General features: G+C 62.4%; 53 protein-coding genes (2 of these 53 cut by a window edge). 23 read left to right on the plus strand and 30 right to left on the minus strand.

From position 1 onward, the window contains the following. From NKI67_RS15930 to NKI67_RS15950, 5 genes are all read right to left on the minus strand, one after another. Window positions 1–105: the 5' end (the start) of a carbohydrate ABC transporter permease gene (locus NKI67_RS15930; protein WP_352452309.1), read on the minus strand. 825 nt of this gene lie to the left of the window's left edge; the window shows 105 of its 930 coding nt (coding positions 1–105); its start codon is at window positions 103–105; the stop codon falls past the left edge of the window. Between the two features lie 292 nt (window positions 106–397). Further along, the gene (locus NKI67_RS15935) at window positions 398–1,651 is read right to left on the minus strand and encodes an ABC transporter substrate-binding protein (RefSeq protein ID WP_352645924.1); all 1,254 of its coding nucleotides are present in this window, start codon (window positions 1,649–1,651) and stop codon (window positions 398–400) included. Between the two features lie 83 nt (window positions 1,652–1,734). Next, entirely contained in the window at window positions 1,735–2,790 is a 1,056-nt protein-coding gene (locus tag NKI67_RS15940; RefSeq protein WP_352645926.1) for a LacI family DNA-binding transcriptional regulator, read from the minus strand. A 179-nt stretch (window positions 2,791–2,969) separates the two neighbouring features. Continuing rightward, window positions 2,970–3,449 carry a very short patch repair endonuclease gene (locus tag NKI67_RS15945; protein ID WP_352645928.1) on the minus strand — a complete coding sequence of 160 codons (480 nt, stop codon included), beginning with the start codon at window positions 3,447–3,449 and terminating at the stop codon, window positions 2,970–2,972. Window positions 3,450–3,455: 6 nt separating this feature from the next. Further along, a complete protein-coding gene (locus NKI67_RS15950; protein ID WP_352646019.1) occupies window positions 3,456–4,943 on the minus strand; it encodes a DNA cytosine methyltransferase in 1,488 nt (495 codons plus the stop codon). Between the two features lie 545 nt (window positions 4,944–5,488). Between NKI67_RS15950 and NKI67_RS15955 the strand changes: the two genes are divergently transcribed. The 6 genes from NKI67_RS15955 to NKI67_RS15980 all read left to right on the plus strand — a co-directional run bounded on the left by NKI67_RS15955 (window position 5,489) and on the right by NKI67_RS15980 (window position 13,782). After that, window positions 5,489–7,498, plus strand: a complete 2,010-nt coding sequence (locus NKI67_RS15955; protein WP_352645930.1) for an ATP-binding protein — start codon at window positions 5,489–5,491, stop codon at window positions 7,496–7,498. A 161-nt stretch (window positions 7,499–7,659) separates the two neighbouring features. Next, window positions 7,660–9,849 (plus strand): Z1 domain-containing protein, encoded by a 2,190-nt coding sequence (locus NKI67_RS15960; protein ID WP_352645932.1) that lies wholly within the window; start codon window positions 7,660–7,662, stop codon window positions 9,847–9,849. Continuing rightward, entirely contained in the window at window positions 9,846–10,829 is a 984-nt protein-coding gene (locus tag NKI67_RS15965) for a PD-(D/E)XK motif protein (protein WP_352645934.1), read from the plus strand. The genes NKI67_RS15960 and NKI67_RS15965 overlap by 4 nt, the downstream gene beginning before the upstream one ends. Before the next feature lie 95 nt (window positions 10,830–10,924). Beyond that, window positions 10,925–11,107 (plus strand): dihydrofolate reductase family protein, encoded by a 183-nt coding sequence (locus NKI67_RS15970; RefSeq protein ID WP_352646021.1) that lies wholly within the window; start codon window positions 10,925–10,927, stop codon window positions 11,105–11,107. A gap of 175 nt (window positions 11,108–11,282) precedes the next feature. Beyond that, window positions 11,283–13,013, plus strand: coding sequence for an adenylate/guanylate cyclase domain-containing protein (locus NKI67_RS15975; protein WP_352645935.1), 1,731 nt, complete (start codon window positions 11,283–11,285; stop codon window positions 13,011–13,013). Window positions 13,014–13,245: 232 nt separating this feature from the next. Beyond that, on the plus strand, window positions 13,246–13,782 hold the full coding sequence (locus tag NKI67_RS15980) for a dihydrofolate reductase family protein (protein ID WP_352636569.1): 537 nt from the start codon (window positions 13,246–13,248) through the stop codon (window positions 13,780–13,782). Window positions 13,783–14,000: 218 nt separating this feature from the next. Here the strand turns inward: NKI67_RS15980 and NKI67_RS15985 are convergent, their stop codons facing one another. Continuing rightward, entirely contained in the window at window positions 14,001–14,912 is a 912-nt protein-coding gene (locus tag NKI67_RS15985) for a LysR family transcriptional regulator (RefSeq protein WP_352645938.1), read from the minus strand. Window positions 14,913–15,059: 147 nt separating this feature from the next. Here NKI67_RS15985 and NKI67_RS15990 point away from each other — a divergent pair, with 147 nt between their 5' ends. Then, window positions 15,060–15,956 (plus strand): MBL fold metallo-hydrolase, encoded by an 897-nt coding sequence (locus tag NKI67_RS15990; protein WP_352645939.1) that lies wholly within the window; start codon window positions 15,060–15,062, stop codon window positions 15,954–15,956. An 89-nt stretch (window positions 15,957–16,045) separates the two neighbouring features. Here the strand turns inward: NKI67_RS15990 and NKI67_RS15995 are convergent, their stop codons facing one another. The 5 genes from NKI67_RS15995 to NKI67_RS16015 form a co-directional block, all read right to left on the minus strand. After that, complete coding sequence (locus tag NKI67_RS15995; protein ID WP_352645941.1) at window positions 16,046–16,915, minus strand: patatin-like phospholipase family protein; 870 nt, start codon at window positions 16,913–16,915, stop codon at window positions 16,046–16,048. Between the two features lie 270 nt (window positions 16,916–17,185). Further along, window positions 17,186–18,430, minus strand: coding sequence for a M16 family metallopeptidase (locus NKI67_RS16000; protein ID WP_502909340.1), 1,245 nt, complete (start codon window positions 18,428–18,430; stop codon window positions 17,186–17,188). Window positions 18,431–18,596: 166 nt separating this feature from the next. Continuing rightward, on the minus strand, window positions 18,597–19,961 hold the full coding sequence (locus NKI67_RS16005) for a M16 family metallopeptidase (RefSeq protein WP_352569777.1): 1,365 nt from the start codon (window positions 19,959–19,961) through the stop codon (window positions 18,597–18,599). Between the two features lie 97 nt (window positions 19,962–20,058). Beyond that, window positions 20,059–20,613 carry a 16S rRNA (guanine(966)-N(2))-methyltransferase RsmD gene (rsmD, locus tag NKI67_RS16010; protein ID WP_352569776.1) on the minus strand — a complete coding sequence of 185 codons (555 nt, stop codon included), beginning with the start codon at window positions 20,611–20,613 and terminating at the stop codon, window positions 20,059–20,061. Continuing rightward, the gene (locus NKI67_RS16015; protein ID WP_352569775.1) at window positions 20,594–22,498 is read right to left on the minus strand and encodes a pseudouridine synthase; all 1,905 of its coding nucleotides are present in this window, start codon (window positions 22,496–22,498) and stop codon (window positions 20,594–20,596) included. Before NKI67_RS16015 ends, rsmD begins: the two co-directional genes overlap by 20 nt. Before the next feature lie 76 nt (window positions 22,499–22,574). Here NKI67_RS16015 and NKI67_RS16020 point away from each other — a divergent pair, with 76 nt between their 5' ends. After that, window positions 22,575–23,027, plus strand: a complete 453-nt coding sequence (locus NKI67_RS16020; RefSeq protein WP_352479909.1) for a nucleoside deaminase — start codon at window positions 22,575–22,577, stop codon at window positions 23,025–23,027. Between the two features lie 85 nt (window positions 23,028–23,112). Here the strand turns inward: NKI67_RS16020 and NKI67_RS16025 are convergent, their stop codons facing one another. Next, window positions 23,113–23,793: a hypothetical protein gene (locus NKI67_RS16025; protein ID WP_352458053.1), complete on the minus strand. Its 681-nt coding sequence runs from the start codon at window positions 23,791–23,793 to the stop codon at window positions 23,113–23,115. A gap of 194 nt (window positions 23,794–23,987) precedes the next feature. Next, complete coding sequence (gene ileS, locus NKI67_RS16030) at window positions 23,988–26,978, minus strand: isoleucine--tRNA ligase (RefSeq protein ID WP_352645947.1); 2,991 nt, start codon at window positions 26,976–26,978, stop codon at window positions 23,988–23,990. A 298-nt stretch (window positions 26,979–27,276) separates the two neighbouring features. Here ileS and NKI67_RS16035 point away from each other — a divergent pair, with 298 nt between their 5' ends. Beyond that, entirely contained in the window at window positions 27,277–27,492 is a 216-nt protein-coding gene (locus NKI67_RS16035; RefSeq protein ID WP_352569773.1) for an antitoxin Xre/MbcA/ParS toxin-binding domain-containing protein, read from the plus strand. Window positions 27,493–27,527: 35 nt separating this feature from the next. On the opposite strand, the gene NKI67_RS16040 is transcribed toward NKI67_RS16035, so the two are convergent. Both NKI67_RS16040 and NKI67_RS16045 read right to left on the minus strand, forming a co-directional pair. After that, complete coding sequence (locus tag NKI67_RS16040) at window positions 27,528–28,340, minus strand: MipA/OmpV family protein (RefSeq protein WP_352569772.1); 813 nt, start codon at window positions 28,338–28,340, stop codon at window positions 27,528–27,530. Between the two features lie 198 nt (window positions 28,341–28,538). Then, window positions 28,539–29,444, minus strand: coding sequence for an alpha/beta hydrolase (locus NKI67_RS16045; protein ID WP_352569771.1), 906 nt, complete (start codon window positions 29,442–29,444; stop codon window positions 28,539–28,541). A 343-nt stretch (window positions 29,445–29,787) separates the two neighbouring features. Here NKI67_RS16045 and NKI67_RS16050 point away from each other — a divergent pair, with 343 nt between their 5' ends. Further along, window positions 29,788–30,342, plus strand: coding sequence for an HdeD family acid-resistance protein (locus NKI67_RS16050; protein WP_352569770.1), 555 nt, complete (start codon window positions 29,788–29,790; stop codon window positions 30,340–30,342). 78 nt (window positions 30,343–30,420) lie between these two features. Here the strand turns inward: NKI67_RS16050 and NKI67_RS16055 are convergent, their stop codons facing one another. Both NKI67_RS16055 and NKI67_RS16060 read right to left on the minus strand, forming a co-directional pair. After that, complete coding sequence (locus NKI67_RS16055; RefSeq protein WP_352569769.1) at window positions 30,421–31,404, minus strand: bifunctional riboflavin kinase/FAD synthetase; 984 nt, start codon at window positions 31,402–31,404, stop codon at window positions 30,421–30,423. Window positions 31,405–31,413: 9 nt separating this feature from the next. Next, on the minus strand, window positions 31,414–32,274 hold the full coding sequence (locus NKI67_RS16060; protein WP_023674338.1) for a TIGR01459 family HAD-type hydrolase: 861 nt from the start codon (window positions 32,272–32,274) through the stop codon (window positions 31,414–31,416). Between the two features lie 331 nt (window positions 32,275–32,605). On the opposite strand from NKI67_RS16060, the gene NKI67_RS16065 reads away from it, so the two are divergent. Next, entirely contained in the window at window positions 32,606–34,561 is a 1,956-nt protein-coding gene (locus NKI67_RS16065; RefSeq protein WP_352646023.1) for a pilus assembly protein TadG-related protein, read from the plus strand. Between the two features lie 119 nt (window positions 34,562–34,680). After that, window positions 34,681–35,313, plus strand: coding sequence for a LysE family translocator (locus NKI67_RS16070; RefSeq protein WP_023674336.1), 633 nt, complete (start codon window positions 34,681–34,683; stop codon window positions 35,311–35,313). Window positions 35,314–35,319: 6 nt separating this feature from the next. Here the strand turns inward: NKI67_RS16070 and NKI67_RS16075 are convergent, their stop codons facing one another. Together NKI67_RS16075 and NKI67_RS16080 are read right to left on the minus strand one after the other, a co-directional pair. Then, the gene (locus NKI67_RS16075) at window positions 35,320–36,144 is read right to left on the minus strand and encodes a DUF2189 domain-containing protein (protein ID WP_352645950.1); all 825 of its coding nucleotides are present in this window, start codon (window positions 36,142–36,144) and stop codon (window positions 35,320–35,322) included. A gap of 143 nt (window positions 36,145–36,287) precedes the next feature. Continuing rightward, window positions 36,288–36,992, minus strand: coding sequence for a glutathione S-transferase family protein (locus NKI67_RS16080; RefSeq protein ID WP_352593002.1), 705 nt, complete (start codon window positions 36,990–36,992; stop codon window positions 36,288–36,290). A gap of 105 nt (window positions 36,993–37,097) precedes the next feature. Between NKI67_RS16080 and NKI67_RS16085 the strand changes: the two genes are divergently transcribed. Next, window positions 37,098–37,463, plus strand: coding sequence for a winged helix-turn-helix transcriptional regulator (locus tag NKI67_RS16085; RefSeq protein WP_023674333.1), 366 nt, complete (start codon window positions 37,098–37,100; stop codon window positions 37,461–37,463). A 276-nt stretch (window positions 37,464–37,739) separates the two neighbouring features. On the opposite strand, the gene NKI67_RS16090 is transcribed toward NKI67_RS16085, so the two are convergent. Further along, the gene (locus tag NKI67_RS16090) at window positions 37,740–38,189 is read right to left on the minus strand and encodes an SgcJ/EcaC family oxidoreductase (protein WP_352645952.1); all 450 of its coding nucleotides are present in this window, start codon (window positions 38,187–38,189) and stop codon (window positions 37,740–37,742) included. 62 nt (window positions 38,190–38,251) lie between these two features. On the opposite strand from NKI67_RS16090, the gene NKI67_RS16095 reads away from it, so the two are divergent. Further along, window positions 38,252–38,746: a MarR family winged helix-turn-helix transcriptional regulator gene (locus NKI67_RS16095; RefSeq protein WP_051406070.1), complete on the plus strand. Its 495-nt coding sequence runs from the start codon at window positions 38,252–38,254 to the stop codon at window positions 38,744–38,746. Window positions 38,747–38,941: 195 nt separating this feature from the next. Then, window positions 38,942–39,457, plus strand: a complete 516-nt coding sequence (locus NKI67_RS16100) for a CAP domain-containing protein (RefSeq protein ID WP_023674330.1) — start codon at window positions 38,942–38,944, stop codon at window positions 39,455–39,457. Between the two features lie 43 nt (window positions 39,458–39,500). On the opposite strand, the gene NKI67_RS16105 is transcribed toward NKI67_RS16100, so the two are convergent. From NKI67_RS16105 to NKI67_RS16125, 5 genes are all read right to left on the minus strand, one after another. Further along, complete coding sequence (locus NKI67_RS16105; protein WP_352645954.1) at window positions 39,501–42,188, minus strand: EAL domain-containing protein; 2,688 nt, start codon at window positions 42,186–42,188, stop codon at window positions 39,501–39,503. Between the two features lie 173 nt (window positions 42,189–42,361). Then, on the minus strand, window positions 42,362–43,897 hold the full coding sequence (locus NKI67_RS16110; RefSeq protein WP_352517860.1) for a DHA2 family efflux MFS transporter permease subunit: 1,536 nt from the start codon (window positions 43,895–43,897) through the stop codon (window positions 42,362–42,364). Between the two features lie 304 nt (window positions 43,898–44,201). Then, window positions 44,202–45,380, minus strand: a complete 1,179-nt coding sequence (locus NKI67_RS16115; protein ID WP_352453709.1) for an HlyD family secretion protein — start codon at window positions 45,378–45,380, stop codon at window positions 44,202–44,204. Then, the gene (locus NKI67_RS16120) at window positions 45,377–45,856 is read right to left on the minus strand and encodes a MarR family winged helix-turn-helix transcriptional regulator (protein WP_352646025.1); all 480 of its coding nucleotides are present in this window, start codon (window positions 45,854–45,856) and stop codon (window positions 45,377–45,379) included. The genes NKI67_RS16115 and NKI67_RS16120 overlap by 4 nt, the downstream gene beginning before the upstream one ends. Before the next feature lie 156 nt (window positions 45,857–46,012). After that, window positions 46,013–46,921 carry a LysR substrate-binding domain-containing protein gene (locus NKI67_RS16125; protein ID WP_352517858.1) on the minus strand — a complete coding sequence of 303 codons (909 nt, stop codon included), beginning with the start codon at window positions 46,919–46,921 and terminating at the stop codon, window positions 46,013–46,015. A 140-nt stretch (window positions 46,922–47,061) separates the two neighbouring features. Here NKI67_RS16125 and NKI67_RS16130 point away from each other — a divergent pair, with 140 nt between their 5' ends. Continuing rightward, a complete protein-coding gene (locus NKI67_RS16130; protein WP_352645957.1) occupies window positions 47,062–48,282 on the plus strand; it encodes an FAD-binding oxidoreductase in 1,221 nt (406 codons plus the stop codon). Further along, window positions 48,279–48,449, plus strand: coding sequence for a BBE domain-containing protein (locus NKI67_RS16135; RefSeq protein ID WP_352645959.1), 171 nt, complete (start codon window positions 48,279–48,281; stop codon window positions 48,447–48,449). The genes NKI67_RS16130 and NKI67_RS16135 overlap by 4 nt, the downstream gene beginning before the upstream one ends. Window positions 48,450–48,489: 40 nt before the next feature. On the opposite strand, the gene NKI67_RS16140 is transcribed toward NKI67_RS16135, so the two are convergent. Beyond that, a complete protein-coding gene (locus NKI67_RS16140; RefSeq protein WP_352569757.1) occupies window positions 48,490–49,425 on the minus strand; it encodes a bifunctional helix-turn-helix transcriptional regulator/GNAT family N-acetyltransferase in 936 nt (311 codons plus the stop codon). Window positions 49,426–49,642: 217 nt separating this feature from the next. On the opposite strand from NKI67_RS16140, the gene groES reads away from it, so the two are divergent. Both groES and groL read left to right on the plus strand, forming a co-directional pair. Continuing rightward, window positions 49,643–49,939, plus strand: coding sequence for a co-chaperone GroES (groES, locus tag NKI67_RS16145; protein ID WP_006203049.1), 297 nt, complete (start codon window positions 49,643–49,645; stop codon window positions 49,937–49,939). A gap of 62 nt (window positions 49,940–50,001) precedes the next feature. Then, the gene (groL, locus tag NKI67_RS16150) at window positions 50,002–51,657 is read left to right on the plus strand and encodes a chaperonin GroEL (RefSeq protein WP_352541606.1); all 1,656 of its coding nucleotides are present in this window, start codon (window positions 50,002–50,004) and stop codon (window positions 51,655–51,657) included. A 246-nt stretch (window positions 51,658–51,903) separates the two neighbouring features. Here groL and NKI67_RS16155 read toward each other — a convergent pair whose 3' ends face one another. Beyond that, entirely contained in the window at window positions 51,904–52,503 is a 600-nt protein-coding gene (locus tag NKI67_RS16155; RefSeq protein ID WP_352517833.1) for a TetR/AcrR family transcriptional regulator, read from the minus strand. Window positions 52,504–52,599: 96 nt separating this feature from the next. On the opposite strand from NKI67_RS16155, the gene NKI67_RS16160 reads away from it, so the two are divergent. From NKI67_RS16160 to NKI67_RS16170, 3 genes are read left to right on the plus strand one after another with little or no spacing between them, the layout of a single operon-like run. After that, entirely contained in the window at window positions 52,600–53,610 is a 1,011-nt protein-coding gene (locus tag NKI67_RS16160) for a zinc-dependent alcohol dehydrogenase family protein (RefSeq protein ID WP_352622132.1), read from the plus strand. A gap of 50 nt (window positions 53,611–53,660) precedes the next feature. Then, the gene (locus NKI67_RS16165; RefSeq protein WP_352622135.1) at window positions 53,661–54,107 is read left to right on the plus strand and encodes an OsmC family protein; all 447 of its coding nucleotides are present in this window, start codon (window positions 53,661–53,663) and stop codon (window positions 54,105–54,107) included. A 16-nt stretch (window positions 54,108–54,123) separates the two neighbouring features. Continuing rightward, window positions 54,124–54,510, plus strand: coding sequence for a nuclear transport factor 2 family protein (locus NKI67_RS16170; RefSeq protein WP_352452751.1), 387 nt, complete (start codon window positions 54,124–54,126; stop codon window positions 54,508–54,510). Window positions 54,511–54,536: 26 nt separating this feature from the next. Here NKI67_RS16170 and NKI67_RS16175 read toward each other — a convergent pair whose 3' ends face one another. Together NKI67_RS16175 and NKI67_RS16180 are read right to left on the minus strand one after the other, a co-directional pair. Beyond that, on the minus strand, window positions 54,537–55,148 hold the full coding sequence (locus tag NKI67_RS16175) for a LysE family translocator (RefSeq protein WP_352616803.1): 612 nt from the start codon (window positions 55,146–55,148) through the stop codon (window positions 54,537–54,539). Window positions 55,149–55,234: 86 nt separating this feature from the next. Beyond that, window positions 55,235–55,654, minus strand: a complete 420-nt coding sequence (locus NKI67_RS16180) for a nuclear transport factor 2 family protein (protein WP_352595758.1) — start codon at window positions 55,652–55,654, stop codon at window positions 55,235–55,237. Window positions 55,655–55,825: 171 nt separating this feature from the next. On the opposite strand from NKI67_RS16180, the gene NKI67_RS16185 reads away from it, so the two are divergent. After that, window positions 55,826–56,746 (plus strand): AraC family transcriptional regulator, encoded by a 921-nt coding sequence (locus tag NKI67_RS16185; protein WP_023677604.1) that lies wholly within the window; start codon window positions 55,826–55,828, stop codon window positions 56,744–56,746. 37 nt (window positions 56,747–56,783) lie between these two features. Here the strand turns inward: NKI67_RS16185 and NKI67_RS16190 are convergent, their stop codons facing one another. Beyond that, window positions 56,784–56,945, minus strand: the 3' end of a protein-coding gene (locus tag NKI67_RS16190) for a YkgJ family cysteine cluster protein (RefSeq protein ID WP_051406159.1). Its footprint extends 177 nt past the window's final position; only the last 162 of its 339 coding nucleotides appear in the window; its start codon lies beyond the right edge, outside the window; the stop codon is at window positions 56,784–56,786.

The following is a 56,945-nucleotide window of genomic DNA, read 5'->3' on the forward strand; positions in this document are numbered from 1 at the left end:
GACGGCCGGCGCGACATAGAGCAGGCCGATCCACTGCCGGCGGCCGGCGCCGACCAGTTTGTATGCGCGCGCTGGCGCGGCGGTAGTTGCTGTAATGGTGGTCATGCCGTGGTCTTCCGTTAGCGCTACGTCCCCCTCCCCCTTGAGGGGAGGGTCCGGCCGAAGGCCGGGGGTGGGGTCCTCCGCGAAGCGCGCCGACATCAAAAGAGCGTCGAGCACTGCCGCGATGACCCCACCCGGACCTGCGGTCCGACCTCCCCTCAAGGGGGAGGTTAAGGGGCTGCGGGGGTGGCGTCGTCTGCGAAGTGCGCCGACAGAAACGTCGAGCACTGCCGCAACGACCCCACCCGGACCTTCGGTCCGACCTCCCCTCGAGGGGGAGGTGGGCGCCGGCGCTTTACTTCTGCGGCGCCGAATCGATGATCGACTGCATCGTCTCCTGCGCATTGGCGACGGCGCCGTCGACGTCTTCACCGAAGAAGACCTCGTTCATCATCTGGTTCCACGGACCGTTGGCCGAGTTGATCAGGTCATTGAACACCACCGAATAGGGCGTGCGGCCCTTGGCCATGGCTTCGGCGGCGGTCTGGTAGCGCGGGTCGAGGTCCTTGAGCGCATCCTTGGCGATGTCGCCGCGCACCGGCAGGCTGCCGTATTTCGCCAAAATGGTCTGGCCCTCGAGCGAATAGGCAAAGTCGAGGAACTCCTTCACCACCGCGACCTTGGTGGTGCCCTTGGTGACGACGAAATTGTCGCCGCCGGCAAACGACGACCAGCCGCCATCCTTGCCGGGCAGGAAGGTGATGCCGTAATCGATGTCCGGGTATTGCGTGTTAAGCGCGCCGATGGCGAAGGCGCCGGACGGCGAGATGCCGATATTGCCGGTGGCGAAGGCGGCAAAGAAGTTGGAGCCGGTGTCGGTCTGTGCGCCTGATGGCACCAGATCCTTCTTGACCATCGAACGGTAGAGGTCGATGGCGCCGCGCATCTGCGGCGTGTCCAGCGTCGCCTTGGAGCCGTCCTCGGTCAGGATGTCGCCGCCCGAGGCCCAGATCAGCGGCGTGAAGGTGAAGATGTTGCAGCCGCCGCAATTGCCGGAGAAGTAGAAGCCCTTGATGTCGCCGCCGAGCGCGTTGACCTTTTCGGCGTCGGCTTCGATCTCGGCCCAGTTGGTCGGGCCCTTTTCCGGGTCGAGGCCGGCCTGCTTGAACAGCTTCTTGTTCCAGATCAGCACCGAGCTATCAGCCGAGAACGGCAGCCCGTAGATGCGGCCCTTATAGGTGCCGGTCTTGACATGCGCCGGCGACAGGCTGGCGAAATAAGGCAGCGATTTCGCCCAGTCGGTGATGTCTTCGAGCTGGCCGGCGGCAGCGAAGGACGGCGTGTAGATCAGGTCGAGCGACAGCGCGTCGGGCGCCGTGCCGCCGGCGGCGGCGGCACCGTATTTCGGAATGATTTCGGCGTTGGGGATGATGTCGAGCTTGATCTGGTTCTGATGCCCCTTGTTGAAGGCATCGACGACGCGCGGCATGAAGTTCGAGCCGTCGGCGCGCACCCAGATGTTGGCGGTGTCGGCGGCGGCCGAGCCGACTGTTGCCAGCGTGCCCAAAATGCTCGCGGCGATGGCGAGCCCGGTAATGGTGGTTCTCATGCTTCTCCTCCACATGGTTTTAATTTAGCGTTTTAATTTAGCCGCGCCCCCAAGCGGGTGACTATCGACACGGCCCGTTTCGTTCAGCCGTCCGGCGGACGGCCGCATGACTGACGCACCACCAGCCGGCACGGCAGTTTTCTAATGCCCGGCAGAGCGGGTTCGCCGCCGACGAGCGAAAGCAATGCAAGGCCGGCCTCGCGGCCAAGTGCTGAAAGGTTCATGTCGACCGAGGTCAGCGGCGGCCGGGTCGCCTCGGCGACGATCTGCCAATTGTCGAAGCCGATGACGCCGACCTCGTCCGGCACGCCGATACCGCGCTCGCGCAAGGCGTCGATGACGCCGCGCGCGATCTGGTCGTTGCCGCAAAACACCGCATCGGGCTTTTCGCGCGTGCCGTCGAAACCCTCACCGTCGAACAGCTTCTTGACCGCCTCGTGCCCCCAGGCCTCCGACCACGGGCCGAGCAGCGGCTCCATGACCGGCAGGCCGTTCTCGGCCAGCACCGCGCGATAGGCCTCGGCGCGGGCATGCACCACGGCAAAGCTCGTCGGCCCGGTGACATGGGCGATGCGCTTACGCCCGAGCCGGCAAAAATGCTCGACCGCCAGCCGCGCGCCGCCGGCATCGTCGGACACGAAAGCGATGGAGCCGGGATCGGGCTCGGTAAAGGCATAGATCGCCGGAATGCCGAGATTGGCGAGATCGACCGGCAGATGGCGGTCGATGCGCTTGCCGGTGGCGATGATGCCATCGACGCGCTTGTCGAGCATGGCATCGACATGCAGCTGGGCAAGGCGCGGGTCGTCCTCGACATTGCACAGGAACACCGAGACGCCGGCATCGACCAGCGCATCGGAAACGCCGGCCATCAGCGGCAGCGAAAAGCGGCCGTAGGTGTCGTTGGTCAAAAGCCCGACGGTAAAGGAGCGCCGCCTGAGCAGGCTCTGCGCCAGGCTGTTCGGGCGAAAGCCAAGCCGCTGCGCCGTCTCGCGAATCCGGGTCCGCGTCTCGGCGGTCATCCGCCCCTGCCCGTTCAGCGCTTTCGAGGCGGTGGCAACGCTGACGCCGGCAAGCGCCGCCACCTCACGCAGGGTGACCGGCTGCTTGGCGGGCGTTGGCTGGACGTCGGACGCCATGATTCGGATATCGATCCTCCCATTGAGAAAAGCTTTTCTCTTGTGGGCCTGCGAGGTGCTGAATGGTGAGATCAGCGGGTGCAGGTCGATTTGGGAAAAGGTTTTCTCAGAGAGAGATTAGGGGAAGGCGTGGGGGATGGCAAGGGGCGGTGGGATTAGGTCGTGCCTGCTGCTCCGGTCTATTCACCACTAATGTCAAGCCGCCCTCGCTCCGCGTCTGAGCACAGGAATGTCGCAAGATCGTCCAGAACCGACTCCACCGGTCGGCGAACGGGTCCTCTAAGCGCACATTCCCAAACGACCGCCAATCGCCAGCCTTCACTTTCCAGCTTCTGAAACGCTTCCCGATCTCTAGCTTGGGTGCGTGCGATCTTCTCTGACCAGAAAGCAGCATTCGATCGCGGCGTAACGCCAAGTGAGCACTCGTGGCCATGCCAGAAGCAGCCGTTCACGAAGACGATGGCTCGAGCTCCGGGAAAAACGAGATCTGGTGTGCCAGGCAGACGTCGATCATGCAGTCGGTACCGAAGGCCGAGCGCATGCAGACCACGCCGGATGACCATCTCGGGGCCTGTATCGCGCGCCCGAATCCGCGACATGTTGAGGCGGCGCTGCTCTGACGTAAGCGGGTCGGCGCGCGTGGCCTGACGCCTTGCCATCGGATGTCAGGCAGTGGCAAAGCGGCTCAAGTGCCGCCGGCCCTGGCCTGCCACTTTTGCGAAAATCTCAGCGATTTCTCTTGCCACGGCCCGCGCCAGAAGGGGCGGCACCGCATTACCGATCTGCCGAAAGGCGGCGTTCATTGCGCCGCGAAATACGAAACCGTCGGGGAAGGACTGCAGCCGGGCCGCCTCTCGGACGGAAATGGTCCGCGCCTGAGTGCTATCATAATGTATGTGGCTGTAGCTGTCCTTGCCCAAGTGCGCCATCAAAGTCCGCGCTGGCAGATTTGGCTCCATCTTGCGCCACTTGTTCGGAAACTTACCAGTGTCGTAGGGTGGCACGATCGATGCTCTGAGCGCTTCCCACGCGGCTGAGTCCCTACGAGGAGCAGAGCCGTTCTCAGACTTCAGCTTTGCCAAGGCCTCTTCGAACATTCTGACGGCCACGGCGTGCGCCTCGGGATACTGGTCGCCGGGCCTCAGCCGCGCGAACAGCTTCCAGTCGCGCGGCAGATACCGAATCACGTGGTCCAGAACGCCTGTGTTATTCTCGAAATCAGGCCATTCCCGCATAAGGCGGGCATAGTCCGTCGGTGACAAAGTTGGATACATCGCCACACGATCGAAGCGTCGCACTCCCCGCCGGAGTTCGCCCCGAAGATGTTCGGTGATGACTGGAAGATCCCCGAGTGCCTCCGCGGCGGTCACCGCCGGCGTCAGATTTTTATTCGGCGGCTCGGCCGCCACGTATCCCTGAGCATTGCCAAGCAAATTGCCCTTCAGCAATTTGAGCGCCACTTGGCGACTTCCTGCATAGCCAGAGGGAAGCTGCATGAAATGCGTCGGCGAAGGAAACGAGACATCAACGCCTAGCTCGTGCCGAACCGCGATCAGGATCATCCGCTCGCGCATCTGCGGGACGCCATAGAAGGCGGCGTTTAGCAAAGTATAGCGTGTTGCGTAGCCGATCGACTCCAGGAATTCTCGAGTCTCCTCCCCCACGTTTTGACCGCCATGGTTCAGAACATCCGGGACATTCTCCATCACCAGGGCAAGAGGACGGAAAGCCTGCACGAACTTTAGGTAGTCGAGATAGAGACGAGCTCGAGTGTCCAGCCGGAATGCCTCAGGGTGCTCGGCGACCTCGCGCAACTTAGGGCGTCCTACCCGCGCGAAAGCCTGGCACGGCGGGCCGCCGACGAGGACGTCGACTGCGGCGTCGACTTGGCCCAAGTCCAATTCATCCGCCAAACCTTCTGGCCTCAGCTTTGTAATGTCGCGCGGACGTGCATGCCGCGGATCGCCGGGATGGAAATTGGCCCCATGCGAGGCTGCGGCCGCTGGATCGAACTCTACCGCCGCCGCAATCTCGAAGCCCTCTGCGTGGAATCCTAGAGACAGGCCCCCACAGCCTGAAAACAGGTCCAATACGCGGGGCCGACCTCCACTTTGGAGACGTTCGATGCGCGTCAAGACTGAGGCGTCCGCCACTCGATTCAAGAACTGCGCTCCCTATGTGCGTTACCGCTAGGGCGATGGTCGAAGCCATTTCCCGCACAATTCAGATACTCACAGACAAATCGCGCAATTAAAGGCGACATCCTGCACCCGCGCACATGACGAACTGTCTCGGACAGACACACATTTTTCGGAGGTGTCAGCATTTGTACGCGGTTTGGCTCATCGATTCGGCTCCCGAAGCGCAAAGTCGGCCGTTAACCTCGCCTCGTCAACACAACTGCGCAAATCCACACAGGTGATCATTTCTGTCGAGTATGCCCTCCGACACGGCGTTGATTCGAAAACTGGTGACGCAGGTGTGTCAGAGAGAATTGAAGGCAGAACAGCAAGTCTTGATCTCATGTCGAACTCGTCGGCTGTCGCATTCGACCGCGCGGTCGAAGCAACGTGGCCGAGGATTGTGAAAATCGCATTCAATCGCCTATGGTGGGCTGAGGGGTGAATCGCTGGCAGTATCGGCGGGGGGCTAAATGAACTTTCTTATCCTGAGGGTGCTACAGCACAGCGAGCTAGGCATGTTCCACGCCTATCGCCGCAGTGGCCGCGAGGGATCACGACAAAGAGCGATCAACTTCGATAGGGACGTGGTTGATCGCGTCTTTCCCGCAGCTAACGATTACGATCGCATACCGCTGCTTCTTCGTTACGACACCGATGATGGTCCTCAAACCTTCGATCATTCACTGAAGCGCCAGGCCAAGAACTGGCGCTTCGAAGGCAATTGCCCTACCGATGAACTTTACGACTTCGTGGAACCCGGCTGTCTTTTTGCGATGCAGATCGAAGCTAGTTCCTTCCCCGCGACCGGTGCCTGGGTCGTGTTTTCAAAGGATGATCTGACCGCCCAGACTGTCCTTGCCGACGGCTCGACCTCAGGTCTATTGCGGGCCGGAATGATTGCACTCGAGCCGGAGGAGAGCGTGCGAGTTCGCCGTCTTCTTTCCGTCGCTCGACCCGACATGTTCACGCTCTCTGTCAGCTGGGATCCCTCCGCCATGACCGACACCTCGAATCCGACGTCGCTTGATGCCATCCAGTCGTCGAACGGCAGACGGAAACTGCCGCCGAATGCCGAACGCCTCGTCGGCATGCTCGGTGATGCAGGCCATCGACTTCCGACGGCCGTTGCCGACATCATCGACAATTCAATCGAGGCCGGTGCCACCGAGATCGATATCACCTTCGATCCTCCTAACAATGGCCACGGTCGCTGGATGGTTATCCGCGACAACGGCACTGGCATGGATGCGCAAACGCTTGACGAAGCGTTGCGTATCGGCAGTGACACCACCTACGGTGTTCGGAGTCTTGGCAAGTACGGCTATGGCCTGAAGGGAGCGTCCTGGTCGCAGGCCCGAGCCGTGACTGTGGTCACGAAGCAGGCGGGCCAGCCCCTTATCCACCTTGGCTGGGACAAGCAGGATATGGCGGATTTTTCGGTCATCGAAGCCCCACTGGAGCCGTGGGAAGATGATGCTACAAAAATACCTCAGAAAGGCACGGCGGTTCTGTGGAAGCACATGAAGATGCCACTATCTGCGCCCTCGGCCAAAGGCGTTTCGCCCCACGTGGCGGAGATTCAGGAACTGACACGGCACCTGGAACTGGTCTTTCATAGGTTTCTAGAAGGAGAGGCCAAGGGACGTCCTCAGCTCACGATCCGCATCAACGAAATTCCAATTGAGCAGAATGGCCCAGCAGGCCACCCGCTGGCGCAACCGTTCGACTCCAAAGTCATTCGCGTACCACTTGAGATTGGACATGCAGATGTCCGAGTACAGCCCTTCCTTCTTCCGACGGAGGATGAGTTGAAGGACCATCATTCCTCGATCGGACTGGCAGCCGGCCAGAAGGCCATCGATCGCATCGGCTATGGCGGGCGTCGTAATGAGACCCAGGGTCTTTTCATCTATCGCAACGATCGACTCATCAAATGGGGGGGCTGGCATGGCATCTGGAAGACCAACGAAGAGAAGACAAAGCTAGCCCGTGTCATAGTCGAGTTTGACAAGCTGCTCGACGAGGCCTTCCAGATCAATATTTCTAAGCAGGAGGTGTCGCTCCCGGGCTATCTTCAGGAGCAGATCAAGTCGCTAGCCGAACCTGTTCGCAAGGCAAGTTTCGCCAAATATGGTCGCAGATCCTCACCTAAGCCGGCTCCGCCTGTGCCTACGCCTACGCAAGGGCTGCGCGCGGTTGATCCAACCTCGACGGCGCCTCAGTCTCCTGGCGACACTCAGGGCGGTTCGATCAACCCCGGCCTCTCTGATCCAGCGCCCCAGCCGCCTTCCGTTTCGCCAATCACCATTCGTCCGGTGACCACGGCCAAGTTCGCCTGGAAGATCTCCGACGGCTTCAATGGCGACCGCGTCCTGCAAGTCAGTTCGACCAGCTCGGCGTTGGTCGAACTCGCTCGTGCCGTTGAGTCGAACCCCGAGGCCACGGCGGCCCTAGCTGCCTTCCTTGAAGAGCTTGACCAAGTTGACGTTCAGCAAGCGCTTATCGAAGGTGCTGCCGGGGTATGACTACGGTGCGGCTCAGAGAGCTCCGACCGTCCACCCCTAGCTGGACAGACGATCTCCCACCCGCGCCAGAGGGCGCATGGGGTCGCCTGGAGCGTCGTCTAAGGGCGGGAGGCCGGTGGCTGGCGGAACCGCTGGCGAGCCTGGCTTCAGAATCTGCGCGGGTGCTGCGCCACCTGCCCGACCCTCGAAAGCCGGAGCCCTTTCAGGGACGCGGTCTGGTCGTCGGTTACGTCCAGAGCGGCAAAACGGCCAACTATACCGCCCTTTCGGCACGCGCCGTCGACGCGGGCTATCGCCTGATCATTGTCCTTTCTGGCATACACGACGCCCTTCGCAACCAGACTCAAGCTCGGCTCGAGCGTGAGCTGGTCGGTCAGGGGGAGAGTGGTGGGCCGGCTTGGACGGTACTCACAGGCGAGACCGAAGATTTCAGAGACCCGGGTGTCGATTTCCTTGTACAACCTGGCGTCTTCTTAATCGTTGCCAAGAAGATCGTCCCTGTTCTCGAGCGCCTGGATGCGTGGCTAAAGACGGCGGGACCCTTGCTCGACGCCCTACCCATGCTTCTGATTGATGACGAGGCCGATCAGGCATCGATTAATACCCGCAGCAATCGCGCGCCGGACCCGTCGATGGATGACGAAGAGGAGGAGCCGGCACGAAGTCGCGACGGACCCACGCCCACTAACTCATTGATCCGCTCACTCCTCGGTCGTGCGACCAAGGCGGCCTATGTGGCCTACACAGCCACGCCTTTCGCCAACATCCTTATCGACCCATCCGCAACCGACCGACGGGTAGGCGACGACCTGTTCCCGAGGGACTTTGCGCTGCAGCTGCCCAGGCCCGAAGGCTATACGGGGACCGAAGAATTATTCGGCGTTAGTGCGCAGGGGCGGGACGTCTTTCGCCGCGTTGAAGACGAAGACGTCAGTGAACTGAAGCGAGCGGCGCGACGTCGGTCAGCCGCTCCGGTGGTTGCCGGCCCCCAGCAGGTACTTTTGCCGGACTCGCTTGCCGACGCGTTGATCGCCTTCTGTCTGGCAGGGGCGGTCCGCGAGCACCGGACCGGCTTGGCCGGCGAGCCTCATACCATGCTCGTTCATGTGAGTTCTCGCGTCCGGGATCAGGAGCGCGTAGCGGAGGCAATACGTTGTCAGCAGACTCTCTGGCTTGAGGCCCTGCGCCAAGGGCAGGACCTCAATGATTTATTCCGCGAGCAACTTGATCTTTGTTTTCGAGGTGTTGAACTGCCGGCTAGTCCGGAAGAAGTCGCCGCAGCGGCGCTCGAGGTGCTAAGGCGCGTCGATGTAGTCGAGCTCAACAGCGCCACCGGCGAGAACCTAGAGTATGATATGCGGCCAGATCGCCACGTTGTAGCGGTTGGCGGTAACCGCCTGTCTCGAGGTCTTACCCTGGAAGGGCTAACGATCTCGTATTTCCTTCGCACGGCCACTATGGCCGACACTCTGCTGCAGATGGCCCGCTGGTATGGTTTCCGCACGGACTATGAGGACCTAATTCGTATTTGGACGACAGACGGCATCGCCCATTGGTTCACGGAGTTGGCGCTCGTCGAGCAGTCCCTAAGAGATAGTCTGCAGTCACTCTATCGCGCGGGCCGGCGGCCTTCGGAGATGGCGATCCGGCTCCGGGCTCACAGCGGCCTCCTCCTAACAGCACGCAACAAGTCTGGCATGGCAGAGACGCTTCGGGAGTCTTGGTCGGGCGAGCATCCCCAGACGGTCATCCTTCCGCTCAGGGATCCGGTGCGTCTGCAGGCCAATCGCCTCCTGGCGGACCGACTCGTCGCGATGGCAGCTCCAGGCCGTGAACTGTCCGGCGGCTGGATTTTCCGAGACCTGTCGCCAGAGATCGTATGCGACTTCCTTAGGGCCTATCAGACGCATCCGGACACCGTCGCTCTCAGGGGCGACGACATCGCCGACTGGATCATGCGGCGCGTGGCCGAAGGTGAGTTGACTGAGTGGTCCCTGTTTTTGACCGGGGCACATGATGGTGCGTCTGTTGAAATCGGAGGTGTCTCCAGCCGCCTAGTGACGCGATCACGAAACAGTGCCGAGAGTATCGGAATCCTCATTGACCCTCGTCACGAAGGTGTCGATCTGGTGGGGGGGGCCGACGCCTTCCGCCGTGCATCTGGTAACTTTGACGCCGAAGCCATGCGTGCCGCTCGACCGGCCACTCAGGGACTGCTGCTCCTCTACCCACTAAACCCGGCGCCGTTGGAGGCACCGGGTGTCGACGCGGTTATTGCTATCGCGCTTAGCCTGCCGCAGACGTCGGATGGTCGATCGAACGCTATCGTCAATCGGGGTGTGGTCGGGTGAACAGCGAAGCCCTGATCGCAGCTTGGCGGGATCTGCGTGCCCGGAGGCCTCCCGGGGAAGAATTAAGCCCAACCACGACAGTCACACACTACGATGAGGAGACTGGCTTGGAACTGGCGGTCGACGCCGCTGGTGCGCTCCATCTGCTGGCCCCTGTAGCTGGTGCACCCAACCGCGAACTGCCACCGGATTACAACGGCCTTCGACTGCGCCAAGCCCGCCTAGGGGAAACGGAATGCCTCGACCTGCAGTCGCCTGCGGCGCATGAAGCTATGTTCGCCGCCCTCTGCGGCCAAGTCATCGAGGCTATTCATGGGGAGGGCCGCGACCCCTGGGCTGTCGCTATATCGATTGTGCGCAGCTGGCAATCCGCATGGAGACCGCTCCGTCAGCCGATGTCTCACAGAGAGCAGATTGGCTTAGTGGGTGAACTTCTGATGCTGCAGGTAGTGTGGCTTCCGGCGCTCGGGTCTGATGCAGTCTACCTCTGGAGCGGGCCTGACAAAGAACGTCACGACTTCGTCAGCGACCAAGTCCACATGGAGGTCAAAGCGACAACTCGCAGTCGTCATGAGCACGAAATTTCGCGAGTGGACCAGCTGATCGCACCCGAAGGCCGCAGGCTTCTTTTCGCCTCGGTCCAGTTAGAGGAGTCTACGGCTGGTGCGAAGTCGCTCGCCACTCTTATCGACGCTGTGATTGACGATATTCGCCGCGACGCAGCCGCCATCGACGGTTTCATGACGCGGCTGAACGCACTGAACTGGTCCGATGAAATGCGCCGCTCGCCCGACCTTGTACGGTTTCACATCAGGGATGTGCAAATTTTCGAAGTCGATGAGGAATTTCCGAGCCTACCACAGAATTTTCAGCTTCCTCCGGGCGTCCTGTCAATCCGTTATACTATCAGCTTAGCTAACCTGCCTGTTTTGGATTCTGCCGAGGTCCTAGCCGATATTTCTTCTCTCGCGTATAGCTGAGCCAGCGCCGTCCGCCTCCACCATAAGGAGCCCGCCATGCCAAACTCATCATCACCGAATTCATCAGCGTCGATGGCATCGCCGAGGTCGAGAAGCTGCCCAGCGTGACCTGGAACGATGAAATGAACAGGTTCAAGAAGGACGAGCTTGCCGACAGCGGCGCCATGCTTTTGGGGCGAACGACCTATGAGATCTTTGCCGGCTCGTGGCCTGAGGAGACCGGAGATTTTGCCGACCGGTTCAACGCGCTGCTGAATATATCGCCTCGACGAGCTTGACGCCGCGCGGATCCCTCCCGCGATTGATGCGAGTTCGCAGCCACCTGGCGGAAGGCGGAAGGTTCTGATCCGCCCTTTCTTGCTGCTGCGGTAGAAGACGTCTTGATTCAGCCACAAGCCCAAATTGCTGGATTTGGCAGCTCTGGAAGGATAAGCTTGGTTTTTGGTTCAAGCGATGGAACAGAGACTAGCCGCAATTCTGGCTGCCGATATGGCGGGCTACAGTCGGCTAATGGAGGCCGACGAATCCGGCACGCTCGCACGCCTTCGGACCCATCGCATAGAACTGGTCGATCCCGCCATCGCGAAGAACAAGGGCCGGATCATCAAGACCACCGGAGACGGCATGCTCGTTGAGTTCCAGAGCGTGACCGATGCCGTGAAATGCGCCGTGGAAATCCAACAGCGCATGAAACGGCGCAATTCGGATGTGCCGCAAGAACGGCGTATCGAATTCAGGATCGGCATAAATCTCGGCGACATCATTTTCGACGATGAGGATATTTTCGGCGACGGCGTCAATATTGCCTCGCGCATCGAGCAACTCGCCGACGTCGGCGGTATCTGCGTGACCGCAGCGGTGGCGACCCAAATTGCCGACCGTCTCGAAATTGCCATGGAGGACCTGGGCGAGAAGACGTTAAAGAACATCAGCCGCCCGGTTCGCCTCTATCGCGTTGGGTTTGATAGTTCTGTCCTGCCGGAAGTCGAGGCAAAGCGATCCATCTCGAAACCTTCGATAGTGGTGCTGCCATTCACCAACATGAGCGGCGACCCCGAGCAGGAATTTTTCGCGGACGGACTGACCGAGGACATCATCACCGAACTGTCCCGCCACCATGAGCTGTTCGTCATCTCGCGCAATTCCAGCTTCGTCTACAAGAACCGCGCCGTGAATGTGCGCGAGGTGGCCGAGAAACTCACCGTCCAATACCTGGTGGAGGGAAGCGTCCGCAAGATCGGCGACAGGGTGCGCGTGACGGTTCAGCTCATCGACACGGCGAATGACGCTCATATTTGGGCAGACAAGTATGACCGGAAGCTGGACGACATATTCGCGATTCAGGATGAGGTGACCGCGGCGATCGCAGCCACGCTGCCCGGTCGTGTCGAGGCGGCTCAGCGGGACCAGCTCGCGCGGGCGAAACCTGCAAACATGGCCGCGTATGAATGTGTGCTTGCTGCCAAGGTGCTGCATCACCGAAGCACGATTGCGGATAATGAACGCGCGCAAACCTTGATAGAAAGGGCCGTCACGCTCGACGCCGATTATGCCCATGCCCATGCCTGGCGGGCCTGCATTCTTGGCCAGGCCTGGGTCCATAACTGGTGCGAAGACAGGGATGCCATCTGGAACAACATCATGGCGGCGCTGGACAGGGCGCTGGCGCTGGACAACAACGATGCCGATGTCCACCGCATTCTCGCGGCAGTGAACGTGAACAACAATGAGCTGACCACAGCGCGCTACCATCAAGAGCGGGCGCTGGCCCTCAATCCCAATTACGACCTCGTGGTGGTGCAGCAAGGCGAGTTATTGACGTGGCTGGGGAGGCCGGAAGAGGGAATTGAATGGATCCGCAAGGCAATGCAGTTGAACCCGCACCACCCGGAGAGGTTCTGGAGCCATCTGGGAAAGGCGCATTTCGCCGCGCGCCAGTATGGCGAGGCGATCGAAGCTTTCATGCATCTGTCAACCATGGACGCGGCTCAGCACGCTTTCGCCGCTGCCTGCTACGGCTGGCTCGGCGACGAAATCGCGGCCGCGGCGCATCTAGGCAAGATCAGAACGCTCGATCCCCAATTCGACCTCGAGTCATTCATCGCCACCCTGCACTTTGCCCAGGAGTCTGATGTGCAGCACGTCCGCGAAGGACTGCTGAAAGCCGGAATTGCCCACCTGTAGCCAGCCCGTGACTACGACCCAGATCCAATCGGGGACAGGCAAAAAAAAGACCGGCCCCCGATGCGGACCTTGTGGCATGACCGAACGACGGGCAGGTCGGAGAAGCTTTTCCCACGGTATCGGTCTTTGGAAGCGAACAGGGAAAACCCTCCCCCTGAAACAGCGCCGCGCTAGTTGACGGCGCATGTCGCATAAGCCCGCGCCATTCGGCCCTGCCAGAAAGGAACCCGCCATGAGAAAACTCATCATCACCGAATTCATCAGCGTCGATGGCATTGCCGAAGTCGAGAAGCTGCCGAGCGTGGCCTGGAACGATGAGATGCAAAAGTTCAAGGACGACGAGCTTGCCGACAGCGGCGCCATGCTGTTGGGGCGCACGACCTATGAGATTTTTGCCGGCTCGTGGCCCAAGGAGACCGGAGACTTCGCCGACCGCTTCAACGCACTGCCGAAATATGTCGCCTCGACCAGCTTGCAGGCGCTCGACTGGCAGCCGGCCGAGCTGCTGCAGGGCGCGTTGCCGGAAGCGGTCAGAGGGCTGAAGCAAGGCAGCGGTGGCAACATCTATGTGCATGGCAGCCTCAGCGTCGCGCAGGAATTGCTGCGCCACGGCCTGGTCGACCGCATCAGGCTGCTCAGCTACCCAGGTGCCGTTGGCCAGGGCAAGCTGCTGTTCCCGCCTGGCGCACAATTGCCGCTCGAGCTGATCTCGGCCACGCAATTCGGCAACGGCGTGGTGGCGCTGGAGTATGCGGCGGGAAAGTCGTAATGAGCCAATCTCCCCCCTTGAGGGGGAGATGCCCGGCAGGGCAGAGGGGGTCGTCTCGCGTAATGCGCCAACCCCTACCGACGCAAGAGGGAGGCCGCGCCCGGTCGAACCGACCCCCTCTGGCCTGCCGGCCATCTCCCCCTCAAGGGGGGAGATCGCAGCTTCGGCCTTGGCGTGTCAGGCTCGCAAGCGTCCGACCAACAGCGGCCTCGCCCAAGCTATCGTCCCCGCCCCCGCCCGCCTGCCTCCAGCTTCTGCTCGGCCGCGATCAGCATCTCGACAAACCTCGTCACCTTGGGCGGGCGGAAGCGGGCGGCGGGGTAGACTGTGTAGATGCCGCCGGAGGGCAGCCGCCACTCGGGCAGGATCTGCACCAGCCGCCCGGCGGCCAGTTCGTCCCGCACCAAAAAGTCCGGCAGCACCGACAGGCCGGCGCCGGCGCGGACCGCTGCCAGCACTGCCGGCGTTGCGTCGATGGCGATCGTTGCCTGCATGCGCACGGCCTGCTGCTCGTCATCGCCGCGCGAAAATTGCCATAGCAGCGGTTCGCGCAGCGCCATGTTGGCGACGAAGGGCAGCCCGGCGAGGTCTTGCGGTTCGCCGGCGGTGAACCGGCCTGCAAAGCCGGCGCCGCATACCATGAATTGTTGGAAGGTGCCGATGCGCCGGGCCTGCAGGCTGGAGTCGGCCAGCCAGCCGACGCGGATGGCCACGTCGATGTGGCCGGAAACCAGGTCGATCGTCTCGTCGCCCAGCGTCAACTCCACCCGGCAGGCGGGATAGCGCGCGCTGAAGGCGGCGACCACCGGCACCACCGCCGATGTGCCGTAGTCGTTGGACGCGGCGATGCGCAGCGTGCCAGTCGGCTCGGCGGTGGCCTGCGCGAGCTCGTCGAATGCATCCTCGGCCTGCTGCAGGACCTGCAGGCAGCGGGCATGGAACGTTCGGCCGGCCTCGGTCGGATGGACGCGCCGCGTCGTGCGGATCAGCAGCGTCGTTCCGACATCGCGCTCCAGCCGCGCCACCTGCTGGCTGACCACCGCCTTGGTGATGCCCAGCCGCTCGGCGGCCCGCGTGAACGAGCCGGCATCGACCACCGCCGCGAAATAGGCCAGCCGGTTCAGGTTCATGCTTCGCTCATGGCAGAGGCAGTCTCATTGTCAGGCAATGGCATACATTACGTCTATTTTGTCGGCCTTCAATACGCATTCCGCTTTTGCCATCTTGCGGGCATCGAGGCTGCGCGCCGCCGAGTTCCGCATTCCCAGGAGACATCCATGTTCACACGGAGAGCCATCATGAAAACCACCCTCGCCGCCGGCGCTGCCGCGGTCTTTGCTCCCGCCGGGCTTGGCCATGCGGCCGGCGGGCTTTCCTGGAAACATTTCCCCGCCGGGCAAAACGGCTTCTTCCGCGCCCCGGTGCTGGTCTCCGGCGCCGCCGAAGCCGTGCTGATCGATGGCGGTTTCACTTACCCCGACGGCCGGGCCGTGGCCGAGGCGATCAAGGCGACCGGCAAGACGCTCACCACCATCTATGTCAGCCAGTCCGACCCGGACTATTATTTCGGCCTCAAGCCGATCAAGCAGGCGTTCCCGCAGGCACGGGTGATCGCCGCGGCCGAGACGGTGGCCGCCATCAACGGCAATGTCGAAAAGAAGCTCGCCGTCTGGGGGCCGCAGCTGAAGGAGAATGGCCCGCAGGCGCTGGCCGACATCGTCATCCCCGAAGCGTTCGACGGCCAGACGCTCAGCGTCGATGGCGAGAGCATCGAGATCGTCGGCGCGGAAGGCCTCGCCAACCGGCGCTATCTCTTCGTGCCGTCGCTGAATGCGGTGTTCGGCGGGGTGATGATCTTTGCCGGCGTGCATGTCTGGACCGCCGACACGCCGACCAGAGAACTGCGCGCCGCCTGGCTCGCCAATCTCGAAAAGATCGCGGCGCGCAAGCCGGCAATCGTCGTGCCCGGGCACATGACGCCTGAGGCCGCTACGGACCTTTCAGGCGTCGAGCACACCAAGACCTATCTCATCGCCTTCGAGGAAGAACTGGCCAAGGCCAAGGACGCGGCCGCACTGAAGAGCGCCATGGAAGCCCGCTTCCCCGGCCTCGGCATGGGCGTCGCGCTCGACATCGGCTCCAAGGTTGCCACCGGCGAGATGAAGTGGGGCTGAGACGGGCGCCAATCGCGAGCTGATCCGCGCCACTTACGAAGGATACGCTCATGGTCCAGCGGGCGCTGACGCCGGACGCTTGATTACGGTTATCCGCCGAGACGGTTCGTGCGCTTGCTGGCTTCGGCCTTGGCGCGGGCCTCGACCGCCTTCTCGATCTCGCGCTTCAGCTCGTCCTTGATCGCCACCGTCTCGGCCATCAGCGCCTCGACCTTCATGAAATCGAGCACCCGGTATTTCGACACCGCCGGCCTGATCAATATGTCGGGCCGGCTCTGGTTCAGCTTGCTGGCGATGATCGACTGCATCATCAGCTGCGTGGCGCCGAACATCAGGTCGACGGAGGTCGGAAATTTGCGGCCGGCCTCGGTTGGCGCGCCGACCACGTCGACGGCGATGATGATGTCGGCGTCGAGCTCGATCAGGTCGAACGGCACGGGATTGTAGATGCCGCCGTCGATCAGCAGCCTGCCGTCACGCATCACCGGACGGAACACCGCCGGGATCGCCGCCGAAGCGGCCAGCGCCGAATGCAGCTCGCCTTCGTCGAACACGGCGAGCTGGTGGCCATAAAAGTCCGTTGCCGTCACCTTCAGCGGTATCTTCAATTCGGCGAAGGTTTCGGGAATGGCGTCGGGCAGGAACGCCTTGAGGATGCGCTCGACATTGAACTGGCTGACCCGCAAGCCGCCCTGCAACGCTTCGGCAAAAGTGCCGGGCCGCGCCCGCCACATGCGCGTCGCCACTTCGGCGCGGCGGCCGAGGATCGAGCGCGTATAGTCGTGGATGTCCTTGCCGGTCATGCCCGAAGCCATGCCGGCGCCCATGATGGCGCCGATCGACGAGCCGGCGATTGCTGCCGGCCTTATGCCCAGCTCGTCCAGCGCCTCGATGACATGGATATGCGCCAGCCCACGCGCCCCGCCGCCGCCAAAGGCGATGCCGAAGCTAGGCGCCATTTTGGCTGCCCCATGTGGCGGAGCTATCGAATTTGGGCAAATGCCCCCTCGCCCGGATTGTCGGCAGTTTGCGGCCGTGGCGCGTCTTTCCTTCTCCCCTTGTGGGAGAAGGTGGATCGGCGCGGAGCGCCGAGACGGTTGAGGGGTGTTGGACGGAGCTCGGTCGATGCCAAGCTGGAGCACCCCTCATCCGTCGCCTTCGGCGACACCTTCTCCCACAAGGGGAGAAGGGGGAGCCAACCGGCGCAGGCCAGTGCGGGAAAAGTGGGCTCATCCCTTGCTTCCCAGCTTCGGCCCGACCACCATGACGGCCGGCTCGGCGGAGAGCAGCTTTTTCGCCACCGCTTTCACCTGGTCCAACGTCACCGCGTTTATCAGGGCGGCGCGGCGCTGCATGTAGTCGATGCCGAGCTTGCCGAGCTGAATCTCGAGCAGCGTTGAGGCGATCGCGCCGGAGGAATTCAGATTGTTGATGGCATAGGCGCCGATCATGTATTTCTTGGTCGCCGCCAGCTCGGCTTCGGTCGGCCCCTCCTCGGCCATGCGCTTGACCACGTCGCGCACCACGGCCAGTGTCTCGGCCGCCCTATCGGCGCGGGTCGAGGTGGTGATGGACAGCGCCTCGGAATGCTGGTGGTCGACGAGGTCGGAGCTGACGCTGTAGGCCAAGCCGCGCTTCTCGCGCACCTCGTCGAACAGCCGCGAGGTGAAGGTGCCGCCGCCGAGGATCTCGTTCATCAGCACCGCGGCGAAGAAATCCGGCGCATTCCGCTTCACGCCGGGATAGGCGAGTTGCAGCGAGGCCTGCGGCTGGTCGTAAACGACCTCGAGCTGCTGGCCGAGCTTCAGGTCGATGTCGGGAACGGGCGTAAGCGCCTGCTTTTCCGGCAGGCTGCCGAACACCAGGTCGAGCTTCTGCTTCAGCGTCTCGGCGTCGATGGCGCCGACCACCGCGACATGCAGGCCGTCACGGGCGAAACTTGCCTTGTGGAAGGCGCTGAGATCGGCCGGCGTAATCGTCGCGATGCTTTGCCTGGTGCCCTGGTCGGGCCGCGCATAGGGATGCGTGCCGTAGATCGCGTCCAGCCATTTGCGTTGGGCGAGCGTATCGGGATCGCGCTCGTTGGCGATGATGCCGGACAGGATCTGCGCGCGGATGCGGTCGATCGGCACCTGGTCGAAGCGCGGCTGGTTGACCGCCACCCGCAACAGGTCGAAGGCGCCGTCGCGCTGCTCGGCCAGCATGCGCATCGAGCCGTAGATGCCGTCGCGCTGCGCATCGAAGCTCATCTCGGCGCCGACATCGTCAAGCTTGATCTGGAAGGCCTCGCTGTCGAGGTTGCCGGCACCTTCGTCGAACAGGCCGCTCATCAGATTGGCAAGCCCTTCCTTGCCGGGCGGATCCTGCGTCGCGCCGCCATCGAAAACGAAGCGGATAGCGACGATCGGCACCGAATAATCCTCCACCAGCCAGGCGGTGATGCCCTTCGACGAGGTCACCTCCTGGATGTTCACGGCGGCGCGAGCGGAAAGCGCCGGCAGGATGACAAAGAGAAGGGAGAGGAACAGGGTTGCTAGAAGAGGGCCGGCGTGCGGGCGCTTCCCTTCTCCCCTTGTGGGAGAAGGGGAGGAGCCCACGAGGGGAGAAGGCAGAGCGGGACCATGCTGGCTCATCATCAAATCAATTCCCAGCTTGGGTTTGCGGCAGAAGATAGCCGGTCGTTGCGTGGTCGAGATTGAGATAGCGGGCAGCGACCGCCTTGACCTGGTCGGCGGTGACCTTGCGGATGCGGTCCGGCCATTGCTGGACGTTCTGGACGTTACCGCCTGTGGCGAGCGTCGAGCCGTAGATGTTGGCCATGTCCTCCTGCTTGTCGCGGGCAAAGATCATCGAGCGTACGAAACGGTCCTTGGATTTTTCCAGCTCGTCGCTGGTGACGCCGTCTTTCGCGATGCGGGCGATCTCGGCGTCGACCGCGGCCTCGATGTCGGCAAGCTTGGCATCGCCGCGCGGCGCGCCGTAGACGGTGAAATTGGTGTCGTCGAGCATGGTGCCCTGGAAGAAGGCGCCGGCCTCGGCGGCGATGCCTTGCCTGACGACAAGCTCCTGGTAGAGCCGGCTGCGGTTGCCGCCGCCGAGGATTTCGGACAGCACGTCGAGCGCTTCGGCTTCGCCGGGCTTTGCCGTGTGATAGGACGGAACCACCCATTGCGTGGTAAAGCTCGGCACGCTGACGCGCCCGTCGGTCAGCGTCACCGTGCGCCTGGTGTTCTGCTCGGGCTCGACGGGGCGGATGCGCGGCGGCAAGTCCGGGCCGCGCGCGATCTTGCCATAGGTCTTTTCGGCCAGCGCCTTGACCGTTTTCGGCTCGACATCGCCGGCCACCACCAGCACGGCGTTATTGGGTGTATAATATTTGTTGTAGAAGGCCATCGCGTCGGTGCGGTTCAGCTTCTCCATCTCCTGCATCCAGCCGATGACCGGAATGCGGTACGGCTGGTTCTGCCACAGCGTGGCGTCGATCTCCTCGTCGAGCACCGCCTGCGGATTGCTATCGATGCGCGAGCGGCGCTCCTCGAGGATGACGTCGCGCTCGGTTTTGATGACGTCGTCGTTGAGGATGAGATTGCGCATGCGGTCGGCCTCGAAGCCCATCATCTCACCGAGCGCCTGAGGCACCACCGTCTCGTGAAAGGCGGTGTAGTCGTAGGAGGTGAAGGCGTTGTCCGAACCGCCGATGGCGGCGACGGCACGGTCGAGCTCGCCCGCCGCATGGTTGCTGGTCGCCTTGAACATCAGATGCTCGAAGAAATGGGCAATGCCGGACTTGCCCGGCGGCTCGTCGGCGCTGCCGATCTTGTACCAGACCATATGGGTGACGATGGGGGCGCGGTGATCGGGGATGACGACGACCTCCATGCCATTGTCGAGCAGGAAATCGGTGACGACGCCATCGTCAGGATTGTTATCCGCCAGAGCCGGCGCGGCCATCACCAGAGCCAGTCCCAAGAGCGTTCCGCGCAGCCATTCAGCCTGAAATGTCATAGATGGCTCCGGTTTGTAGTGGGACGATAGGCGGGGTTGCTGGTCGAGGCAAAACGAATTGTTCGTCATTTTGAAGGCGCCATCGTGGAAGCCGAACTCAGGCGGCCTCGATGAACCGGATGACCGTCTCGCCATAGTTGCGCTCGTCGACAACCGAAAAGCCCGACCCTGCCTCGAACGGCGCCGCCGCCGCTTCCTCGACGACGCAGAGCGCGCCGGGGGCGAGCCAGCCGCCTGCTTTGGCCGAGCGCAAGGCGCGTTCGCCAAGGCCTTTGCCATAGGGCGGATCGGCAAAGACCATGCCGAATGCGGCGATGGTGCCCGCCTCGCCCAAGCCCGTCGCGTCGCGGCGGAAAATCTTGGTGCGGCCGGTGAGGCCGAAGGCCTCGACATTGGTGCGGATCAGGCCGCGCCCTTCGGCGGATTCCTCGATGAAGACAGCGTAGGAGGCGCCGCGCGACAGCGCTTCGAGGCCGAACGCGCCGGTGCCGGCGAACAGGTCGAGCACGCGCGCGCCGTCCAGTCTTTCGGGAAAGCGATGCGCCAGCACGTTGAAGACCGCCTCACGCGTGCGGTCGGTGGTCGGGCGGATGGCAAAGGTGCGGGGCGTCGCCAGCGGACGCCCGCGAAACTCACCGCCGACGATCCGCATTGCTTCCTTTCGGGCCGCCGCGCGGCCGGTCGCCACCGCCATCCGGGCGCTCGCCGCGCGGTTTGCCGAACGGCTTTGCACCGCCGCCTTGCGGCTTGCCGCCGGGCTTGCCGTAAGACGGCTTGAACGATGCCTTGCGCGCCTTGTTTTCTGCCGCCTTGGCGGCGTCTGCCTCCGCCCTGCCCTTGCCGATCGGCCGTGCGCCCGGCGCCATCCAGACATTGGCCTTGCGCTGGCCCGGCGGCTCGATCGGCCGCTGCTCGCGTTCGGATTTTTTCCCACCGAAGCCGCCACGAGGCTTGTCGCCACGGGGTTTGTCCCCGAAGTCGCTGCGTTCAGGTCTGGGGCCACGCTCGCCAAAGCTCTTTTTTGGCCCAAAGCTCCTGTCAGGGCTTGTCGACAGCTTGCCGAGCGCTTCGTCGCGGCTGCCCTCGCGCCGCTTGCGGTTCTTGATCAGGCCGCCCTCGCCGATCGGCCGGCGTTCGCCGTCGCGGGTGAATTTCGGCCGCTCGGGCTCCTCCTCGCGCTCACGCCTGACCGGCTTGTTGGAAAACGGCTTGGCGATATCGGCATCGAAATTGGCGCCGGACTCTTCGACCAGGCGCTCGCCGAGCTGGTCGCGCAGCACGCGGCCCTTGATCTCCAGCACATGGCCTTCCGGCAAATCGTCGAGCTGGAACGGCCCGTAGGAAATGCGGATCAGCCGCGTCACGTCGAGACCGAGCGCGCCCAGGATGTTCCTGACCTCGCGGTTCTTGCCTTCGCGCAGGCCGAGTGTCAGCCAGGCGTTCGAACCCTGCTCGCGGTCGAGCGTCGCCTCGATGGCGCCATAAAAGACACCGTCGACGGCAATGCCTTCGCGCAGCCCTGCAAGCGCGCTTTCCTCGACCTTGCCGTGGACGCGCACGCGGTAGCGTCGCAACCAGCCGGTCGCCGGCAGTTCGAGCACGCGCGACAGGCCGCCATCATTGGTGAGCAGCAGCAGGCCTTCGGTGTTGATGTCGAGCCGGCCGATGGTCATCAGCCGCGGCAGCCCGGGCGGCAGCACGTCGAAGACGGTCTTGCGGCCCTCGGGATCGCGGTTTGTCGTGACCACGCCGGCCGGCTTGTGGAACAGGAACAGCCTGGTGCGCTCGATCGGCGGAATCTCCATGCCGTCGAGATGGATGATGTCGCCAGGCATGACGTTGAAGGCCGGCGAGGACAACACCTTGCCATTGACCTTGACGCGGCCGGCCGCAATCAGTTCCTCGGCGTCGCGGCGCGAGGCCAGGCCGGCACGCGCCAGCCGCTTGGCAATGCGTTCGCCGGCTTCTTCCGTTGCCTCGACGCGACGCGGGCGCGGCTTGAAGCCGCCTTCCGATGCCACCTGTGCCCTTTGTGCCCCTTGCGGTCGATCGCCGCCAAAATCACGCTTGGGACGGTCGAAGCGCCTCTCGCCGCGCTCGCTTTCGGCAGCTGCTGGCCGGTCGCCGCGCGGTGCGTAAGGCTTGCGCGGACCTTCGCGCTTTTCATAAGGCGTGCCCTCCGGACGCGGCCCTTTGCTGAACGGCCTGTCGCCGCCTTTGAAGTCGCGCTTCGGCCGCTCGCCTTCGGCAGCTGCCGGCCGGTCGCCGCGCGGCGCATAAGGCTTGCGTGGACCCTCGCGCTGTTCATAAGGCTTGCCTTCCGGACGCGGCCCTTTGCTGAACGGCCTGTCGCCGCCTTTGAAGTCGCGCTTCGGCCGTTCGCCTTCGGCCGCCGCCGGCCGGTCGCCGCGCGGAGCGTAAGGTTTTTTGGCGCCGAAGGGCGGCTTGCCGCCCTTGCCGGGAGCGCCATCGCGACCACGCGGCCCCCCCGGCTTCGGGCCGGCCTTGCGCGGGAATTTCTTGTTTTTGTCGTCCATGTGGCCTTTGCTCGTTTGCGCGGGTAGTAACAGGATCGCGCTCTAGTGGCGAGGAGATAATCGGAATGGAAACCGCGTGAAGCGGCAGGATTTCATGGCCCTGGCGCTGAAAGAAGCCGAAGCCGCCGCCCAGCGTGGCGAAGTGCCGGTTGGCGCGGTCGTCGTCGGCGGCGATACGGTCGTTGCGAGTGCCGGCAACCGCACCCGCGAGTTCGCCGATCCGACCGCCCATGCCGAGATGCTGGCGATCCGCGAGGCCTGCCGCAAGCTTTCCAGCGAGCGGCTCAGCGGCCACGATCTCTATGTGACGCTGGAGCCGTGCGCCATGTGTGCCGGCGCCATCTCCTTCGCCAGGCTGCGCCGGCTTTATTTCGGCGCTGCCGACGAGAAGGGCGGCGCAGTGGTCAACGGCGTTCGCTTCTTCACTTCACCGACCTGCCACCATGTGCCCGACATCTATCCGGGCATGGCCGAGAACGCTGCAGCAGCATTGCTGAAGGACTTTTTTCGCGAGCGACGCGGACCCTGATTTTCTGGTCCGGCAGACGGTCCAAATCCAAGTCAGCCAATCCAGCCAGCCAATTCAGGGCAAGGACGTCTCTGGCGCCGTCAGCCTACCAGGGCAGCCAGTCGAACATGCCGCCGCTCTTACTCTTGGCGGCCGCCTCCCTCTTGAGGCGGCGTTCCTTCTTGTACTCGTCCTCGCCGAGGTCACCCTGCGGCGCGGTGGCGGCGGCAGCGCGGTATTGCACCGGCGGCTCGCTCAGATATCTGCGGGTGGTCGGGTCGCCCTGTTTGCCTTCAGCCCGGCGGCGCATGATTTCCGCGGCGCGGCTCTTGTCCGAATCGGCCGGAGTCCAGGCTGGCGGATGGCTCGAGCCCGACTGCTTCAGCGCGGCCTTGACCGACGCCGGATCCGTCTGCACGTCATCGATGACCTGCGCCTGGTAGGCCGGGTCGTCCTGATGCAGGGTGGCATCGGCGCGCAGGCGGGCACGGCGCTGCTCCGGCGATTCGGGCCATTCGGCGCTTGCCGTCTCGATGCTTTCCTGCGGCGGCGGCAAGACTTCCTTCTGCCCCGGCCCTGGCTTCACCAGCGTGGGGCGCGGCTTGTAGTCGATACTATCCTTGCGCTTGGGTGCGAAGGAAAAAGCCCCGGTGAGGTCGCCGGCAAGCTGCGCGCCCGCGGTCTTGTCGGTCCCGTAAGTGGGCGAGCCCATGCAGCCGGACAAAGCGAGGCCCGATACGACAAGCGGCGCCAGCAGCGCAACGCGCGCGTAAGTTCTCTCGGTCATGCCAAAAAGTCCCACTGTAGACAGCCTCTCGATTGCCGCCGGCCAAAGAAAGGTCCGGTCCCCATCGCCTATGCTCTTCCGACGGAATTCCGGCGACAATTTGTCGTCCGGAGTTTCGCGTGTTTACCTCAACCACTCGTTAAGGGCAACGCGCGAGGGCCGATCGGCCCCCGCCGTGGCATTTGTGCACCGCCTCAAAGACGGCTCAAAGCCTTCAGCTCATGCAGAACAGCGGCGTCACGGGCCGAAACATCCGGGAATTCCGGATCTGAGCCGACATCGGCGGTGTAGCGCCAGGAGCGCGCGCACTTCACCAGGCCACGGTCCTCCGCCTTCTCGACGACCACGGCGACGCCCTTGACGTCGTCGAGGGTAAAGCTGCCCGCCGGCGCTTTGCCGTGCATGATAACCAGATCGCTGGTGATCGCCATCTCGGCCATGTCGACATCGGCGATCGCCGCTTCGAGCACGGCATCGTCGAGGGTGACGACCGGCACCGCTTCCAGCGAAGAGCCGATGACCTTCTGCGCACGGGCGATTTCCAACGCCCCGGTGACGACACGGCGGACCTGCCGCACCTTGCGCCACTTCTCCGCCAGCGCCTCGTTCTTCCAGTCCGCCGGGATCTCCGGGAACTGGTCGAGATGCAGAGAGACCGCATCCGGATGACGGTCGAGCCAAGCCTCTTCCATGGTGAAGGGCAGCATCGGCGCCAGCCATTTCACCAGGCAGTCGAAGAGATGGCGCACCACCTGCACGGAAGCCTTGCGCTTCACGCTGGAAGGCGCTTCGCAGTAAAGCGCGTCCTTGCGGATGTCGAAATAGAAGGCCGACAGCTCGATCACCATGAAGTCGAGCAGCGCGCGGGTGATGCGCTTGAATTCGAACGCGTCGTAGCCCGAGCGTACGACTTCATCGAGTTCAGCGAGCCGGTGCAGCATCAGCCGCTCCAGCTCCGGCATCTTGTCCAGCGGCACCTCCTCACCGTCGTCATGGGCGAGCGTGCCCAGCATCCAGCGGATGGTGTTGCGCAGCTTGCGGTAGGCGTCGATATTGGTCTGCAGCACGTTCTTGCCGAGCCGCTGGTCTTCCCAATAATCGGTCGTCACCACCCACAGCCGCAAGATGTCGGCGCCGGACTGCCTGATGACGTCCTGCGGCACGACGGTGTTGCCGAGCGACTTCGACATTTTCCGCCCCTCCTCATCCATGGTGAAGCCATGGGTGACGACGGTGTCGTAGGGTGCCCTGCCCCTGGTGCCGCAGCTTTCGAGCAGCGAGGAGTGGAACCAGCCGCGATGCTGGTCGGAGCCTTCGAGATAGACGTCGGCCGGCCATTTCAGGTCGGGCCGGTCCTCAAGCGTGAAGGCATGCGTCGAGCCTGAATCGAACCAGACATCGAGGATGTCCATGACCTGCTGCCATTTCGAGGCATCGTGATTGCCGAGGAACCGCTCCTTGGCGCCGGCGGCGAACCAGGCGTCGGCGCCTTCTTTCTCGAAGGCGTCCATGATGCGCTGGTTGACTGCCTCGTCGCGCAGCACATTGCCGTCGGCATCGGCAAAGACGGCGATCGGCACGCCCCAGGCGCGCTGGCGCGACAGCACCCAGTCGGGGCGCTCCTCGATCATGGCGCGGATGCGGTTCTGGCCGGCGGCGGGCACGAAGCGGGTATCGTCGATGGCTTTCAGGGCGCGGCTGCGCAGCGTCGTGCCGTCGCCAAGCTCCTTGTCCATATAGACGAACCATTGCGGCGTGTTGCGGAAGATGATCGGCTTCTTCGAGCGCCAGGAATGCGGATAGGAGTGCTTCAGGCGGCCGCGCGCGAACAGCGCGTTGCGCTTGATCAGCTTGTCGATGACAGCCTGGTTGGCGTTGCCCTTCTTGCCATTGTCGTCGATGACGCGCGCCGCTCCACCCTCGCAGTCCGGGCCGAAGCCCGGCGCGTCCTTGGTGAAGAAGCCGGCATCGTCGACGGTGAAGGGGATCGCGGTGTCGATGCCACGCTGGCGAAGATCAGAGGCAGCATCCATCCAGGCGTCGAAGTCTTCGCGGCCATGTCCCGGCGCGGTGTGGACGAAACCGGTGCCGGCATCGTCGGTGACGTGATCGCCGGCGAGCATCGGCACGGGAAAATCGTAGCCGCCGCCCAGAGCTTTGAGGGGATGCGAAAGCGTAAGGTTTTCAAGCTCTTCGGCGCCAACGCTGCGAAGCCGATTCAGAGTGACCTTGGCCTTCGCGGCAGCGTCGTCCGCAAGCTTCTCGGCAAAGATCAGCTTTTCGCCGGGCTGAGGACCAAAGGCGTTCTCGGCCGCGGTAACCTCGTAGAGACCATAGTTGATGCGCGGCGAGTAATTGACGGCGCGATTGCCGGGGATTGTCCACGGCGTCGTCGTCCAGATGACGACGTTGGCATCAAGCAGATCGAGCGACGTCTGCGTCAGCTTGGGATCCAGGGCTGGCTGCCCATCCTCGATGTTGATGACCTGGCGAGCGAGGCTGACGACCGGAAACTTCGCCCAGATCGTGTCCGACTCATAGTCCTGGTATTCGACCTCTGCCTCGGCCAGCGCGGTGCGCTCGACCACACTCCACATAACCGGTTTGGAGCCGCGATAAAGCTGGCCGGACATGGCGAATTTCAGCAGCTCGCCGGCGATGCGCGCCTCGGCATGGAAAGCCATTGTCGTATAGGGATTGTCGAAGTCGCCGACGACGCCGAGCCGCTGGAATTCGGAACCCTGCACCTTGATCCAGTGCGCCGCAAACTCGCGGCATTCCTGCCGGAACTCGTTGACCGGCACCTCGTCCTTGTTCTTGCCCTTAGCGCGGTACTGCTCCTCGATTTTCCATTCGATCGGCAGGCCGTGGCAATCCCAACCGGGTACATAGTTCGAGTCATAGCCGCGCATCTGGAACGAGCGGGTGATGACGTCCTTGAGGATCTTGTTCAGCGCATGGCCGATATGGATGTTGCCATTCGCATACGGCGGCCCGTCGTGCAGCACGTATTTTTCGCGGCCGGCTGCGTCTTCGCGCAACTTGCGGTAAAGGTCCATGTCCTGCCAGCGTTTGACCAGCAGCGGTTCCTTTTCCGGCAAACCGGCGCGCATCGGGAAATCCGTCTGCGGCAGGTAGAGCGTTTTGGAATAGTCGATCGTCTCGGCGGTCTCGGTATCAGTCATTCGTCTGCCATATGCGTTGCCCGGCGGCAAAAGAGCCCGGGCGTTGAACTATCATGATCTGGAAAAAGCGCGAGAGGCGCGCGCAAGATTCCCGGCGGCTCCGGCGGCGGTCAGGCCGCCCGGAACACCGGGCCTGTAATTCGTATCGCAGTCGCGAATGCGCTGATAAAGTGCGTCATGACCGGGCTTTTAAACGAGGCCGGCCCTATTGAAAAGCCCGAACTCTGATGCTTCCTCCTAGGAGCATGTACCAACTGCGGTTTACATTTCACAGTTAGCGCGCCGGAAGGAACGAAATGTGACTCTGACGATTACCGAGTCCGAACGCGCCCTGCGACTTCGTATTTCAACGATGGCGGATCGTGTTTTCGGCAACCATGAAAGGGCGCAGCGCTGGCTGCGCAAGCGAAGTCGGGTGCTCAACGAGGCGCCCATCAATCTCCTACAATCCGAAACAAGTGCGATGCTTGTGGAAGAGGAACTCAACCGCATCGCCTACGGCATAGTCGCCTGAGCCATGCGGCTGCGCGCAGTATATAACCTGCGACATCACATCGAGAAATCGAAGCGATAGGTCGTCGACATGCCGATCATGAACTGATCCCTGGAGCCGCGCTCCTTGACCAGGCTGGAATCGGCGGCCGGGCCCATCAGGCGGGAATATTCGCCGAACAGACTGGCCGTCATCGGCTCGGTCACCTTCCAGGTCACCGCGCCGCCCAGGCCCGCCGACTTCACCCCGCCACCGGGATGATATTCGCTGAGCCCCGAGGCCAGGGACTCCTCGGCATCAACGCCGTAATTGGCGTCGAAATAGTCCGATGAGGCGAACGAAACGCGCGGTCCGGCCGAAATCCTGACGTCGGGCGTCACATCGTAAAAGGCGTCGGCGGCGATGTCGGCGACAAAGCCGTTATGGGCACGAATGCCGTGCCGCAATTCGGCGCGGGCACGCAGCCAATCCAAAGGATAGAATTCGAAGAAGCCGCCGGCCTCGCCGCCCCAGCGCACCGGGTCGAGGCCTTTCAATTCGTCGGCGTCACCACCGTCGCGGGAAAACAGGAACTTGCCCGTCAGGCCGGCGCGGACGCCGCCATCGTCGATCAATGCCAATGAGATATTGTCGTTGCGCGAGGTGAAGCGCGCCGCGGGACCAGCCTTGCCGAGCGAGATGATCGGCGAGGCGCTGAGCAGGTACTTCTTGCCGCCCTCGAAATTCGGGGCAATCATGCCGGTGGCGCCGACCGTCAGGTACCAGTCTCCGGACAGCCAGCCGAAGGTGCCCTCGCCGGCCTTGGCAACGCCGCAGGTGGCGAGCATGAATGCGGCCAGGACCGCCGGGATCGTCGGGACAGACCGCATCGTTACTCCATACGTCGAACACATTGGCCGATACAACCAGCCTTGACTGAAGCCATGGCGCCAGTTCGGTAAAATTTGACTTAATATCCATGACATCGGCGGCGTTGGCCGGCCTGTTCCGCATTGCAGTCGACTGTTTGGCGCACCAAGATTCCAGATCAAGTGTTTGGAATACGATAGCAGTTGCCTCGGCAGGGGTTACAAACATTCGCGGACAAACATGCCTGCGCCGTGAAGAGCGCGGCGACCGGCGCTCAACCCCGCATTCCAAACCGGCCAAGCGTGAATCATATGCGGCCAAATTTCGAGACGTACTTTGACGTCCGCCGCGCCGGCGGCTTCGGCGAGCCGAGTTGCGTCAGACATCAGCGTCTCGGCCGAACCGGCTTGTATCAGCATTGGGGGAAATCCGCTCAGATCGGCGAACAAAGGCGAGATCAGCGGATCGCGCCGACCAACGCCATTGGGAACATAGGCCGTTGCCAGTTCCTCCAAATACGCCCGGTGGATGATAGGGTCGATTGCGTCGTTGGTTGATAGTGTCGCGCCGGACATCGAAAGGTCCGTCCAGGGCGAAACCAGCCAAAGACATCGCGGCAACGGCTCGCCTGCCGCACGCAATATACTGACCAGGCACAGGGTAAGGTTGCCGCCCGCACTGTCTCCGCCAATCACGATGCGGTCCGGCGCGATGCCTTGCCGCCTCAGAAAGCGCCATGCGGTGAGTGCGTCTTCATGTTGCGCAGGGAAAGGATGTTCCGGTGCGCGGCGATAGTCGATCGCGAGGGTGCGTATTCCCATTGCCCGACCTGCCTCGGTAACCATTCGACGATGACTTTTAAGGGAGCCGGAGCAGTAGCCACCACCGTGGAAAAAGAGCAGAACCTTGTCCCTGTCACTCCCAGGCGCCAGGGACCACTCGCCCGCGAGGCCATCGAAAACCACATGCTCGCATCGGATGTCCTCCGCGACTGGCCACACCGAACCGACTTCGTCGAGCCGTGCCCGGCGTTCGTCCCAGCGGACCGTTCGAGGCTTTGAGGTCAACAACCTGCGGACGGCGTTGATCTCCGTCAGATCGAGGTGTTCGTCCGCATCGCTCATTTTGCTTCCCTAGCCTCATCAAGCGTAGAAAACGGCATATAGCAGCAGCACACGTCATCGTATAAAGGGCCAATGCCAGCACTGGGAATTTTCGTTACACTTGCGCCGCGGCGAATACACGGGACGACGGGTCGCCCGTAAACCCGCTTGTTATCTTTTAGCACTGGCTCACCCCCCACATGATCGAATTATTCCATCTGGTATTTGGCCGCTTCGGGTCAAAAACGGAGGTCTAGCGGATCGCTCGGGAGTGTGGCGCTCACAGCCTGCTCGCTGGACGGGCAAGGCGATCGGCGCTACCTTCCGGAACAAAGAAGCTAGGCAACCTTGAGGGAGAAGGGCAATGACCGTGCACAGCGATGCCATGAAAGACGCCATTGGCCAGACGCGGGCGAAATGGGGATGGTTCGTCGCGCTCGGGGTGCTGCTGCTTGTCTTCGGCGGCATTGCCTTCGGCAATCTGTTCATCGCAACCGTCGCCTCGGTCTTTGTCGTGGGCTGGCTGATGCTGATGGCCGGCATTGTCGAGATCATCCATGCCTTCGGCGTGAAGACATGGGGCCGCTTCTTCTATTGGCTGCTCAGCGGCCTCCTCTACGCCGTCGCCGGCTTCTTCGCCTTCGACAATCCGGTCCTCGCCTCGACGGTGCTGACCTTCCTCCTGGCGGTCGCGCTGCTTGCCTCAGGCGTGCTCAGGGCCTGGGTCGGCTACAGCCACCGGCCGCAGCCGGGCTGGGGCTGGGTAGTCGCGGCCGGCGTCATCAGCGCGCTGGCGGGACTGGTCATCGCCATGGGCTGGCCGGTCAACAGCGTGTGGGTTCTGGGCCTGTTCCTGGCCGTCGACCTGATCTTCCAGGGCTGGACCTTCATCGCCCTTGGCTTGGCGCTGAAGAGATAAATTCTGGTTGAGCATGATCTTAATCGGAAAACCGGATCCCACTTTTTGCTTCGCTGACCTTCGGTTCGGGACCATGCTCTAAAAAGCTATGGCCGCGTCCAGCCCGGAAAGCGGCCTGACGCCGGCGAGCAGTGCCTTCGCCTCGGCCTCGTCGCGCTTCATCTGGGCGACCAGCGCGTCAAGCCCGTCGAACTTCACCTCCGAGCGCAGGTAGCCGAAGAAGGACACGGCACAAATCTCGCCGTAGAGGTCGCCGGAAAAGTCGAAGACGAAGGTCTCCAGCAATGGCGCGCCATTGTCGTCGACCGTCGGCCGGCGGCCGAAGCTGGCGACGCCATCGTGTAGCGAACCGTCGGCGCGGCGGAAGCGGACGGCATAAATCCCTTCATTGAGGGTGACTTCCGGCGAAAGCCTCATGTTTGCGGTCGGAAAGCCGAGTGTCCGGCCGAGCTGCTGGCCGCCGATCACCTCCGCCTCGACGGTGAAACGGTAGCCGAGCAAGCCGGCGGCCTCGGCCACATTGCCCTCGCACAGCAGCGTGCGTATGCGGCTCGACGACACCACCTCGGCGCTTTCGTCGCGAAACGCATCCACCAGCGTGACGCCGAAGCCGTGGCGCTCGCCGGCAGCCATCAGATAGGCCGGACCGCCCTGGCGGTCCTTGCCGAAATGGAAATCGAAGCCGGTGACGGCGTGGCTTATGCCGAGGTTGCGCTCGAGCACGCCGGTGACGAAAGCCTCCGCCGACAAGGAGGCGAACTCGCGTGTGAACGGCTGTTCGACCAGCGCCGCAAAGCCCAGATGCGACAACAGCCGCGCCTTCATCGGCGGCGGCGTCAGCACGAACAACGGCATGTCCGGCCTAAACACCTTTCGCGGATGCGGTACGAAGGTCAGCACCAGGGCGGGTACGCCGCGACGCTCCGCTTCGGCGCGCGCGCGTTCGAGCACCGCCTGGTGGCCGCGGTGGACGCCGTCGAAATTGCCGATAGCCACCACGCCGCCGCGCAGATGGGCCGGCAGCGGTGCGGTTGCGGAAATGCGTTCGAACATGGCCGTCATGGCTTGAACCTATTGCAGCCTGGGAATCACCGCGACCGGCCTGTAGCCATATTTTTCCAGGAAGGCCGCGAGCCTGGCCGGATCCGGCTGCAGCGTCTCACCGTAATCGCGGGCATGGATGCCGCCCGATACGTAGAGCACGTCGAAGCCATTGTCGGCCGCGCCCTTGATGTCGGTCATCATGCCGTCGCCGATGGCCAGAACTTGCGAACGCTCGACCCGGCGGCCGAGAATGACGGCGATCTCCTTCATGGCGACGTCATAGACCGGCGCGTAGGGTTTGCCGGCGATCAGCGTGCGTCCGCCAAGCTGTGCGTATTCGCGGGCCAAAGCGCCTGCGCACCAGATCATGCGTTCGCCGCGCTCGACGACGATGTCGGGATTGGCGCAAATGAAGGGCAGGTTCCTGGCACGCAGCCTCTGCAGAAGATCGGCATAATCTTCCGGCTTCTCCACCTCGTCGTCGAACAGGCCGGTGCAGACCACGCCGGATGCTTCGAACTCCTCGACGAGTTCGACGTCGAGGCCCTCATAGAGCGTGAAATCCCGATCGGCGCCTATGTGGAAGATCTTTCGCGGCCCTTCGGCGATCAGGTCGCGGGTAACGTCGCCGGACGTCACGACACGGTCGTAGGCGGCGGGCGGAACGCCGATGGCGTTCATCTGTGCCACCACGTCGGCGCTGCGACGCGGCGAATTGGTGATCAGCACGACAGGTATTTTCGCCGCGCGAGCAGCGATCAGCGCGGCAGCCGCCGCCGGGAAATGCCATTCGCCATTGTGCACCACGCCCCAGACGTCGCACAGGATGGCTGAATAGGCTCCCGACAGGTCTGCGAGCGAACCGATGATGTCGGGCGAATCCGCCATGCCGTTGTCCCTGTACCATGATGCTTGCAAGCGCCGCGACCGACGGTCCGTAGCGGCCGGCCCGGATTAACCGAAGCGCTTCGCTCTGTCACCAGCTTTCGTTGTGCCCGCAAGATTGCCGCCCGGGGACGCCGGCGAGGACGTGATGGCGAAAGCCTTCTTTTTCAGAGCCTTATGGGGCTTTGCCGCGGAGCAGCATTGCCGATTGCGGACGTGTGGTTAACGGGCATTGAAAAACCGTGCCGACCTTGAACGTATTTTAGCAATCGGAAATTTAAAAATGCGTGGCATCGTCCGGAAAAAAACAGGGCGGGCGGGAATGCTGAAGGCAATGATCGGAAATTTCCGACGCGACAGACGTGGCAACTACTCCTTAATGACCGCAATCACCATTGTACCGCTGATGGGCGGGTTGGCGCTCGGTGTCGATTACGGGGAGTTGCTGCGCCAAAAGCACGAAACGCTGAACGCACTTGATGCGGCCGGCCTCGCCGCCGCCCAGCAGATCGTTGCCGGCGCCAGCGACGACGACGTCAAGGCCTACGCCAAGACATTTTTCGAAACCAATCTCGCACGTATCGACCCGGCGAACACAGCGCTGACCGTCACGCTGCCCAACAACAATGCCGGCGGCGGCACCTTGAAGCTCTGCGCCGGCCTCACCTTCCACCCCTATTTTCTACCGGCCGCCAGCCTGCTGATCGGCGGCACGGCAAGCGACACGACCTTCACCGAATGTTCGGAACTCCGCCTCAAGAACACCCTCGAAGTCGCGCTTGTGCTGGATAATTCCGGCTCGATGAGCGATCTCGGCTCCGGCACCGGCGAGAAGCGAATAGACCTGCTGAAGTCGGCCGCCAAGCAGCTTGTCGATACGCTGGCGCTTCAGGCGCAGCAGATGAAGCAGATCACCAAACCGGTGCAGTTTTCTCTCGTGCCGTTTGCGGCCTCGGTCAATGTCGGCCCTACCCACGACCAGGACAGCTGGATGGATCAGGACGGCATCTCCCCGATCCAGCACGAGGATTTCGACTGGACGACGATGAGTGCCGCCAACAATCCGGACAAATATGCCGAGAAGCTCAACGGCGTCTGGTACAAGCGCGGCACCGGCTGGGGCGAGACCAAGGACCAGCCGCTGACGCGTTTCAGCCTCTACGCCGACATGACGGTCGAATCGGGCCGCGAAGAGGTACCCAATTCGAAGCAATATGTCTGCGACACATACAAGAAGAACGGCACCTGCCAGTACGGCCACTGGAGCGCACCGGAATATATCTACACCACAAGCCGCTATGCGAGCTGGCAAGGTTGCGTCGAAGCACGGCCATATCCCTACAATGTCGACGACACCACGCCCGATACAGCCGCGCCGGCCACGCTTTTCGTGCCGATGTTCGCCCCGGATGAGGCTGGCACTCTGTGGCTCGATTTCAACCGTGACGGCATCAACGACGTCATCGGCACGTCCTACAATTACGGTAACAACTGGTGGGCCGATTGGCCCTATGTCGCCGGTCCTACGGCTTCCCAGCGCCAGTCTGACATGCGCAAATATTTCCTGGTAAAACCATACGGTTCGCAATCCGCAGCCGCGGGCGATGGGCCGAATTCCTCCTGCACCACCAACCCCATCACGCCGTTGAAGGACGTCAGCCAGGACGCAGAGAAGCAGGAGATCAAGGACGCCATCGACGCCATGGCGCCGAACGGCAACACCAACGTGCCGGAGGGCCTTGCCTGGGGCTGGCGAACTGTATCGAGCAACCCACCGTTCACCGATGGTCGGCCGAACAGCGAGAGGGGCAACGACAAGGTGGTCGTGGTGCTGACCGACGGAGCCAATACTTATAGTGCCGTCAGCGACGGCAGCTACGCCAACAACAGGTCGACCTACGCCGCCTACGGCTACACTGGGCTGACCTATCCGGGATCTGGAAGCGTAACCCGCCTGTTCATGAATACCAGCACCGATATCGGCAAGACCACCTATACCGGTGCCAACTACACGGCAGCACTCGACGAGCAGATGAAAACGCTCTGCGCCAATGCAAAGAATTCGAACGTTCTGGTGATGACGGTGGCGCTCGACCTGTCGCCCACAGATGCCAGCGACAAGAAGGCAATCGATGCGCTGAAGGCGTGTTCGTCGGATTCGCGCTTCCGCAAGGATTCGGCCGACCCGAGCAAGCCTGCCAAGCTGTTCTGGAATGCAACCGGCGCGACGCTGTCCGACAATTTCAAGGAAATCGCCAACGAATTGTCGAACCTGCGCATCGTCGGCTGAAGGCGATGGGATTGGCAACTAAGGCAGGGGGCCCGGCGCGCTGGCGCAAAGGCTCCTGCCGTCATGCCCTTGCGGGTGATGGAAGCATGTGGTGAGTGTCCCCACCCGGAGATGCGCTCTTGCCTGAACCCGCCAACCACCTTGCCTTCGCGCTGGTCTGCCTCGGCATGGTGCTGACGCCCGGCCCGAACATGATCTATCTAATCTCGCGCTCGCTGTCGCAAGGGCCGAAGGCCGGGCTGATCTCGCTGGGCGGTGTGGCGCTCGGTTTTTTGTTCTACGTGCTGTCGGCGGCGTTCGGCATCACCGCGCTGCTGCTCGCCGTGCCCTTTGCCTATGATGTGCTGCGCCTTGCCGGCGCGCTTTATTTGCTGTGGCTCGCCTGGCAAGCGGTGAAGCCCGGCGGGCGCTCGCCCTTCCAGATCCGCGAACTGCCGAAAGACAGGCCGCGCAAGCTGTTCGCCATGGGCCTGATGACCAACCTGCTCAACCCGAAGGTGGCAGTGCTCTATCTGTCGCTGCTGCCGCAATTCATCAGCCCCGGCAAGGGCCACGTGCTGTCGCAGCTTCTGGTGCTCGGTGCCACGCAGGTCGCGATCAGCCTGACCGTCAACGCCATCATCGCGGTGACGGCCGGCTCGATCGCCATCTTCCTCGCCGGGCGGCCGCTATGGCTGGTGATCCAGCGCTGGATGATGGGCACGGTGCTGACCGCGCTGGCCGTCAAGATGGCAACCGACGCGCAACGCTGATCGGTCCTACATCGGCCGCCTGACCTGCTGTGCCCGCTCCGGTTCGACCACCCTGCGGTAGAGATGCCAGGTCGCGTGGCCAAGGATGGGCATGACGACGGCAAGCCCGGCAAATAGCGGGATCGAGCCGATGACCAGGAGCACGGCGACCATCAGGCCCCACAGCGCCATCTGCAACGGGTTTGTCATAACTGCCCTTGCCGACGTCTCGACTGCCGAGACCGCGCCGACATCGCGGTCGAGCAGCAGCGGAAAGGCGACGACAGTCGTCGCCAGCACGATCGCGGCGAAGGCGAACCCAGCCAGGTTGCCGAGCAGGATCAGTGTCCAGCCCTTGCTGGTCGTCAGCACTTCGCGAATAAAGCCGACGATAGCGGCCGGAGGCTGATTGCCGTACAGGCTGGTGTAGATCGATTGCGCGGTGAACAGCCAGAGCAGGAACAGTACCACCAGCATGATACCGATGACTGCAATCGCGGGCAGCGCCGGCGAGTGGCGCACGTCGAGCGCATGCCACCAGGATGTATCCATGCCGAACTCGCGCCGGCGGCTGATCTCGTAAAGGCCGATAGCGGCGAACGGACCGACCAAAGCGAAGCCGGACATCAGCGGATAGATGAGCTGGATGGCGTTCGAGCCCGAGGTCCATTGCGTCAGGATCAGGCCGACCACCGGATAGATCAGGCACAGGAACACATAATGCGAGGGCTTGGCCCAGAAATCCTCTACGCCGAGACGGAGCGCATCGATCAGATCCTCGGTGCTGATGCGGCGCACCGTGGGCTGTACATGCATTCCACGTGCGTCCGCCATGACATGAAAGCCGGCCATAACCTTTCTCCCGTGTGTCGGGGCGGTCACCGCCAGGATGGCCGCCCGCAGCTGCCACTTCAAGAACGCCCGTATGATAGCGGATCTCGGTGTGCTTGTCGCCACCGCCCGGCGCCGGGGCGCCGGGCGGCTGAACGAACGGATTAGGCCGCGAAGCGATCGATCACCTCGGCCAGCGGCACCTGACCGAGGCAAGCGCCTGACCCGGCGGGCTTTTCGCCAGCCTCGACAGCGAGCGCGTAGCGCACGGCCGGATCGGCTTCGATGCGGCGACGTAGCGCCGCCACCCTGGGATAAGCGGCGCCGTCGACCGCCTGGTGGAACTCCGCCCAGCGCGCCACGCCGATCAGCGTGGTATCGGCAAGCGTCAGCCGGTCGCCGACCAGGAAATCCGTGTCGAGGATCATCGCCTCGAGCTGGTCATGGCGGTTGGTAACGACCTTGCGGCCAAAGTCACGCAAGGTCGCCAGCAGCACCGGTTCGGCCGGCTCCATTTCATAAGCAGCCCAGAGCGGGGTGAAAGCGGCGGTGAAACCGGTGTTCACGAAAGCCATCAGCTGGTGCATCCGGTCGGCTTCCGGCGAGCGAGACTCAAAGCTGATACGACGTTGCGTATCGCGAGCTTCGAGCCAGGCGGCAATCGCCATGGTCTCGGTGAGCACCCTGCCCTCGTCCGTGATCAACACCGGCGTTTCCTGGCGGCCGTTGATACTGGCATAGGCGTCGTTCTTCATCTCAGCGAGCATGTCGACACGACACAGGCGGTAGGGCTGTCCGAGGCGTTCAAAAGCAGCGACAAGCCCCATCGAACTTCCCAGCGGGAAGCCGTAAAGGAGAATAGGTTCCATTTCTTTCTCTCTTCCATGTTAGGGGTCACGCTGCGCAGCGAAACTTGACCCTAAACGCTGGTCGCCCCATGTAAATTACGCACTATTCTGTAACCAGGTCCCGCCATGAAAGATGTCGTCTCACGCTGCCCGATCGAGGAGACCATGCGTGTGCTCAGCGGTCGCTGGCCCACCTTGCTGCTCTATTATCTCAAGGACGGTACCAAGCGCTTCAGCGACCTGAGGCGTGACAATCCGACAGTGTCGCACCGCATCCTGGCGCTCGAACTACGCAAGCTGGAGGAAGCCGGGATTGTGCGGCGAACAGCGCATGCCGGCTATCCGCTACACGTGGATTACGACCTGACGGAGCCCGGTCTCAAGCTTGTGCCGCTCATCGACGCCCTGGGCGATTGGTGGGAAGATACCGAGGACGATCGGGCCAGCCGGGCTACATCGACGCCGGAAACCAAACTCGTGGCGGCGGAATAGCCGACCGGCGATCACCGCGCCGCCAAGAACTGCCGGCGAGAGCCCAGCGCTCCAAGCCGTTCATACATTAGATCCCGCAAGACCAAGGCGACCGGCTATGAGGCGCGCCATTGTGGTCGGCCAAACCGGACAAGGCACGGGCCATCCAGCACCAACTCCTGTAGCATAGCTCGCCAATCCCGATCACCTGACCCGCCGTTCGATCTCATTGCCCGATCAGATCGGCTTGACTATGCTGGATGGCTGTCGCTTTCGATTCTGACGTGAATGAAGAGCCTACTTATCCTCTTGAAGTTTCTCCTGAGACTTTGCCATTTGATCGTCCCCAAGTTCCATATTGTGCATCGTTGCAATCAACCATTCATCATGATCCCGCGTCGCCACTACGCTGATTAATCCGCGCCGACGCGGCCCTTCGTTTCCCATCGGATCGAGCGCGCCAGTCATGGACCACCGCAGGTCGAGCGTGGCAACATCAGGGCGAACAAGCCTGTTCCGCACGCTTTCGGCGGATAGGTGGCTGTGCTTGAACATCTTCTCAAAAATTGGGGCATGGAACTGCTCGATCTTGTCACGTCCAGTCGCCTGCATACCGAAGACGTTTGTAAATTCGGCATCTGCCGCGAATACGGCGGCAAAGGCGCGAGCATCGTGACGATTCCAAGCTTCGATCAGCCTGTGCGCGACACTTTCCACCCCTTCAGTTCGGACGTTGCCGGTAGCCATGCTGACCTCCTGCCATATAGTTCGGTTGCCATACTATATGGGCACCATATAAGTTTGGAAAGATGGATAATCAGCCATACACGCAGTCTCTGCTTCTCTATGCTTATCAATCGTCGGCGAGCGCTTTGGTCCAGGTTCTCCGGGAGAGCGGCCATTCGGCAATCAAGCCCAAACACGGCGCTGTATTCGCCAACATCGACGCGGAGGGAACCCGACCCAGCGTCCTCGCAGAGCGTGCGGGCATTGGCAAAGCATCGATGGGTGAGTTGATCGATGAACTGGAGCGCCTCGGTTATGTTCGGCGCTCGCATGATCCGAACGACCGACGGGCCAAATTAATCGTTGCAACTAACGCGGCGCTTGCGGTGATCCGGACCGTCCACGATTTCAATCAGCGTCTCGAAGACCAATACCGGAGGCTGCTTGGTGCTCAGGCGTACGAATCGCTCCGGTCGTCACTGCAAGCGATATCCCCCAGAGAAAATTTGCAACCGAGGATACCTCGCCAGCGCTCGTCAAGCCGCAAAGATGGGGCAAAAGAAACTCTCGGTCCGTGAATGCCTGACTGGGTATCGAGCCCCTGGGCGTATCGAGCCCGAACAGCCGCCTGGGCGAATGCCGCCATCCGAGCAAGCCTGTTTCGATTGAGCAGTGAAATCAATCTGACACAGTGCCATCACGTCGAAACCATCATCACGCATTTTCACCGCCCTGCCCGGCAAAAGCCATGATCGCGGTTATGTCAGGCGGGCATGACCGTTACGAAAATCGAAAATTATGAGGCCCAACCAAGCCTAAGCAGGCGCGTGCTGCTCAGAGCTGCCGGCCTTGGCGCCCTTGCCGGGCTCGTCGCCTGCGCCACCGTGCTGCCCACCGGCGAAGGCGCCGGTGTCTCTGCCTCCGCCGCTGGCACGCTGGCCGGCATCCGCGCTTCGGCGGGTCTCGGGCCGCTTGTCCCCGATGCGCCGCTCGAGCAGGCGGCGCTGCAGCAGGCCGGCTATATGGCGCGCGGCGGCCGAATGAACCACACCACCGGCTGGGGCAAGGACTTTGCCTCGCGCGTCAAAGACAATGGCATTGCCGGCGCTGCCGCCGAAAACATCGCCGAAGGCCGCTTCGACCAGCAGAAGCTGTTTGATATCTGGGTGCATTCGCCAGGCCACCGCCGCAACATGCTCGACCCGCGCTTCACCCGCTTCGGCCTCGCCTATGTGCGCGACGGCCGCGACAGCACGCTTCGCTACTGGTGCCTTGTGCTCGGCAGATAACTTCCGCCATTTGGTCGGCAGAAGCCTGCTGGCGACCGATCCGTCAGTCTTTGCGGCCGCCGCCGAGCAATTCCTCGACGTCCTGCGCACAAATCGGCCTGCTGAAATGATAGCCCTGCATTTCGTCGCAATTGTTTCTGCGCAGGAAAGCCACCTGATCATCTGTCTCAACGCCCTCGGCGATGACCCTCAGGTTGAGATTTTGCCCCAATGAAATCACCGCGCTGGCCACAGCCTGATCGTTCTCGTCGGCGGCGAGATCCTTGATGAAGGACTTGTCGATCTTCAGCCGCGCCACGGGAAAGGTCTTGAGTGCGCTGAGGCTGGAATAGCCGGTGCCAAAATCATCGATCGAGATCTGGACACCCAGGCTTTGCAGGGCGTTCATGGTGGCGACCGCCAGCTCGATATCCTGCATGATAAGGCTCTCGGTCACCTCCAGCTCGAGATACCTGGCCTCCAGGCCGCTGTCCTTCAGCGCGCTGACGATGCGATCGATCAGGTTGCGCTCCCTGAATTGCCGCGCCGACACATTCACGCAAACGGTCAAGGGCGGCAGTCCTGCGTCTTGCCAGGCTTTGTTCTGCCGGCACGCCTCATGCAGAACCCAGTCGCCGATCGATACGATCAGACCTGTCTCCTCGGCGGTCGGGATGAACATCGTCGGCATTACCGTGCCAAGCGTTGGGTGGTTCCAGCGTATCAGCGCCTCGACCGCAAAAACCCGACCTGACCGAAGGTCCACCTGCGGTTGGTAGAGCAGCGTGAATTCCGAACGCGCCAAGGCGTTTCGCAACTCTTCCTGAAGCACGAATTTTTCATGCGCCCTGGTGTTGAACTCCGGAGCGTAAAACTGGAAATTATCGCGGCCGAACTCCTTGGCGCGATACATGGCCGCATCGGCATTTGCCAGCAGCGTATCGGGATCCGTTCCATCCTTGGGATAGTTGGCAATGCCGATACTGGCCGTCGCCCGCACAAGATGCGCTCCGAGCCGAACCGGCTCGGCGAGTGCAGCCCTGAGCTTTTGCAAGGTCTCGGAAACGAGATCGACGTTCGCCGGCTGGTCGAAAAGCACGACGACGAATTCGTCGCCGCCAAGTCGCACGACGGTATCGGTCGCCCGGACGCAGTCGACCATGCGACTTGCGACGATTTTCAGGAGCTCGTCGCCGGCATTGTGGCCGAGCGTGTCGTTGACGAATTTGAAATTGTCCAGATCGATGAACACCACCGTCACCCAGCGATCGTATCGCTGGGCGTACAAGACCGCCTGTGAAAGCCGGTCCTCCAACAAGGCGCGATTGGGAAGCCCGGTCAGCACGTCATGATTGGCCATGAAGTGGATCCGGTCTTCGGCCTGTTTGCGTTCGATGGCGATTCCGGCGATGCGCGTGGTGAAATCGATGAGGCGAGTCTCGGCCTCGGTCGGTTCGCGCACCGTCATAGAATACATCGCAAAAACGCCGAGCACGGCGCCCTGATGCGACAGGATCGGCGTCGACCAGCATGAACGTAAACCGTGTGGTCGCGCGAGTTCGCGATAGTCCTGCCAAAGCGGATCCTGCATGATGTCAGCGACAATCACCGGCTCGCGCCGATAGACTGCGGTACCGCAAGACCCTGCCCTTGGGCCTACCGCGGCGCCGTCGACGGCGTCGGTGTAGTCTCTCGCCAGGCTCGGCGCGGCGGCGTGGCGCAAGTGGCTGCCATCCTTGTCGAGCAGCAAGACCGAACCGAATATCCCCGCCAGTTGGGACTCGACCAGACGCATGAGCCGCTCGAGCACGTCTTCGAGGGGAGCGCTCTTTGCGATCATCTCGAGGATATGCGCCTGCCCGTCGCGAAGAATTTCGGCCTGCTTGCGCGCAGTGATGTCGCGGGCAATGCCGACGAGGCCGAAAATGTTGTTCTGAACGTTGCGCAACGGCAGTTTCGTAGACAGGAACCATTTGCCGGTGCCTGACGCATCGACGACGAACTCCTCCTCGTCGATCATCGGCTGTCCGTCGCGCATCAGTTGCTGCTCGATGAGGCGAAATTTCTGCGCAAGATCCGGCGCGTGAAGGTCGAAGTCGCTCAGACCGATCATGTCGCTCGTGCTGTCTCGACCGCTGTCGGACGCAATGGCTCGGTTGGCGACGACGAAGCGGCTTTCGGTGTCCTTCACCCACATGTAGTCAGGCACCAGGTCGATCAGCGTCTGCAAGGAGATACGCTCGTCGACGACCAAGCGGTTGGCGCTGAGCTCGCTGATGTCCTCATGCGTGGCCACCCAGCCGCCGTCAGGCATCGGCTGATGGCAGACCTGAATTGTCCGGCCATCGGCGAGCTCCGCTGTCCAGTTCCCCGAAGCCGTGCCCGAATTGACTGCCCGGGCCAACGCCAGATAAGCGTCCGCATTCATTGCCGAGGTTCCGACAGCGACGCGCCGCTCGACGATTTCGCGCAGCGCCGCACCCGGCTGCAATTGCTCCGGTGCAAGGCGATAGATTTCCGCATAGCGTCGATTGCACAGGATCAGCCGTTCATCGGCATCAAAGAAACAGATGCCTTGCGAGATGTTCTCTATCGCGGTCTGGAACCGCAGTGCCTGGTCCTGAAGTGCCGCAATCGTGGCGCGAAGCTCGCGCTCGAGGGCCTCATATGAGGCAGTCGCCAGTTGTGCCAGCGTCGTCAAATTTGCGGATTCGGGCGCGTCGGCGGTTTGCCTGGATGACTTCGTGGCCAAACACAATTCCTCCCGCTGATGCTTGAGGCAGGCAAAGGAGGCTCGCCTTCAACCCAAAAGCGACTGCATATTGGTCCGGATATACTAATGGCAGGTGAACCTGGCTCAACGCCGACGCTACCGGCACAGGCAACGGAAGCCGTGAGCCGGTCGCGGTGCCGGAGCCGTGAGACTTAGTCCATATGCGCGGCAGGCGCGCCACCGGCGGGCGGCGCAGCCTTTGGCTTGCGCAGCAGGAAAACAAAGGGGACAGCAAGCAGTGTCATCATCATCAGCAGCTTGAAGTCATTGACGTAGGAGATCATCATCGCCTGGATATTGACCATGCGATCCATCAGCGACAGCGCCGTCGGATCGCCGCCCGCCGCTGCCGGCGATGCCGCCCAGAGGTTGGGATTGAACGGATTGATATAGGCCGAGAGCTCGGCGTGGTTGATCTGCGTGTTGCGTACCAGCAGAACCGTCACCACCGATACGCCGATCGACGAGCCAAGATTGCGCACCAGGCTGAACAGCGCCGTTGCATCGGTGCGGAAGCGTGCGTCGAGCGTGGCGAAAGCCACGGTGGACAGCGGCACGAACACCATTCCCATTCCAAGGCCCTGGATCACGCCGGAACTGAGGATAAGCCAGTTGTCCATCTGCGGCGAAAAGCTCGACATCGTGTAGAGCGATTGCGCGGTCAGCAGGAAGCCGATGACGACGAGGATCCTGGCATCGATCCTGTGCATGATCCGCCCGACGAACAGCATCGCGATCATCGTGCCGACACCGCGCGGCCCCAGGACGATGCCTATGGTGAGGGTCGGATAACCGAAGATGGTCGACAGCATTGGCGGCAGCAGCGACATGCTCGCCAGGATGAGCACGCCCATGACAAAGATGAACGCCAGCCCGGTGACGAAATTGCGATCGAGGAAGATCTTGGGGTCGATAAAGGGGTGCTCCGCCGTCAACGTATGTATGGTGAATACCCAGAAGCCGGTGATGGAAAGACCAAGCTCGATCCATATCTCGATCGAGGAAAACCAGTCGACCTCGCCGCCGCGATCGAGCATCAGCTGCAGCGCGCCGACACCGAGCGAGAGCATGGTGAAGCCGAAGAAATCGAAGCTGCGCACCCGACGGGCGACGCTGGGAAGATATGCGGCCATGCCAAGGAAGGCGATGATGCCGACCGGCAGGTTGATGAAGAACACCCAGCGCCAGTTGAAATTCTCGGTCAGCCAGCCACCCAGCGTCGGGCCAAGGATTGGTCCCAGCATGATGCCCGCGCCCCAGATAGCCATGGCCTGGCCGTGGCGTTCCCTGGGGTTGATGTCGAGCAGGAAGGTCTGCGACAGCGGCACGATGGCCGCGCCGAACACGCCTTGCATGAGCCGGAACAAAACGATGGTCTCAAGGCTCCAGGCGATGCCGCACAGCATTGAAAAGACGGTGAAACCGACCACGGCCGTCAGGAACAGCTCCTTGCGACCGAAGCGGTCGGCCAGCCAGCCGGTCACCGGCGTCATGATCGCGGCGGCAACGATGTAGGAGGTCAACACCCAGTTGATGTTGTCGGGGGAGGCGCCGAGATCGCCGGTCATGGTCGGCAGCGCAACGTTGGCGATCGTCGTGTCGAGCGCCTGCATGATCGTCGCAAGCATGAGCGCAACTGTGATCAGGCCGCGGTGCGGTACTTCGCGAAAGGGTTCTGGGCTGCTCATGACGTAAAACTTCCAGCAGGTAACAAAAACGTGTACATTAGGTTTCCGGACGGCGAGGCCCCGCTGTAGAGAGACCCTCATCGCGGTGGGACGCGAGCATCGATGTGGGGGTTACATCGACTGAGTGTCTCGACAAAGCGGGCGCCTGCCGCCCGGAAACCTGAGGACCGAAGATCCTGCGCGGCGTTGTCTGCTCAGGCAGGCTACAGCGCAGCCCGTCTACGCATTCAACTTTTCCTGCGCCTCCCTCGGACCAATCCTGCATCCATCTCGCTGTTTGCTATGCGGCCGCTACCAGGCCTCTTTACCTGGCCTCGCCTGCCGTGGCGCGGCGGAAAATGCTCGGCAGCCCGCGGGAAACGCCGGTGTCCACCGTGACGGTCGCGCTCATGCCGGTGCGCAGCGCCGCCTTGGCGTCGGCATCGGTCAATTCCAGGCGGACCGGAATGCGCTGCGTGACCTTGACCCAGTTGCCGGTAGCGTTCTGCGCGGGCAGCAGCGAGAACTCGGCGCCGGTGCCGGCGCCGATCGCCTTGACGGTGGCTTCGAACGTCTTGCCCGGATAAGTATCGACCATGATTTCGGCCTTCTGGCCGGGTTTCATGTTGGTGAGCTGGGTTTCCTTGAAATTGGCGTCGACCCAGGTGTCGCCGGTCTCAACCAGCGAAAACAGCGGCGTGCCCGAACCGACATACTGGCCGACCTTGAACGAAGCGGCCTGGCTGATGATGCCGTCGGCAGGTGCCTTGACCGTAGTCTGGACCAGATCGTAGGCCGCCTTGTCGCGTGCGGCGAGCGCCGCCATTACCGTTGGATGCTTGTCGGTCTCGATGTCGGGATTGCCGCCAAGTGCCGCCTTGGCGCTGACGATCCCTTGCTGGGCCACGGCCAGCTGCTGCTTCGCCTTGTCGAGGTCGTTCTTGGCTTCGTCCAGAGACGACTTGGCGTTGATGCCCTTCTGGGCAAGGTCGGCGGCGCGGTCATATTGCGACTGCGCGTACTGGACCTGGCTTTCGTCGGACTTCTCCTGCGCCAGCGCCTGGCTGTAGGCCGCACGCAACTGCTCGACATTGAGCCGTGCGCCGGCCACCGCCGCGTCGGCCTGGGCCAATGCGATCCGGTAGGGCTCGGGATCGATAGCGAACAACACGTCGCCCTGCTTGACAGACTGGTTGTCGAAAATGTCGACCTGAACGATGCGGCCCGCCGTATCGGCGGCTATCGACACCTTGGCCTGCTGCAGATTGGCGTTCTCGGTCTCCTGATAGCGGCCGCCGGTCACCCAGACATAGCTGCCGCCGGCGATCAACGCAGCGGGCAGCACAAACATCAAAAGGAAGCGGCCGGCACGGCGCTTCTTCTTCGGCGCCACCGGTGCCGGAGCTATCTGCGGAGCGACCGTTACCGGAGCTGCCGCCGGCTTCGCGGGAGCTTCCATCTCCAGCTTGGCCGCATTCTCATCTAGTTTGGCTACCGCGTTCATCCTGCTGCGCCTTCCGTATTCTTCACTTTTTCCGAGGGCGGCGTCTCACCATCTGCAAGATTCTGCACCATTGTCTCCAGCGCCCTGACCAGGACGTGGCGATCTTCCGGCGAAACGCCAACGAGCGATTCCTCATAAACCTCGCCGGCAAGGCTCTTGACGTGGGTGTAGGCCGCGTTGGCCTTGGCGGTCGGGAAAATCATGCGCACTCGCCTGTCGGTTGCGTCGGGACGGCGCTCGATCCAGCCGCCCTCCTCCATGCGATCGACAAGACGCGAGACGCTGATCGGCTCGATTTCGAGAAGCTCGGCAAGCCGCGCCTGCGCGACACCCGCCTCCTTGGCGACACGTACCAGAAGCCGCCATTGCGCCGAAGAAAGGCCGAAACCACTGGCGCGCGCCTCGAAGCGCTTGCGCATCAGGCGCTGCACGTCGTGGATCAAAAAGCCCAATCTGTCGATGCCGTCGGAAACCATGAGCGACATATATAATAAGCGTGCTCATAATTCAAGGAGCCGGATTGTGCCAGAAGCCGGCATGTGTGCATGGCAGTCGGTGCAGGGCGATCGTGGTTAGCAATTTATTACGCCGGGCGCTTGTGACGAGCATGCAGAAGATCGGCGTTCAGATGCTCAGACTATCGATCTCATCCAGGCGGAAAACGCTTCGATATGCGCTTGTCGGGGGTGATTGGCTACGCAGGCAAGGTAAAAGCCATAGCCTGGCAGACAGAGATCATGTGCCTTGACTAGCCTGCCAGCCTCGAGTTCGCCACTGACGACCACATCGCTGCAGATAGCGATACCTTGGCCTGCCGCTACCGCGTCAATCGCGTGCAGCTCTTCACGGAAGCTTAGGTCCCATGCCTGGTTGGCATTGGGGATGCTGGGATCGATCGAGCGTGCGATCGCCAGCCATCGTTGCCAAGTCGGCGCTTCCGGGTCGCGGTTCGTCCAATTGAAATGGATGAGTGGGTATTGCAGCAGATCGGCGGCGCGCTCGATCTGTCGGTCGCCTCCTGCGAACAGCTCCGGGCTGCATACCGGAAAGAATGCGTCCCGAAAAATTTCCTGCGCGGGAACATCCCGCGGCATCCTGCGCGCATAGCGGATCGCGACGTCGGCGTCACCGGCTCGCAGGTCCAGAACGGCGTCTGTCCCGATGATCTCCAGTGGAATGTTCGGATGCTGTTCGCGCCACTTCGACAGGCGCGGAACCAGCCATCGGCTGGCAAATGCATTTGGGCTCGTCACGCGCAACGGGCGTTGGCCAACTCCGGCCGAGGCTGATGCTATTGCCGCAGCGAAAGCGTCGAAGCCGCTGCAAATTACCGGGAATAGCCGTTCGCCCACGCCTGTGAGCACGAGCGGTCGTGGGCGCCGCCGGAACAGCAGTTGCCCACAGACCTCCTCCAGCAATCGAATCTGGTGGCTGATGGCCGTTGGCGTCACTCCGAGTTCCGTCGCGGCCTTCCTGAAGCTCATCAGCCTGGCAGCGGCTTCGAAGGCGCGAAGCGACCCGAGCGGCGGAAGTTTTCTCATCCAGGCAGTTTAGATGAATTTAGCTCATCCAGCGACTGAGATATTCGATTTTGCAGCGAATGGCGCCGCATGAGATCATTATGATCCGGTGAACGACAGCGTCCTGTCCAACCGTGCTGGATCACGAAGGGTATCCCTCGATGAGCATGTTCAAGCTTATAGACGGTTCCGAGCCGACGTTGCAGGCGCCAGATATCGCCCGGCTCAGGCAGGCGATTCGCGGCGATCTGATCCTTCCGGACGACCCTGGCTATGACCAGGCGCGCAGAGTTTGGAATGGCATGGTCGATAAGAGGCCGGCGGCTGTCTTCTATTGCGCCGAATCCAGCGATGTCGTCACGGCCGTCAACTTCGCCCGATCGCAAGGCTTCCTCGTCGCCGTCCGCGGCGGTGGTCATAACGTCGCCGGCAGTTCGGTATGCGACGGCGGCTTGGTGATCGATGTGTCACGCATGAAGCGGATCGAAGTCGACCCGATCCGCCGTGTTGCGCGCGCAGAAGCCGGCCTAAACCTGGGCGAGTTCGACGCAGCCACACAGGCCCATGGTCTTGCGACGACCATGGGTGTCAATGCGGATACCGGCATAGCCGGACTGACACTCGGCGGCGGGTTCGGCAAGCTTGGCCGCAAACATGGACTGAGCTGCGACAACCTTGTCGCTGTCGAAATCGTGACGGCGGACGGCCGGTTGGTCACGGCAAACGCGGCCGAAAATGCAGATTTGTTCTGGGGCATTCGGGGCGGCGGCGGCAATTTCGGAATAGTCACCACCTTCGAATACAAGCTCCATCCCGTGGGTCCGCTCCTCATCGCGGGATCGATGCTATACCGCTACGAAGAGGCACGCGAAGCGATGCGGTTCTATCGTGCGTTCTCGAGCGGCGCCCCGGATGAGCTGAGCCTGGATGCAGCACTTGTGACGGCGCCCTCGGGCGAACGCTTCTTCAGCATATCGGCGTGCTACATCGGCCCACTCGACGAAGGCCAGCAAATCATTCAACCTCTGAGAGAGTATGGCACGCCAGTTGAGCGCCGGATTGCTCCTGTCCCCTATCTTCAAATCCAATCGGCCGGGGACAGCCTCTTTCCGCGCGGGCGGCGCTACTACTGGAAGGCGCAGTTCATGCGCGAAATCACAGATCAGGCGATCGATACCATGCTTGCGGCTTACATGACTGCACCCAGCGAATCGCTTCTAGTCCTGCAGCAGGTTGGCGGCGCCATCTCGCGAGTACCGATGGACGGAACGCCCTACGCCAACAGAGATGCACTTTACGATTGCTTCCCGATATCGATCTGGGACAATCCGTCTGACGACGAACGCACATCCGATGGGCGCGCGACCTGTGGGATGCAATGAGACCGTTCTCGACCGGCGGCGTCTACGCCAATAATCTCGGCGAAGAGGGCACTGATCGGGTTCTGGCGGCTTACGGCGAGAATTATCCGAGGTTGGCCGCACTAAAGAACAAGTATGATCCCACCAATTTCTTTCGCTTGAACCAAAACATTAAGCCTGCGACCTGAGCGACCGCCCCAGGCCGATGCTCGAAATTCTGCGGCGCTGCTACAGCTCCAAATTCCAGTTCTGGCCGACCAGATCCTTGCCGAAGGAATGGTGGCGCTCCTCGTTGGTCAATTTAAAGCCCGCAGCCTCATAGATGTGGCGAGCGGCGGCGAGCACGTCGTTGGTCCACAGCGTCAGTGTCCTGTAGCCCCTGGCGCGGCAAAAGCCGACACATTCCTCGACCAGCCGCTTGCCGATGCCGAGGCCGCGCGCCGACGGCTCGACATAGAGCAGGCGCAACTTCGCCACCGCGTCCGACTGGCGCACGACGAAGACCGAGCCGACGACCTCCCCTTCCCGCTCGGCGATCCAGCTGCGTTCCCATTTCGGATCGAAGGATTTGACGAAGGCACCGAGGATTTCGGCGACCAGCGCTTCATAGGTTTCGTCCCAGCCATATTCCTGCGCGTAGAGCAGGCCCTGGCGATGAATGATCCAGCCGATGTCGCCGACTTGCAGGGGCCGCAGCATATAGGGAATTTTGGGTTCGGCGCTTCCGCCCAGCAAACGCTGCACCGTCTGCATGGCCTTGACCAGCCTGTCCTGTTCGGGAACTGGAAGCCGTTCGAGCAAAGCCGCGACCTGGTCGTGCGAACCCTGGTTCAGCGGCGCGAAGGCCTGCCGCCCGGCCTTGGTCAGCGCGATCGATGAGCGCCGCGCATCCGCCTCGATCGTGGCGCGCTCGACCAGATCACGCTCCTCGAACTTCTTCAGCAGCCGGCTGAGATAACCGGCATCGAGGCCGAGATCGCGCGCAAGGTCGGTGGCGGTCAGGCCATCGCGATGCGCCAGCTCATAGAGCACCCGCGCCTCGGTCAGCGAGAAGGTGCTTTTCAGCAGCCCTTCGTCGAGCAGCCCGATCTGGCGGGTGTAGAAGCGGTTGAAGGCCCGCACCGCGTCGATCCGCTCCTTGCCTGGGTGATGATGAATGGTCATGGCATCCTCCTCCCGGCAAGATCAGCGATTTAGTTGACTTGGTCAAGTATCCGTTTGAAGCAATTGTCCTGATTATGCCCAGCGGGCGCCTTGACTCGCACGAGCTGCCAGCCTATTTCAGCGCCACGTTAGCACTCCCCCAAGATGAGTGCTAACCACATGTCCGGCGCCGCCGGACGGAGGAACTGTTCTCACCATTCTCATCGAGGAATAAAAAATGGCAAAGTCGAAGTTCCGCCCGCTTCATGACCGCGTGGTCGTTCGTCGGGTCGAATCCGAATCCAAGACCGCGGGCGGGATCATCATCCCCGATACGGCTAAGGAAAAGCCGCAGGAAGGCGAGATCATCGCCGTCGGTTCCGGCGCCCGCGACGAAGCCGGCAAGCTCGTCCCGCTGGACGTCAAGGCCGGTGACCGCATCCTGTTCGGCAAGTGGTCGGGCACCGAAGTCAAGCTCAATGGCGAAGACCTTCTGATCATGAAGGAATCCGACATCATGGGCATCATCGGCTGAATATCGGCCTCACCCTCGTTTAAATCTTCGGGCTCAATCCAAGCCCCTGCCAGGAGCTAAAAATGGCTGCCAAAGACGTAAAATTCTCCCGCGACGCTCGTGAGCGCATGCTGCGCGGCGTCAACATCCTCGCCGACGCGGTGAAGGTCACGCTCGGCCCCAAGGGCCGCAACGTCGTCATCGACAAGTCGTTCGGCGCACCGCGCATCACCAAGGACGGCGTCACCGTCGCCAAGGAAATCGAGCTTGAGGACAAGTTCGAAAACATGGGCGCGCAGATGGTCCGCGAAGTTGCTTCGAAGACCAACGACATCGCCGGCGACGGCACCACCACCGCGACCGTTCTGGCACAATCGATCGTCCAGGAAGGCCACAAGTCGGTTGCCGCCGGCATGAACCCGATGGACCTCAAGCGCGGCATCGACCTCGCCGTCGCCGACGTCGTCGCGACGCTGATCAAGAACGCCAAGAAGATCAAGACCTCGGAAGAGGTTGCCCAGGTCGGCACTATCGCCGGCAATGGCGACGTGTCGGTCGGCTCGATGATCGCGGAAGCGATGCAGAAGGTCGGCAATGAGGGCGTCATCACCGTCGAGGAAGCAAAGACCGCCGAGACCGAGCTTGAAGTCGTTGAAGGCATGCAGTTCGACCGCGGCTATCTCTCGCCCTACTTCGTCACCAACGCCGAGAAGATGGTTGCGGATCTGGAAGACGCCTACATTCTTCTCCACGAGAAGAAGCTCTCCAACCTGCAGGCCATGCTGCCGATCCTCGAGGCCGTCGTGCAGACCTCGAAGCCGCTGGTCATCATCTCGGAAGATGTCGAAGGCGAGGCCCTGGCCACGCTGGTCGTCAACAAGCTGCGTGGCGGCCTGAAGATCGCTGCCGTCAAGGCGCCGGGCTTCGGTGATCGCCGCAAGGCCATGCTGGAAGACATCGCCATCCTCACCGGTGGCCAGGTCATTTCCGAAGACCTCGGCATCAAGCTCGAGAATGTCGGCCTGAACATGCTCGGCCGCGCCAAGAAGGTGTCGATCTCCAAGGAGAACACCACCATCGTCGACGGCGCCGGCAAGAAGGCCGAAATCCAGGGCCGCGTCGCCCAGATCAAGCAGCAGATCGAGGAGACCACCTCGGACTACGACAAGGAGAAGCTGCAGGAACGTCTCGCCAAGCTGGCGGGCGGCGTTGCCGTCATCCGCGTCGGCGGTGCGACCGAAGTGGAAGTCAAGGAAAAGAAGGACCGCGTCGATGACGCCCTCAACGCGACCCGCGCGGCCGTCGAAGAAGGCATCGTTCCCGGCGGCGGCGTCGCACTGCTGCGCGCTTCGCTGAGCATCAAGGCAACCGGCGCCAACTCCGACCAGGCCGCCGGCATCAACATCGTGCGCCGCGCGCTGCAGGCTCCGGCCCGCCAGATCGCGGCCAACGCCGGTGCGGAAGCATCGATCGTTGCCGGCAAGATCCTTGAGAACAAGGGGGCAACCTTCGGCTACAACGCCCAGACCGGCGAATATGGCGACATGATCGCCATGGGTATCGTCGATCCGGTCAAGGTTGTGCGCACGGCTCTGCAGGACGCGGCCTCGGTCGCCGGCCTGCTGGTCACCACCGAAGCCATGATCGCGGAGGCTCCGAAGAAGGAGTCGGCTGGCGGCGGCATGCCTGGCGGCATGGGCGGCGGCGGCATGGGCGGCATGGGCGGCATGGACTTCTAATCCAGCCAATCTCGCAAGCTTACGGAAAGGGCGGCAGCGATGCCGCCCTTTTTCGTTGATGTGGCGGAGATTGAGAGGCCGTCCGATCTCAAGTAAGCAGGCGCATATCCCGCAGGACGCGTCTGTTCGGCCACCATGCCGTTACTTCCAGGCGTCGCGGCGGCGCAGAACATCAATCGTCGAGCTGCAGCCTTGGCCCTTTTGGCGGAACGCCGCGCCGCCTTCGATGCGATGAAGGCATAAACGTCAATGCACCGCTGCGGTGGCACTCTTGGCCGGCAATGCCCCCTCAATCAGCGCCGCGACCTCATCGGCTACCGCCAGCACCGGGGCGCGGTCGTGGGTGGCGCGTGCGATCACCATCAGTCCTTCAAGCGATGATTCGACCAGCAATGCCAGCGCGTGCGCGCGCCGTTCGGGCACCCCTGCCCTGACGAAGGCCGCCCTGAGCAAGCCTATCCATTGCTCGAAGGCGGACCGGCACAACTCGGCCAGTTCCGGCATGTCGATCGGCGAGTCCAACACCACGGGTGCGATCGGGCAACCGAGCGTGAACCGATTGTCTTCCAGCATGCGCGCGACCGACTGGTAGATGTGGTGGACAGCCACCGCCGGGTCCTTTTCGGCAGCGAGCGCGGCGTCCAGCCTCTGCGTCACATCGGCGACGCTGTCGCGCGTCACTTCGATGACCAGCTGATCCTTGCCGCCCGGAAAGTGAAAGTAGAGCGAACCTCTCGGTGCGCCTGAGGCGCTCAAAATATCGTTGAGCGACGTGCCGTGGTAGCCGCGCTGCCTCAGCAGCAGCCCGGTCGTCTCGAGTATGCGGGTGCGGGTGTCGTTCGCCATGTCAACCTCTGTCAGGAGTGAGCATTATAGGCCTTGCATCGAATATGACAATCGGTCTATATAATATGTAGATCAGTCTACATATGCGAGAGGCAGATGCGCAGTTGTCGTCTTGAAGGAACCCGCGGGATCAAGTGCCTGGTGATGCGCGACGAGGCGCAGCCGACGCCGAAGCCGCACGAGATCGTCGTGCGTGTCCGCGCCACCTCGCTCAACCGCCGCGATATGATGATCCTCAACGGCACCTACCCGCTGGCGCCGCGCCAAGGCGTTATCCCGCTGAGCGACGGTGCCGGCGAAGTCGTTGCCGTCGGCGAGGCCGTCACCCGCTTTGCCGTCGGCGACCGCGTCACCGGCAGTTATTTTGCGCGCTGGATCGACGGCCGCATCAATGCCGGTCTGATCGACCAGCTTGGCTGCACGCTGGACGGGATGCTGGCCGAATACGCCGTGCTCGACGAGCAATGGGCGGTGCGGCTTCCCGATCATCTCGACTGGCATCAAGCGGCGACACTAACCTGCGCCGGCCTGACCGCCTGGAATGCCGTGACGGCGGCCGAAATGCCGAAGCCCGGCCAATGGGTTCTTGTCATCGGTTCAGGTGGCGTCGCGCTATTTGCGCTGCAATTCGCCAAGCTGCTCGGCTGCCGTGTCGTGGCAGTCAGCTCGCGCAACGAGAAGCTGGACCGGCTGCAGGCGCTGGGCGCCGACCTCGTCGTCTCGACCGCCGACATGCCGGAATGGGGTGCTGCGGTGCGCGAGCAGACCGGCGGCATCGACCTCGTCGTCGAGACCGGCGGCCCGCCGACCTTCGCGCAATCGATGATCGCCTGCGCGCTTTACGGGCGCATCGTGCTTCTCACCATACAGGATGCGAAAGGCGGGACGGTGCAGATCCCCGGCCCGGTCTACCAGCGCAGCCTCGCCACCATCAGCCGCCTGTTCGTCGGCAATCGCACCAACCTCGAAGCCATGCTGCGCGCCATCTCGGTGCATCGGCTTAAGCCTGTCATCGACAAGGTGTTCGCCTTCGACGAGGCCAACGACGCCTATCGCTATTTCCAGCAAGGCGACGTCTTCGGGAAAGTGGTCGTCGACAGCGCCTGACTGGTCCGCCCCAAAATCTGATCGACCCCTCAAATCAAAGGAGAGACACAATGACCATTCGTGAAGCAGAGGCCCAATGGCAGGGATCGTTGAAGGAAGGTTCGGGCCGGCTGAAGCTCGGCAGCGGCGTCTTCGAAGGCGCCTACTCGTTCCCGTCGCGTTTCGAGAACGGTCCCGGCACCAATCCCGAGGAATTGATTGCGGCGGCGCATGCCGGCTGCTTCTCGATGGCGCTGAGCGCCGTCCTCGGCCGCGAAGGTTACACTCCCGCGCGCATCCACACGATCGCGAAAGCGCATCTCGGCGCCACCGCGGCCGGACCGACGCTGACCCGTATCGAGCTGGAGACCGAGGCAAGCGTCGCCGGGCTGGCGGCGGGGGAGTTCGAGCGGCTGGCGCAGACGGCCAAGGAGAGCTGCCTCGTGTCGCGGGCGCTGGCCGGCGTCGCAGTGATCACGCTCAAGGCCCGCCTCATCGAAACCGCTACCGATCACTGAAGGGAAGGAATATCCAATGACACAGGAACTCATCATCGACATCGCCGCAGCCAAACGCTCCGCCGAAACGGCCGAGATCATGCGGCGCTACAACGACGTCTTCCAGCGCCACGACCCGTCGGCGCTCGACGATCTGGTGGCGGAAGATTGCGTGATCGAGAACACCACGCCGGCCCCGGACGGCGCCCGCCGCATCGGCAAGGGCGCCTGCGTCGAACTGTGGTCGGCGATCGCGACCGGACCCGGCACGCGCTTCGACATCGAAGAAACTTTCGTCGCCGGCGACCGGGCGACGATCCGCTGGCGCTACTGCATGGCCGACGGCAATTCGCTGCGCGGCGTCAACCTGATGCGCGTGGCGGACGGGCAGATCGTCGAGGCCATGGGCTATGTGAAGGGATAGATTTGCGCTGCCCGCGACCTTCCTGTCTAACGGTCCGCCAGCGCCAGTTTGGCGCCGAGCATGACAAAGGCTCCGGCGAAGGTACGGCGCATCCAGGTCAGCACCTTTGGCCGCGACACGACATGGCTGCGGATCGACGCGGCAAAAATGCCATAGCCGACAAAGACCACGAAGGTGAGCAGCATGAAGATGCTGCTGAGCTCCAGCATTTTCGACAGCGCATGCGGTTCGGTGGTGCTGACGAATTGCGGCAGGAAGGCAAAGAAGAAGATCGACAGCTTCGGATTGAGGATGTTGATGAGGATGCCCGAAGTGATCACTTTGCCGGCCGAGCGCGGCGCGACATTTTCGTCGACGCTCAGGCCGCCCTTCTCCTTCAGCGTGTTCCAGGCCATGTAGAGAAGATAGGCGACGCCGAGATATTTCAGCGTCTCGAAGGCGACGGCACTTGTATGCAGCAGAGCCGCGAGGCCGGTGATGGCGGCCGCCATGTGCGGAATGATGCCGAGCGTGCAGCCGAAAGCGGCAATGATGCTGGCGCGCGCACCACGCGAAAGCCCGGCGCTCAGCGTATAGAGAACGCCGGTACCGGGCGAAGCCACGACAATCAGCGACGTCAACAGAAATTCGATGCTCACGGATGGTCTCCCGGTGCTGGCCCTGCCGCCGGCAGCGTAATCAGCGAAACGTGCGGGCACAAGTCAGCCTGAGAGCCTATGCGCATTCAGATCATGCTGTTGGCGTGCAGCTTGCTATCGGCTATAGGCTGCCGAACTTCCCAGTGTTCGACCAGCTTGCTGTCCTTCAGCCTGAAAATGTCGACAATGGCTAGGCCCTCCTCCTCCGGTTCGCGTTTTGCGTGCATGTGCACGATGACGAAATCCCCTTCGGCAAAAATCCGCTTCACCTCTCCCTTCACGAGGGGAAATGACTGTTTGAGCTGCTGCAGATAGGCTTTGAAGCCTTCCGCACCATCCGCAATGTTCGGATTGTGTTGGATGTAGCGTTCGCCAAAATGCATCGAAGCAGCTTCGATGTTGCCTTGGTTTACTGCTTTGTCGATGAAGTCCAGGACGATCGCCTTGTTGGTGTCGAGCAAATTATGGGTCTTGGCTGGAACTGGATTTGATGGTTCGTCACGCATGTTTTTGCTCCTTCCCGTGCCTGCTTCTGCCTGTTGTGGACAGGAGCGTCCGCAGGCCGATCTTGCCAACATAATCAGCCACGCTTGTGAGATGGTCGATACGCTATTCGCCTGGATTCTTATCCAATCGTCTAATATCGTCGTCCTATTCATCGTTGGAGGATGGTTCTCATGGACGCCTTGTCCGAAGTTCTTGCTTCGCTGAGATTTGGCAGCGCCATGATCGGCAGCGCGACCCTGCATCGGCCATGGGGTATTTCGGTGGATCCGACAAGGAATGCCGCCATCCACGTCATACAGAACGGCGAATGCTGGCTGCGGTTAGCCGGTGAAAGGGAGCCGATCCGCTTAGGCGAGGGAGATGTCATCCTTGTCGCGAGCGGTATCGGGCATGCCCTTTGCAATCCGGCGGATGCACCGACGGCATCGATATCCGCCGTCCTTTCCGCAAATCGGAGCGGACTGGAACCGAAAAGCGAGAGCGGCGCGACAACTCTTCTTTGTGCGAGATATTCACTCGACGGCGTCGGGCCATATCCGATGGTTTCGCTGCTTCCTCCGCTGATTCATTTGACCCGGAATCAGATCGACACCAGCGAGCCGCTGCGGCTTGCCCTGGAACTTCTGCAGGTCGAAGCGAAAGGCGATCTCGGCGGCCACGACATTGTCGCCCCACGCCTTCTCGACAGCACGTTGATCTTCTTGTTGCGCGCCTGGATCGAACATCAGCCACTCGGAACAGGGGGATGGTTTGGCGCCTTGCGCGACAAAGGCATTGCGCAGGCTTTGCGCCTGATCCACGAGCGGCCGGGCAATCCCTGGACCATCGCTTCCCTTGCCAGCGGCGCAGCACAGTCCCGGGCCACCTTCGCGCGTCGCTTCGCTCAACTGGTAGGACAGCCGCCGCTGTCCTATGTGACCCGGTGGCGGATGAACCTTGCCGCCAAGGCTCTGCGGGAAACGAACCAGAACATTGGCGAGATCGGGCGCGCCGTCGGATATGAATCGGTGCCGTCGTTCTCGCAGGCATTCAAACGATTGACCGGACGATCGCCCGGCCTCTACCGCAGCGACTTTCGCCCATCTGATTGACGAAATTCAAACTGAGACGCCAGCCCGAGGGCCGTCATTACAGCGTCGGCAGACCGTGAGCCCGACGCGCGATCAGGCAGTCGTCATCGCCCGGCATGCAGGCGCGGCAGACGTCGGGGCGGATGTCGTAGATGCCGCATGCGGTCGACTTGCCGACCTCGCCGCACAGTGCCGAACAGCGCGCGCCGTCGCAGCGCAT

Origin of the sequence: Mesorhizobium sp. M0408, assembly GCF_040321495.1 — a bacterium.
In the GTDB taxonomy this organism is placed as follows: domain Bacteria; phylum Pseudomonadota; class Alphaproteobacteria; order Rhizobiales; family Rhizobiaceae; genus Mesorhizobium.

Coding starts and splice junctions, on each gene's coding strand:
- NKI67_RS15935 (WP_352645924.1), bottom strand. CDS start 1,651: ATGAGAACCACCATTACCGGGCTCGCCATCGCCGCGAGCATTTTGGGC.
- NKI67_RS15940 (WP_352645926.1), bottom strand. CDS start 2,790: ATGGCGTCCGACGTCCAGCCAACGCCCGCCAAGCAGCCGGTCACCCTG.
- NKI67_RS15945 (WP_352645928.1), bottom strand. CDS start 3,449: ATGGCAAGGCGTCAGGCCACGCGCGCCGACCCGCTTACGTCAGAGCAG.
- NKI67_RS15955 (WP_352645930.1), top strand. CDS start 5,489: ATGTTCCACGCCTATCGCCGCAGTGGCCGCGAGGGATCACGACAAAGA.
- NKI67_RS15975 (WP_352645935.1), top strand. CDS start 11,283: ATGGAACAGAGACTAGCCGCAATTCTGGCTGCCGATATGGCGGGCTAC.
- NKI67_RS15980 (WP_352636569.1), top strand. CDS start 13,246: ATGAGAAAACTCATCATCACCGAATTCATCAGCGTCGATGGCATTGCC.
- NKI67_RS15985 (WP_352645938.1), bottom strand. CDS start 14,912: ATGAACCTGAACCGGCTGGCCTATTTCGCGGCGGTGGTCGATGCCGGC.
- NKI67_RS15990 (WP_352645939.1), top strand. CDS start 15,060: ATGTTCACACGGAGAGCCATCATGAAAACCACCCTCGCCGCCGGCGCT.
- NKI67_RS15995 (WP_352645941.1), bottom strand. CDS start 16,915: ATGGCGCCTAGCTTCGGCATCGCCTTTGGCGGCGGCGGGGCGCGTGGG.
- NKI67_RS16005 (WP_352569777.1), bottom strand. CDS start 19,961: ATGACATTTCAGGCTGAATGGCTGCGCGGAACGCTCTTGGGACTGGCT.
- rsmD (WP_352569776.1), bottom strand. CDS start 20,613: ATGCGGATCGTCGGCGGTGAGTTTCGCGGGCGTCCGCTGGCGACGCCC.
- NKI67_RS16015 (WP_352569775.1), bottom strand. CDS start 22,498: ATGGACGACAAAAACAAGAAATTCCCGCGCAAGGCCGGCCCGAAGCCG.
- NKI67_RS16025 (WP_352458053.1), bottom strand. CDS start 23,793: ATGACCGAGAGAACTTACGCGCGCGTTGCGCTGCTGGCGCCGCTTGTC.
- ileS (WP_352645947.1), bottom strand. CDS start 26,978: ATGACTGATACCGAGACCGCCGAGACGATCGACTATTCCAAAACGCTC.
- NKI67_RS16040 (WP_352569772.1), bottom strand. CDS start 28,340: ATGCGGTCTGTCCCGACGATCCCGGCGGTCCTGGCCGCATTCATGCTC.
- NKI67_RS16045 (WP_352569771.1), bottom strand. CDS start 29,444: ATGAGCGATGCGGACGAACACCTCGATCTGACGGAGATCAACGCCGTC.
- NKI67_RS16050 (WP_352569770.1), top strand. CDS start 29,788: ATGACCGTGCACAGCGATGCCATGAAAGACGCCATTGGCCAGACGCGG.
- NKI67_RS16055 (WP_352569769.1), bottom strand. CDS start 31,404: ATGACGGCCATGTTCGAACGCATTTCCGCAACCGCACCGCTGCCGGCC.
- NKI67_RS16060 (WP_023674338.1), bottom strand. CDS start 32,274: ATGGCGGATTCGCCCGACATCATCGGTTCGCTCGCAGACCTGTCGGGA.
- NKI67_RS16065 (WP_352646023.1), top strand. CDS start 32,606: ATGATCGGAAATTTCCGACGCGACAGACGTGGCAACTACTCCTTAATG.
- NKI67_RS16075 (WP_352645950.1), bottom strand. CDS start 36,144: ATGGCCGGCTTTCATGTCATGGCGGACGCACGTGGAATGCATGTACAG.
- NKI67_RS16080 (WP_352593002.1), bottom strand. CDS start 36,992: ATGGAACCTATTCTCCTTTACGGCTTCCCGCTGGGAAGTTCGATGGGG.
- NKI67_RS16085 (WP_023674333.1), top strand. CDS start 37,098: ATGAAAGATGTCGTCTCACGCTGCCCGATCGAGGAGACCATGCGTGTG.
- NKI67_RS16090 (WP_352645952.1), bottom strand. CDS start 38,189: ATGGCTACCGGCAACGTCCGAACTGAAGGGGTGGAAAGTGTCGCGCAC.
- NKI67_RS16095 (WP_051406070.1), top strand. CDS start 38,252: ATGGATAATCAGCCATACACGCAGTCTCTGCTTCTCTATGCTTATCAA.
- NKI67_RS16100 (WP_023674330.1), top strand. CDS start 38,942: ATGACCGTTACGAAAATCGAAAATTATGAGGCCCAACCAAGCCTAAGC.
- NKI67_RS16110 (WP_352517860.1), bottom strand. CDS start 43,897: ATGAGCAGCCCAGAACCCTTTCGCGAAGTACCGCACCGCGGCCTGATC.
- NKI67_RS16115 (WP_352453709.1), bottom strand. CDS start 45,380: ATGAACGCGGTAGCCAAACTAGATGAGAATGCGGCCAAGCTGGAGATG.
- NKI67_RS16120 (WP_352646025.1), bottom strand. CDS start 45,856: ATGGTTTCCGACGGCATCGACAGATTGGGCTTTTTGATCCACGACGTG.
- NKI67_RS16125 (WP_352517858.1), bottom strand. CDS start 46,921: ATGAGAAAACTTCCGCCGCTCGGGTCGCTTCGCGCCTTCGAAGCCGCT.
- NKI67_RS16130 (WP_352645957.1), top strand. CDS start 47,062: ATGAGCATGTTCAAGCTTATAGACGGTTCCGAGCCGACGTTGCAGGCG.
- NKI67_RS16135 (WP_352645959.1), top strand. CDS start 48,279: ATGAGACCGTTCTCGACCGGCGGCGTCTACGCCAATAATCTCGGCGAA.
- NKI67_RS16140 (WP_352569757.1), bottom strand. CDS start 49,425: ATGACCATTCATCATCACCCAGGCAAGGAGCGGATCGACGCGGTGCGG.
- groES (WP_006203049.1), top strand. CDS start 49,643: ATGGCAAAGTCGAAGTTCCGCCCGCTTCATGACCGCGTGGTCGTTCGT.
- groL (WP_352541606.1), top strand. CDS start 50,002: ATGGCTGCCAAAGACGTAAAATTCTCCCGCGACGCTCGTGAGCGCATG.
- NKI67_RS16155 (WP_352517833.1), bottom strand. CDS start 52,503: ATGGCGAACGACACCCGCACCCGCATACTCGAGACGACCGGGCTGCTG.
- NKI67_RS16160 (WP_352622132.1), top strand. CDS start 52,600: ATGCGCAGTTGTCGTCTTGAAGGAACCCGCGGGATCAAGTGCCTGGTG.
- NKI67_RS16165 (WP_352622135.1), top strand. CDS start 53,661: ATGACCATTCGTGAAGCAGAGGCCCAATGGCAGGGATCGTTGAAGGAA.
- NKI67_RS16170 (WP_352452751.1), top strand. CDS start 54,124: ATGACACAGGAACTCATCATCGACATCGCCGCAGCCAAACGCTCCGCC.
- NKI67_RS16180 (WP_352595758.1), bottom strand. CDS start 55,654: ATGCGTGACGAACCATCAAATCCAGTTCCAGCCAAGACCCATAATTTG.
- NKI67_RS16185 (WP_023677604.1), top strand. CDS start 55,826: ATGGACGCCTTGTCCGAAGTTCTTGCTTCGCTGAGATTTGGCAGCGCC.